The following is a 55698-nucleotide window of genomic DNA, read 5'->3' on the forward strand; positions in this document are numbered from 1 at the left end:
CCGTCGGCCATCGCCCGCGTCAGCGCCTGCAACAGGTCGGAACGCAACGCCGCCGCCAATGCGTTCACCGGCGGATGGTCGAGGCTCGCGACGGCGACTCTGCCGCACCGTTCAAGTCGCACCGTCGTCATGGAGCTTCGGCCCTCATTATAATTCTGCAATGCAGAATTAGTTTTGATATGCAGTTCTTAGATTTGCTTCTGCCATAAGATATACCCGCATAAAAGCAAAATATCGGGAGAACGAGCAATCGTGATAATTCTGCAATGCAGAAATAATTCTGCATGTTGACGTGCGGTTCTGGCTCATGCGAAGGCTTGCGAGCGTCGGCGTGACATTCTCATTCCGGCGACACACAAACGGAGGCTCGGCGCCATGCTTCGAAGTGGGCTTCTGGCAATAGCTGGTGCGCGCGGCCAAACCCGCAGCAGGCCGGCTACCGTCAAGCCGCGCGGCACCTGCCGCTGCTCCTGTTGTTCGGCTTGTCGCAAGAAGCTCGTGGCTGCGGCCGATCCCGCCCATCACTTCGAAGGCAAGACTTAGCCAGAGCGCGATTGCAGCAATTTCATTGCGGCTCTCTCGTTAACGACGGCGCCGAATTGTCCGCGCGCAATCTGCGAGCCTCCCCGCGACCTCGGTCGAGACCACTCCGCGATCGCATCCGCATCCGCCCCCCGTAAACTTCAGACGAGACCTCTCATGGCCCTGCCCGCCCTGCTTTCCGACGCTCTCGCCTTGCCAGTCATCGCCTCGCCGATGTTCATTGTCTCGGGGCCGGAGCTCGTCATCCAGCAATGCCTCAACGGTGTCGTCGGCTCCTTTCCGGCGCTGAACGCCCGCCCCGCGGAGCAGCTCGACCTGTGGCTGACGCGGATCAAGGCGGAGCTCGCCCAGGCGAAGGCGGCCGATCCCACGCGAAAAATCGCGCCCTTCGCGGTCAACCAGATCGTCCATACCTCCAACGACCGCCTGCAGCAGGACATGGAAACCTGCGTCAAGCATGAGGTGCCGATCATCATCACCTCGCTGCGCGCGCCGAACGAGGTGGTCAAGGCTGCCCATTCCTATGGTGGCCTCGTCTTCCACGACGTCACCACCATCCGCCATGCACAGAAGGCGCTGGAAGCCGGCGTCGACGGGCTGATCCTAGTCTGTGCCGGCGCCGGCGGCCATGCCGGCACCTTGAGCCCCTTCGCGCTCGTCGGCGAGGTGCGCCGCTTCCATGATGGGCCGATCATCCTCTCCGGCGCGATCGCAACCGGCTCGGCGATCCTGTCCGCGCAGGCGATGGGCGCCGATCTCGCCTATATCGGCACGCGCTTCATCGCGACGAAGGAGGCCAACGCCGCGGACGCCTACAAGGACATGATCGTAGGCACGAGCGCCTCCGACATCGTCTACACGCCCTATTTCACCGGCGTGCCCGGCAACTACCTTAAGCCGTCGATCGTCGCGCAGGGCCTGAACCCCGACGATCTGCCCCATGCCGACAAGACCAAGATGAGCTTCGGCTCGGGCACGGCCAAGGCCTGGCGCGACATCTGGGGTTCGGGCCAGGCCGTCGGGCTGATCGACGATTGCCCGCCAGTCGCCGAGGTGATCGCCCGCCTGACATCCGAATATGCGCAGGCCAAGGCCGCGCTCTGCGCGCGCTGAGGAGGACGGGCCATGACCGATACGATCCTGACCACGACCCCGGCCGCCGGCGTCCGTCAGATCACGATGAACCGGCCCGAGCGCAAGAACGCGCTCGACCGGGCGAGCTATCGCGGGCTGATCGACGCGATCGCCATGGCCGAAGCGGACAACGCGATCCGCGCGATGGTGCTGACCGGCGCCGACCAATGCTTCACCTCCGGCAACGACATCGAGGACTTCGTCGCGGTGACCGATTCTGGCCCGCGTGTCGCCATGGAGTTCCTGACCGCGATCTCGACGGCGAAGAAGCCGATCGTCGCGGCGGTCGAGGGCTTCGCCGTCGGCATAGGTACGACCATGCTTCTGCATTGCGACCTCGCTTTCGCCGGCACCGGCGCGCGCTTCCGCCTGCCCTTCGTGACAATGGGCCTTTGTCCGGAAGGCGCCTCGTCCTACCTCCTGCCGCTGCTCGCCGGTTCGAAGCGTGCGTCCGAATTGCTGATGCTGGGCGAGGCCTTCGGCCCCGACATCGCGGTCGATGCCGGCCTGATCAATGCCGTGACGCCGCAAGGCGAGGCGCTGGCAAGGGCGCTGGACAAGGCGAGCGCGCTCGCCGCCCTGCCGCCGCAATCCGTGACGCTGACGAAATCGCTCCTGAAGCGGGGCGCGACCGAGGCGATCGCCGAGACGATCGCGACCGAAAGCCGTCACTTCGGCGAGCGTCTGCTGTCGGCCGAGGCCAAGGCCGCCTTCGCCGCCTTCCTGAAGCGCTAACGGTTCGTGATCTTGGGGCAACCCAGAGCCGTCGATGTTAAGAGGCGAACAGCCGATAGCCAGGAGGGTATCATGCGTTTGCGCAAAGCGCCGGGGCCGGCCCCAACCGGCCATGCGAATGGGCCGGACGACGATCGTCATTTCGTGACCGCGCTGGCGCGAGGACTCGACGTCCTGGCCTGTTTCGGCCGAGGCGAGGGCGCGCTTGGAAACTCGGAAATCGCCGCCCGCTGCAAGCTGCCGCCATCGACCGTTTCACGCATCACCCATACGCTGACGGTTCTTGGCTATCTCCATCAGGTGCCGGGCAGAATCAGTTATCGGCGCGGCACGGCTCTGCTCGCGCTGAGTGCCAAGGCGCTCGCCGGCCTGGACATTCGCCAGCTCGCCCAGCCGGGAATGCAGGATCTGGCGACCTTCTCGCAGGCGTCGGTCGCCCTTGGCGTCCGGGATCGGCTCAGCATGCGCTACATCGGGTGCTGCCGTGCCGATGTCGCGATCGCTCTCAACATGGATACCGGGTCACGCGTACCGATCTCGCGCAGCGCCATGGGAAGGGCCTACATCGCGCTGTGCAGCAGGGACGAGCGCGAGGCGCTGATGGAGGACATTCATTCCATCGACGAAGCTGCCTGGCCGAAACTCAAGGCCGGCATCGAGCAAGCGCTGCTCGATTACGATCAGTATGGCTGCGCGCTCTCGTTCGGCGACTGGCAGCCCACGGTCAACGCGATCGCGGTCGCGTTCGATCCCGGCGGCGGGTTGCCGATCATGTCGATCAACTGCGGTGCACCGACCGTGATCCTCGAGCGAGATTTCCTATTGCAGGAGGTCAGACCGAAGCTGAGGGCCCTGGCCTCCAGCTTGACGGGCATCCTGGGATCGTAAAGCGCTTCATCCCTCCGGCGTCGCGTCCGGCGCTTCGACGTAGCGTCGACTGTTTCGGCTGTTCCGAGGCCTCGCCGATCGAGCGCCTGCCGCGACCGCCCGAACCCCCGGCACGGGGCCTGCCAGGATCTCGCCTCGTTCACCCGCATCAGTGAGGCCAGGACGCGGCGAACTTACGAAGATGGGCCACCAGGGCATGCACGGCGGGCGCCGGATGCGGCGTCGGCGTCGTCAGCAAGAAAAGGCGATCTCCGGGGCCGAGCACCTCATAGTCGGGCAACAAGGTGACGAGCCGGCCCGCCGCTATCAGTTCGTCCGCCATGTAATCCGGCAGCAATCCTGCGCCCATGCCGGCGAGCAACGCCTCGCGCATGAACAGAAAGTCCTCAGCCTGCAACCGTGGCGATGTCGCCAGCACCTTCACCGCGCCACGCCGCGACAGGCGGACGGGATAGTCGCGTCCCGATGGCGGGGGAGCGACAAAGGGAAAGCGCCGCAGCCCCTCGGGGCTGGTATCGTCGAATCGTGCCGCGATCTCGGGCGTCGCGCAAAGCCGCCAGGCGATACGGCGCAATTCGCGGGCGACGACCGTATCGGGCGGTGTCGATAGGACCCTGACTGCAACATCGATGTTGTCGGCGACGAGATCGTCGATGCGGTTGCCGAAGGTCACCCGGAGCGTGATCTCCTCGTGCTCGCGCAGGAAATCGAGCAGGACGGGCGCCAGCACCAGCCGCCCGAGCCCCGTCGGCACACTGACCCGAACATGGCCTCGCGGATGCTGCCGATGCCCGGCGATCGCCGCCATTGCCGCCCCCGCATCCTCCCGCAGGCGGATCGCATGTTCGTAGGCTGTATGCCCGGCATCGGTCAGGTCGACCCGCCGGGTCGTCCGCCGCATCAGCTGCGCGCCGATCTGCCTTTCGAGGGTCTTGAGCTGCTGGCTGACCCTGGACCGCGACAGCCCGAGTCTTCGTGCCGCCTCGCTGAGATTGGGCGTCTCAACGATCTCGGCGAAGAGCAGAAGCAGATTCAGATCCATGCAATTGTCCTGTTTTCCTAAACAATGATGTCTGGAAATCTGGAATTGTAGACAAGTTATCACTGGCTACAATCGTTTCTGGAAGCACGTTTGAGCGTCGCCTGAGGAGCCCCCCGTGCCGGCAGACCTGATCTTCAATACCCGCATCGTCAGAGGGCCCGAGTTGGCAGCGCGAGGAAGCCGCCTTGCCGGCGGCCTCTTCGCGCTCGGCTTGCGCGAGGGCGACGTCGTTGCTGTGCTGCTCCGCAACGATCCCGTCTACGCCGACATCATTCAGGCCTGCAGGATCGGCGGCTTCGTCTATTGTCCGATCAACTGGCACTTCGCGCCGGTCGAGATCGGCTTCCTGCTGGCCGACAGCGGCGCGAGGGCGCTGGTCGGCCATGCCGACCTGCTTGCGGCCGCCGGGGACGCCGTTCCGCCTGGCCTGAACTGCCTGTCTGTCGGCACCGGTCCTTCGGAGGCACCAGATTACGAGGCATGGCTAAGCCGGCAAAGCGCCTATGACGGCCCGGCCGTTTCGCCGCGGGGCCACATGGCCTACACCTCAGGCACGACCGGGCGGCCGAAAGGGGTGGTGCGCGCGGCCCCGCCACTCGCCGACATCGCCGACCATCAGCGCAACACCATGGCTGTGGTCGAGGCCGCCTTCGGCATCAGGCCGGGCGGGCGCGCTCTGATGCCCGCACCGCTCTATCACAGCGCGCCTAGCCTGTTCGCGCAGATGTCCCTGCTGGTCGGCTCGCTCCTGGTGGTGATGCCGCGCTTTCGGGAAGAGGAATTGCTCGGGCTGATCCAGGAACACAGAATCGAGACCGTCTACCTCGTACCGACGATGTATGTGCGTCTGTTGAAGCTGCCCGTGGAGATCCGGACGCGGTACGATCTGTCGAGTCTTCGCTTCGTGGCCTCGACGGGCGCCCCCTGCGCACCCACGCTCAAGCGCGCCATGATCGATTGGCTCGGGCCCATCGTGCACGAAACCTACGCCTCCAGCGAGGCCGGCATGGTCACCGCCATCGGAGCTGAGGAGGCCCTTCGCCGGCCTGGCAGCAGCGGGAGGCCCATCGGCGACGCCAGCATTGCGATCCTCGACTCGGACGGAAGGCCATTGCCGGCGGGTGAGATCGGTCTGATCTATGTTCGTCAGCCCGCCTATCCGGATTTCACCTATCGTAACCAGCCCGAGGCGCGTGCCGCAATCGAGCGCGACGGCCGCATCACGCTCGGCGACATGGGTTATCTCGACCCCGACGGTCATCTTTATGTCTGCGATCGGGCATCCGACATGGTGATCTCCGGCGGCGTCAACATCTATCCGGCTGAGATCGAGCATGCGCTGGTGCGCTGTCCCGGCGTTCTCGACTGCGCCGTCTTCGGCATTCCCGATCCGGAATTCGGCGAGCAACTGCACGCGCTGGTTCAGCTGCAGCCCGGTCAGGCGCCCCAGCCCGAGACACTGACCGAAGCGCTGCGGCGCGAGATCGCCGGCTACAAGGTGCCGCGGCGCATCGAGTTCGTGACTCAGCTGCCTCGCGACGACAACGGCAAGATCGCCAAGAAGGCGTTGCGCGCCCCGTATTGGGACAGAAGCGGACGGCAGATCTGACAAGCCAAAGCAGGCCACAACCAGAAAGAAAAGAGGGGAAACACCATGAGTTTTCGGTTTGCCGTCAAAGGCGCCATCTGCGCGTCTCTGCTCGCGCTCGGCACGATCCAGGGCGTTGCGGCCGACTATCCGACGCGCCCTATCAAACTCGTCGTGCCCTATCCGGCAGGCGGCGCGACCGATCAGCTGGCGCGCAGCCTCGGCGAGACCATGAGCCGCGATCTCGGGCAGCCGATCGTCGTCGAGAACAAGCCTGGCGCCAACACCAATCTTGGCGCCGAAACGGTCGCGCGCGCCGAGCCCGATGGCTACTCCCTGCTCATGGCGAGTGGCGCAAACCTCGTGCTCAACCCGCTCCTCTACAAAAAGCTGGGCTACGATCCGAGGCGCGATCTACGCCCACTCGGTCTGCTGGCCGAAGTCCCGCTCGTCGTCGCCACGCATAAATCGGTACCTGTGAAATCGGTCGCCGAGCTGGTTGCCTACCTCAAGGCCAACCCCAACAAGCTGAACTTCGCATCCGTGGGCATCGGCAATCCCCTGCATCTAGCGGTCGAGCGCTTCACGGCAGCGACCGGTACGCGGATGACGCATGTGCCCTATCGTGGCAGCGCGCCAGCGCTCCAAGATCTGGTTGGCGGTCAGGTCCAGCTGATGTTTGATACGGTCAGCACGTCCCTGCCGCATGTCCAGGCCGGCGCGTTGAACGGGTTGGCTGTGACGTCGACGTCGCGGCTTGCGGCGTTGCCCGATGTGCCCACGATCGCGGAAGCAGGCTATCCCGGGCAGGAGTCGGCGGTCTGGTTCGCACTTGCGCTGCCCAAGGCGACACCTGAAGCGATCGTAGAGCGGCTTCAGCGCAGCCTTGCCGGTTTCTATACCGACACCAACCTGCGAGCGACACTCGAAAAGCAGGGTTGGACAATGCAGCGCGCGATGAGCGAGGCCGACATCGCAGCTTTTCTCGAAGCGGACCGCAAGCGCTGGGGCGACATCATCGCGAGCAGCAACATAGCTCTAGACTGATGACCATCGCCAGCCGCTCGTCGGAAGCATTCCTGCGCCTCGACGCTTCTCAAGGGCTTCGGCGTTCTGCATCGCTGCGATATCCGCCGTAACGCAACAAGCGCCATCTGGCAGGAACCCACTGTCAGATGAGCTCGCTCCGGTCGCCCCCGAACCTGTCGCGGGCATCGGACCGCTAGAGTATTTCCGCGTTTCTCCGAATCGCGAAAATACTCTAGCTTCTTGTTTTATCACATTTTCTTGACGCGAACCGGTGCCCACTTCGCTCGAAAATGCTCTAGAGACTGACCCAGGCGGCGCCGGCGGTGACATGCCGGATCGCCGCCTGCATGGTCACGCGATCGCCGATCTCGCCGCGCGGGTTGAGCAGCGTGCCCCCGGCGCAACCGGCCCCCATTCTGAGACGACAGCTCGCATCCACGCCGGTTGGTAAATCAAGGTTTAGACCACCCAATCCTATCTGTCGCCGGGCGCTACTCGCATTCGGCAGCCCGCGTGCATGGCTTGACAAAGCGCGAAGGACACGGAGCAATCCCGCCCTATGACGGTCTGCCAGGTGACGAGCAGCACGAATCCAGACATTTCCGGCCTCCAAAGAATGCTGCGGACCGTATGAATTCGTCGTAAGGCGTCTGGCACCGGCGTCGGTGCCAGACATCAGAACGTCCCCCTTCTCCGGTGCAAGCGGGTTGATGGAAGCAGAATGATCCGATAGATCTATCGGACCAATCGAAACATTGCTCTCGGTGCAATGATGTCGAAGTCCGACTATCTGAGACTGGCTGACGCGATCGCAGCGGATATTGCTGGCGGAGCGCTCAAGCCGGGAGACCGCCTGCCACCGCAGCGCAATTTCGCCTATGAACGGGGAATCGCCGTTTCGACGGCGAGCCGGGTTTATGCAGAGCTGCTGCGCCGGGGCCTTGTCGTCGGCGAAGTCGGCCGGGGCACCTTCGTCTCCGGCGAGGCCAAGCAGGGTGGAGTGTCTGTTGGTGAGCCGGGCGGCATCCGGATCGATTTCGAGTTCAACTATCCGATCCTTCCGACGCAGACGGCACTCATCGCGCGGAGTCTGAAAGGTCTGGAGGAGATCACGGCCCTGGATGCCGCGCTGAGACAGGCGACCAGCATCGGAACGCCTGCCGTTCGCAGCATCGGAGCCGCGTTCCTGTCACAGGGCGGATGGACGCCGGCTCCTGAACAGCTCGTCTTCACCAGTTGCGGACGACAATCCATTGCCGCGGCGCTCGCAGCCGTGGTTCCGACCGGCGGCCGCTGCGGCGTCGAGGCGCTGACCTATCCCTTCATCAAGGGCATCGCCGCAAGGCTCGGGATCACGCTGGTGCCACTCGCTATGGACGAGAACGGCATGCGACCCGACGCGATCCAGAAGGCCCACCGCGAAGCCCATCTCTCGGGGCTCTACATCCAGCCGGCGGTCCAGAACCCGCTGGGCACGACGATGCCTGCGGCGCGGCGCACCGATCTGCTGCGGGTCGCCAGCGAGCTCGGCCTGCCGATCATCGAGGACAATGTCTATGGCTTCCTCGACGATCAGCCGCCGCTGGCCGCACTCGCGCCGGACACCTGCCTCGTCATCGACAGCCTGTCCAAGAAGGTGGCGCCGGGACTGACGCTGGGCTTCATCACGGTGCCGCTGCGCCTGCACGAGAGCGTCAAGGCCGCCGTGCGGTCGGGCGGCTGGACAGCATCGGGATTTGCCTTCGCGGCCACACAGCGGATGATGGAGGACGGCACCGTCGCCGAGCTCGTCGGGCTGAAGCGCCTCGATGCCCGCGCGCGTCAGAACCTCGCGGCTGACCGGCTCGCCGGTTTCCAGATACAGGCCAACAAGAACAGTTATCATCTCTGGCTGACCCTGCCGGCGCAGTGGCGGTCGCAGAGTTTCGTCGCGGCCGCGGCCCGGCGCGATATCGCCTTGACCCCGTCGAGCACCTTCGCCGTCACGCCCGGACATGCGCCGAACGCCGTCAGGCTGGCCCTGGCGACGCCGTCGATGGACCAACTCGATAGCGGGCTGCACACGCTGGCGGCGATGCTGCACGCAGGAGAAGACGACTTCGACTCGACCGAATGAGCTTGATGTGAGCCCTTGAAGCTGGACCGCTTTGAGGTGGAGTTGTCCGCGTCGTTTCCTATGACCTGTTCGATCGTTCCGTCCTTGCCGGCGGCCGGGAGAACTCGGCTCCGGAGGTGGTGGGCATCGCCACTTCATGGCATCCGTCCGGCCAAAGCCAGCGGAGGCCGGGGTCACGACGCCAGCCAGGACGGTGGCCGTGACGAACAGGGCCGGAACCAAACAGTGTGCGAAGAGCCGAAGCTTCACGAGGCTGAAAATGCCGCGGGAATGCTCTAGGAAGGCCGGCGGTTTCAAGACATCGTCACCGCGGGACCAGGTGGATGCGGTTGGAGCCAGTGCTCGCTACTGCAACGTCCGGTTTCGGGCGGATGCCAAACGTGCGCGCCTATGACCACGCCCGTGATCTCTACACCTGCTGTGCTTTCCACGCCAAATACTCAGCCTCGGCATCCTGGGCGAGCGGATAGTAGCGCCTAAGATCGCCGCCCTTCGACAGCATGATGCGCGAGAAATCCTCCCATTCGGCATGATGGCTGCCGGCTTCGAGTAGCCTCTCGGCATAGGCTATGGGGACGCAGATCGCCCCGTCATCGTCGGCGATGATGATGTCGCCCGGCCTGACATAAGTCCCGCCGCAGGCGATCGGCACGTTGACCGCATGCGGCATCAGCGTCGTCTGCGTGTGAAAATTCGGCGTCGTGCCACGCATCCAGTAGCCGATGTCGAGCGCGAACGCCTTGGCGGCATCGCGGATCACCCCGTCGATGACCATGCCTGCACCGCCCTTGCCGGCGAAATAGGTCAGCATCATCTCGCCGAAGATCCCGCTCTGGATGTCGCCACGGGCGTCGACAACGACGACGTCGCCGGCCTCGACGTGATAGAGCGCATGCCGGTGAAGCTGCTTCTCGCGATCGGCATATTCGTCGTCGCCATAGAGGTCCTCACGCTTCGGCATAAACTGCAGCGTCAGCGCCGGGCCGGCGATGACCTTGCCACGCGAGTGCGGCACGGCTCCGACGATGAACGGGTTTCGGATGCCCATCTTGTAGAGTTCGCTCGACGCGGTGGCCGTGCCGATGCTGGCGAGCCCGTCGAGAAGCGCCTTGGCGGGACGGTTGATCGTTGGGATGTCGAACATGGGTCGTTCCTGATGGTTGCCGGCGTGACCGGGGCGTTGCGCTTCTTCAAGTTAGTAAGCCGGCTACTCAAAGGCCGCCGACGACCGGATGCCAGTCCGGGCGGTAGGGGTCCTGGTGGAAGCGGGCGTAGTAGTCGCCCTTCTCCTCGTAGAGTGCGCCGTAATGGCGCATCTTGTCCTCGTCGAGCGCGACGCCGAGGCCTGGGCCGGTCGGCACGCGGATGGCGCCGTCCTCATAGGGCATCAGCCCGCCCTCGATGATGTCGTCGGTCAGGTAGTGGTAGTGGGCGTCGCCGGAAAAGCTCATCTCGGGGATGGTCGCGGCGGTGTGCAGCATGGCGGCGAGCTCGATGCCGAACTCGGCGCCCGAATGCATGGCGACGCCGAGCGCGAATGTGCGGCAGACCGCGGCGAGGTCCTTCACGCCGCGCGGGCCTTCCCAGTAGTGGATGTCGGTCAGGACGATATCGACCGCTCCGAGGCGGATCGCCGGGCCGAGATCGTCGAACTTGGCGGGATACATGTTGGTGGCGATCGGGATGCGCACCGCCTTGCGCACGGCGGCATTCCCTTCGAGCCCCCAGGCGGGGTCCTCGAAATATTCCATGCCGACGGCCTCGAGCCGCTGGCCGATGCGGATCGCGGTGGGTACCGACCAGACGCCGTTGGGATCGATGCGCAGGCCGAAATCCGGTCCCATGCGCTCACGGCAGGCTTCGACCGCCGCCGCCTCGATCTCGGGCGAGAGCACGCCGGCTTTCAGCTTCATCGCCCTGACGCCGAGCGTCTCGTGCAATTCCTGGCAGAGATCGGCCATGTCCTGCGGATGCTCGTCATGGCCGCCGCCCGGCCGGTCGTAGCGCCAGAACAGATAGGCGATCATCGGGATGCGGTCGCGCACCGGCCCGCCGAGGAGGTCGCAGAGCGGGCGGCCGAGCGCCTTGCCCTGGATATCCAGGCAGGCCATCTCGATCGCGGCATAGAGGCGGGCGTTGGAGAGATAATAGATCGCCCTGAGCGTCTTGAGCTTGATCAGCTCGAGATGGAACGGGTCCATGCCGATGATGCGAGGCTTCAGCTTCATCAGGGCGCCGCGCTGGTCGCCGCCGCCGACCTCGCCGAGACCGATGAGGCCTTCGTCGGTGACCAGTTCGAGGATGGTGCGCAGGAAATAGCCGGGATGGACCCCGGTATTGTGGCGAAGCTGCGCATTGAGCGGGATCGCCACGCAGCGCACCCTCATGTCGACGATCTTCATCGGCCTGTTCACTCCCTCAAAGGTGCATGCCGCCATCGACGAAAAGCGTCGTGCCGGTGATGTAGCGGGCAGCGTCGGAGGCCAGGAACAGCGCGACCGCGGCACATTCTTCCGGTGTGCCCAAGCGGTTCGCCGGGATGCGGGCGAGCACGGCGTCGCGATAGGCGGGGTCGGCCAGGGCCTCGCGATTGCGCGCGGTCGCGATGGCACCCGGCGCCAGCACATTGCAGGTGACGCCATTGGCCGCGACCTGGCGGGCGATGTTGCGGACCATGCTCTCCAGCGCCGCCTTGCTCGCGGCATAGGCGAGCATTTCGGGATGCTCCCTGACCTGCTGGATCGAGCCGATCGCGATCAGCCGGCCGAAGCCACGTTCCGCCATGGCCGGAACGAAGGCCTGCATCAGCCGGTAATTGGCGGCGAGGTTGAGCTTCCATTGCCGGTCGAGCGCGGCACGCTCGAAGCCGTGCCAGGGCGCTCGTTCCTGCAAGGCGGCGTTGAGCACGAGCATGTCGATCCCGCCGAGCCGGTCCGTCGCCTCGGTGATCAGGCGCTCGACGTCGGCGGCCTGCGTCAGGTCGGCAGCGACGCCGAGCGCCGCTGCTGCTGCGAGGCAGGCTGCATCGAGTTCCTCACCGGCCGCCGGGCCGTTGAGGCAGATGGTGGCGCCGGAGCGCGCCAGCGCGGTCGCGATGGCGAGGCCGATGCCCTGCGTCGCCCCGGTGACGAGCGCCCGGCGCCCCGTGAGATCGACCTGGAGGCGTGCCGGCTCAGCCATGGCTGTCGCCGAGCCTCGCGTCGAAGGCGTCGCGCACGGCATCGCCGAGGAAGTTGAGCGCCAGCACGGTCAGGAAGATGGCGAGCCCGGGAAAGAAGCTCATCCACCAGGACTGGTAGAACTGGATGCCGGTCGCGACCATGTAGCCCCAGCTCGGCGTCGGCGGCTGGACGCCGAGGCCGAGGAAGGAGAGGGCGCTTTCGGTGATCAGCGCCTGCGAGGCCGAGAGCGAGCCGTAGACGATGACGTTGCCGGAGACGTTCGGCCAGATGTGCTTGAACATGATGCGCAGCGGGCGCGCCCCGGAAGCCTGCGCCGCCACGACATAGTCGGCCTCGCGCAGCGTCAGCACCTCCGCGCGCACCAGCCGGGCGAAGCCGGGCAGCTTGGTGATCGCGATGGCGAGCATGACGTTGACGAGGTCGGGGCCGAGCACCGCGACGATCGAGAGCGCCAGCACCAGCAGCGGGAAGGCGAGAAAGGCGTCCATGACGCGCATGATCAGCGCGTCCCAGCGCCCGCCGAGCCAGCCGGAAACCAGCCCGAGCAGCGAGCCGGCGATCAGCGCGAGCCCGATCGCGAAGATCACGACCTGCAGCGAGACCGTGGCGCCGTGCAGTACGCGCGAGAGCACGTCGCGGCCGATCTCGTCGGTGCCGAACCAGTGCGCCGCGCTCGGTGGCATCGAGAAGGCGTCCGGGTCGATGTCGACGGGCGAATAGGGCGAGAGCCAGGGCGCCAGCAGGCCGAGCGCGACGATGACGGCGAGCACGATCGTGCCGAACCGGCCCTGCCAGGAGGCGAGGATCCGGCGCAGAATGATCGCGCCGGGCGAGAGCGGGGCTCGCCGCGTCGATGCGGCGGCGGAGGGCATAGGTCCGGTCACCGCTGCCATCGCCTCACGCCTTCACGCGCGGGTCGAAGGCCCGGTAGAGCAGGTCGGTCAGGAGGTTCACAGCGAAGACGGCGATGACGATGAACAGGATCGCGCCCTGGATGACCGGGAAGTCGCGCTGGAAGATGCCGTCGACCAGCATGCGGCCGAGGCCAGGCAGGGCGAAGACCGTCTCGGTCACGACCGCGCCGCCGAGCAGCGCGCCGATCTGCAGGCCGATGACGGTGACGATCGGGATCAGCGCATTGCGCAGCGCATGCCGGATGAGGACGAGGCGCTCGCTCAGGCCCTTGGCCCTGGCGGTGCGGATATAGTCCATCGACAGCACCTGCAGCATCGAGGCGCGGGTCTGGCGCATGACGAGCGCGGCGAAGGCCGTGCCGATCGTCAGCGCCGGCATCACCATCAGCCTGAGGTTGCCGCCGGGATCGTCGAGGAAGCGGACATGGCCGGAGGGCGGCAGCCAGCCGAGCTTGAGCGAGAACAGCATGATCAGCAGCACGCCCATCCAGAAATAGGGCACTGCGACCGAGGACATGGCGATGAGGCTCGCGGCCACGTCGATCAGGCTGCCGCGGAAGCGCGCGGCCAGGATGCCGGCGGACATGCCGATCGCGACGGCGATGAGGATCGAGAGGAAGCCGAGCTCGAGCGTCACCGGGATCCGCGCCGCCAGCATCTCGCCGACATCCTCCCGCGTGCGCAAGGAGCGGCCGAAATCGCCCTGGGCGACGCGCGCGAGCCAGGTGACGTACCGGACAGGGGCCGGCTGATCGAGACCGTATTCGACGCGCACCGCGGCGCGCTGCTCGGGGCTCGCCTGCTCGCCGAGGATGGTGACGGTCGGGTCGCCCGGCAGCAGGTTGGTGAGCGCGAAGACGATGATCGTGACGAAGAAGGCCACCGGCAGCATCTGCGCAAGCTTCTTGGCCAGATAGGGCAGCACGGTCGCGATCCCTCAGTAGCGATCGAGCCGGCGGTGGTCGCGGGCGATCTCGGCGATGACGGCGTCGGACACCGCGAAATGGGTGGTCATGGCGAGGCGCGCCGCCGCGGGATCGCGGGCCTTGATCGCATCGACGATGGCCTGGTGCCGGGCGACCGTCGCGGTGGGATCGCGCAGATCGCGCTGCAGGCCGAGCGCGCGCTGGGTGAACTTGATGGTGTCGACGAGCGCGCTGACCAGATGCTCCAGCAGCGCATTGCCCGAGCAGCGCGCCAGCGCGACATGGAAGGCGAGGTCGCCCTGCAGCCAGCGCTCGAAATCGCCGTCGATGTTGGCGCGCATCTTCTCCAGCGCAACCTCGACCGGTTCGAGCTGGAGCGGCGTGGCGCGCTCGGCGGCCAGCGCCGCGACCTCGACCTCGATGGCGCGTCTGAGCTCGACGGCCTCGCGCAGGCCATTATCGGTGACGCGGACGGCGAGGCGCAGGAACTGGTCGAGCGGAGCAACCGAGAGCCCTTTCACCGTGGTCGGCTTGCCCTGCTGGATCTGGACGATGCCGAGCGCCGAGAGGCGCCCGAGCGCCTCGCGTACCACCGGCTTCGAGACGTTGAGCCGCTTGGCGAGGTCGGATTCCGACGGCAGCTGGTCTCCCGGACGATAGACGCGCTCGGCGACACGGTCGATCACGAACTGCGTCACCGCCTCGGTCAGGCGCTGCTTGTCGGGTTGGATGGCGGCGATTTCACTCATAACATATCAGATAGCTTTGACCGCCGGCGCCGTCAACAGAGCTTTCCAAGCGTTCGGGCGGTGTTTGCAGCTTGGCCAGCATCGTGGCTGCGCGTCGCAGGCCGGCTTGTGCTGCTCATGCCAAGGTAGCTCGGCGGGTCATGCAAAACCGGGTTGCGTATCTTATAACATATCTGATAGGTGAATGCTCCGCCGGCGCCGGACCAAGAGCGCCCTGGGAGGAGATCACGCCAATGACCCTGATTTCACGTCGCGGTCTCTTGCTCGGCGCCTCGGGCGCGGGCCTCATCGCTGGATTGCCCGGCCTGGCCTTCGCGCAGGGGGCTCCGCTTCGCGGCGGCACCATCGTCGCCTCGATGGATCTGCAGCCGAAGAGCCTCGATCCGATCATGGGCGATGCGCCGACCTCGGATCGCTACGCCCTGATCCAGATGTTCGAGGGGCTGCTGAAGTTCGACGTACAGGGCAATCTCAAACCCTCGCTGGCGACGAGCTGGCAATGGTCGGAAGACAAGAAATCCATCGTCTTCAAGCTGCGCGAGGGCGTCGTCTTCCATGACGGCGAGCCCTTCGACGCCGAGGCGGCGGTGTTCAACATCGCGCGCGTCGTGGCGCCGAACTCGACCGCGCCGCGCAGTCCCGATCTCGCCGATATCGCCGGTGCCGAGGTGGCCGGGCCGATGGCCGTCAAGATCAGCCTGAAACAGCCCTCCGGCGCGGCGCTGGCCTCGCTCGCGGTGGAGGCCGGCATGATGTGCTCGCCGGCAGCGTTGAAGAAACTCGGCCAGGATTTCGGGCGCCAGCCTGTGGGGACCGGGCCCTACAAGTTCGCGGAATGGGTCGGCGGCAGCCAGATCCGCTTCACCCGCAACGAGCGCTATTGGCGCGACGGCGCCGACGGCAAGAGGCTGCCCTATGCCGATGCCGTGACGCTGCGGATCATCCCGACCACGGCAGTCAAGATGGTCGAGGTCAAGTCGGGCGGGGTGCATCTCGTCGACGGCGTCACGCCGCGCGACTTCGAGGAGGTCGAGAAGAACCCGGCGCTGAGGCTGGTCGCGGTGCCGCCCGGCATCGCGCAATGGCTGACCTTCAACGTCTCCAAGGGGATCTTCGCCAATCCCCACCTGCGCGCCGCCGTCAATCACGGCATCGACCGCAACGTCCTGATGAAGGGCATCACCCGCGGCTTCGGCGCAGTGACGCCGACCTGGGTGCCGCCGAGCGACTGGTCCTATGACGCCGGCGTGCCGCAGCCGAAGCTCGACCCCGCCAAGGTCCAGGCCTTGCTCAAGCAGGGCGGCCAGCCCAACGGCTTCACCTGCAAGCTCTCGATCATCCAGCGCGATCCCGATACGCAGGTCGCTCAGATCGTCCAGGCCCAGCTCAAGCCGTTCAAGATCAACATGGAGATCGAGATCCTGGAGCGGCAGGCCTGGGTGCCCAAGGTGCTCGGCCTGCAGCACGAGCTGGCGATGGGCCGCGTCAATGTTCCGCGCGCCGACCCGGACCATGTCTTCGGCCCGTTCTTCGGGCGTGCGGCGGCGCAGAACTGGTCCGGGATCAAGGACGAGGAGGTCTTCCGCCTGGTCGACCAGGGCCGCGAGGAGACCGAGCAGGCCAAGCGCAAGGCGATCTACAAGGAGCTCCAGACCGCGCTCAACAGGAACGACTACTATTCCTGGCTGTTCTTCCGCGAGGCGCGCCATGTCGCGCGCAAGGAGCTGCAGAACATCGTGCTCGATTCCGGCGGCGCCTGGCAGCTCGCCGAAGCCTGGCTCGCCAAGGCCTGATGCAGCCCGGACATCCTCGCCCTCTCGGCGTGGCACCCTCGGCGGTGATCGCGGCACTGGTGGTCGTCTAGGATCGATCATGACCGGTGTCGGCGGTCGAGTTCCTCTTACCCGACAGGCGAATGCATGCATTCGCCGAAAGGGCCCGGACAAGATGCGCCGCTGCCTTGCGCAGGATCTCGTTCGCCTGCCGTAGCTCTCGCGTTCGAGAGCCTTGAGCTTGGCCGCCCTATTTGTCGTCAGGCCGGGCTTGCGGCCGCTGCCGACCTTAAGCCGTCTTCAGCCACTCGCTCGGTGTCTGCGCCGTGCAGCCGATCTTGCCCGACATCGGAGTTGGCGCCGTCCGACAAATGCGGGGCGTTTCTGTCGCAGTGGATATCTGTTCCAGAGCCGACAGTCCGTATGTCGCATCGGACCGAATAGACCCTTCGATCCAGATCAATGGGCAGACCTTGCACGATCCCTATGACGATCTGGGGATCGTCTTCCAGAAGGATCTGCTGCTGCCCTGGCGCACGGCACTGAACAACGTCCTCCTGCAAGCGGAAGTGCGCGGGCTGCCGCGAAAAGCCTATACCGACCGGGCCCGCGACCTGCTGGCGCTTGTCGGCCTCAAAGGCTTCGAGAACCACTATCCGCACGAGCTCTCCGGCGGCATGCGCCGGCGCGTTGCGATATGCCGGCCCCTGCTCCGTGAGCCGAAACTGCTGCTGATGGACGAGCCCTTCGCGGCGCTGGACGCGATCACGCGTGATCAGCTGGCGCTGGACTTCCAGCATATCGTGAAAGCTGACGCCAGAACGGTCGTTTTCATCACGCACAGCATGGATGAAGCAGTCTTCATCGGCGACCGCGTCATGGTTATGACGGCTCGCCCGGGCCATATCGCCGAAATCATCGACATCGATATCCCTCGGCCGCGGACCCTGCAGTCACGAACATCGTCAGAGTATTCGAGTTATACAGGCCGGATCCGCGACCTGCTCATGAAACACGGCACTTAACCACTCATGACAGCCACGACACAGACCTCACCCGAAGGCCCGACGATGACACGTCTCGCGAGGCACTTCGCCGGTCGGCTGCGCGGAATCCTGCTGCCGCTGACGTCGACCGTGCTGTGCTTGGTGATCTGGCAGGTTTCGGTCGATCTGTTCAGCGTTCCAAATCTGATCCTCCCGTCGCCGAGCGACATCTTCTCCACATCGTCGTAAAGCGGGCGATGTACCTCACTTCACGATTCCGGTTCTCGTCGAAATCCTGCTGGGTTTCGGTTGCGCGGGCCTGATCGGTGTCCTGCTCGGCGTCCTGGTTTCGTTCAGCACGATCGCCCGGCAGACGGTTTATCCGCTCCTGGTGTCGTCCCAGATGATTCCGAAAGTTGCGATCGCCCCGGTGCTGATCATCTGGTTCGGGACGGGCCTCGAAGCCAAGGTCCTGATCGCGTTCCAGATCGCGCTTTTTTCGATCACCTTGTCGACGATGGTGGGCTTGGACGCCGCCGGGCGCGACAGCATGAAGCTGTTCCACTCGATGGGCGCCGGTCCTCTGGACACCTGCTTCAAGCTAAGGCTCCCGACGGCCCTGCCCAATATTTCGCGGGCCTGAAGATCGGCATGAGTCTGGCTGTCGTCGTGGCGGTGGTTGCCGAATTCGTCGCCGCGGAGCGGGGCCTGGGCTATTACCTTCTCTGCGCAAGCGGCCAACTGGTGCTCATCCACGCCGCCGCAGGGGGAGTAGGGTCCGTCGCCTGCCAGTGGGCGAAGTCGATCGGAGGACCAGTTCAAACGCCCCCCAAGATGATCGACTGGCGCTCAGCGCGGCGCGCAGTTCGCAGACGCCGATCTCACGGCCTGATCGCGCCTAGACTCCCTTTCCTGCGTGATTTGACGAGGACGCCGTCCATCAATGGCGTGCGTCGCGTCGCGCGCAGTTTTGTATCTCACCGGTTAGATACTTAATTGACGCGATTGGGAGCGCGCGCTAGCCTTCCGGAAAAGAACACACCAACCGGAGGAGGAAGCCATGTCCCCATGGAAGGCAGCGCTCTTAGCCGCTGCATTGCTTGCGCTCGCCAGCCACCAGGCACATGCGCAGCAGACTTATCCAAACCGCTACATCACCATGGTCGTGCCCTTCGCCGCAGGCGGACCGACCGACATCGTCGGCCGCATCGTGGCGGACCACATGTCGCGCACGCTGGGCCAGCAGATCGTGATCGAGAACACCGCGGGCGCCGCCGGAACGACCGGAGCGGCCCGCGTCGCCAAGGCGGCCCCGGACGGTCACACCATTCTGGTCGGGCCGATGAGCACGATGAGCTTTTCGCCGGCGCTCTATCCGAAGCTGACCTTCAATCCGCTGACGGATTTCGAGCCGATCGGCATCGCGGCCTCCGCGCCGATCATGCTCGTGTCCAACACGGCGGTGCCGGCGACCAGGCTCGCAGAGTTCGCGGCCTATTTGAAGGCGAACCCGGCCAAATTGACCAATGGCAATGCCGGCGTCGGCTCGACGTCGCACCTCGCCTGCCTGCTGCTCAACAACCGCGCCGGCGCGTCGGTCACCCTCGTGCCCTATCGCGGCACCGGGCCTGCCTTGCAGGATGTCGTCTCGGGCCAGGTCGGCTATCTCTGCGACCAGGTGACGAGCCTGATGTCGCAGGTCAAGGCCAACGCCGTCAGGCCACTCGCCGTGCTGGCTCCGACCCGCTCCCCGGTGCTGCCCGACGTACCCACGGCCACCGAGGCGGGTATGAGCGGGATCGACATGGTCGTGTGGAACGCGCTGTTCGCTCCGAAAGGGACGCCGCCCGAGATCATCGAGAAGCTCAACGCCGCCCTGGTCAAGGCCATCACCGATCCCGCCTCGCGCGAGAAATTCCTGCAGCTGGGCGCCGAGCCGCCGCCGGAGAACCAGCGCTCGCCGCAGGCGCTGCACCAGGTCCATGCCGCCGATGTCACGAAATGGGGCGAGGTCATCCGCTCGGCCAATGTCACGATCGAATGACGCGTTCCGGCTTGTCCGGGCCCCGCTTTCTTGTCACATGGCCTAGGAGAGGAAATCCAACCCAGGCGATTGTGACGACGTGCAAAAGAAGGATGCAGATGGCGTGACGGCGGCCGGAGAGGTTTCGGAGAAGCCTGTCCGTCGCCGCGACAGCGCAGCGACACGCGCCCGCATCATGCGCGTCGCCGCTCGCGAATTCGCCAGCAAGGGTTACGAGGGAGCCGGCACCGACGAGATCGCGGCGAAAGCGGCGATCAACAAGCGGATGATCTACCACTATTTCTCGTCGAAGGAGCTGCTTTACCTGGCTGTGCTCGAAGAGGCCTATCGCAGGGCTCGTGTCGCCGAGCAAAAGCTCGAGCTCGACAGCCTGGAGCCGCTGGAGGCACTGCAGCGCTTCGTCGAGTTCAACTTCGATTCCTTCGTGCGGGACCGGACCTTCATCAACCTGCTGGCGACGGAGAACCTGCAGAAGGCCAAGGTCCTGAAGAAGTCGGCGCAGGTCAGCAGCTTCAATTCGCCGATCATCCAGGCGGTCGGCCGGATCATCGCGCGCGGCGAAGCCGCGGGCTCCATTCGCCCGGGGCTGGATCCGCTGCAGCTCTGGATCACGATGATCGGGACCTGCTATTTCTTCTTCTCCAACATCTACACGCTGTCCGTCATCCTCGAGACCAAATTCGACGAGCCGGAGGTTCTGGCGGCCAGGCGCGCGCATGTCGTCGATTTCGTGCTGAACGCGGTGCGGCCGCACGCGGGCTGAATGCCGCTGCAGTATCGACTCAGACGACCGAGCTGTGCCGCGCGATGCAGGTCGTCAGCACCTCGTCCATCGGCCGCGTCCACCAATCCGTCTCGGAGAAGATTTCGACCTCCGAGAAGCCGGCGAAGCCTTCGGCCTCGACGGCCTGGCGGATCCTGCTGATCTCGATGACGCCGTCGCCCATCATGCCGCGATCGAGCAGGAGATCGCGCGTCGGCACCAGCCAGTCGCAGATATGGAAGGCGAGCAGACGGGCAAGGCCGGCGCGCCTGATGCCGGCATAGAGCTCCGGGTCCCACCAGACATGGTAGACGTCGAGGGCGACGCCGAGCGCCCCTGTTCTGGCCGGGTCGAGCCGATCGCAGATGTCGAGCGCCTGGCCGAGCGTGTTCACGCAAGCGCGGTCGGCCGCATACATCGGATGCAACGGCTCGATGGCGAGCGGCATCCCGACCGATTTGGCATAGTCCAGCAGCTCGCCGATACCGTCCTCGACCTGGCTGCGGGCAAGCGCAATGTCCAGCGAAACCGCCGAGCCCGGCCGCGAATACTGCGGCAGCCCGCCGACGACGAGGACGAGGCAGGCCGCCTCGAGCGCAGCCGCCTCGTCGACGGCACGGCGGTTGTCGTCACGCGCCTCCTGCCGCCTCGACGCGTCGGCCGGGAACATGCCGCCGCGGCAATAGCCTGAGAGCTTGAAGCCATGCCGCCGGACCGCGGCCTTGGTCGCTTCCAGCCCGACGGCAGCGACCTGGTCGCGCCAGGGCGAAATCGCGCGGATCCCGTGCCTGGCGCAGGCCTCGGAGATCTGCAGCAGATCGCCCTGCTTGCGGATCGTCGCCGTGTTGATCGACAGCCAGGCGTGGTCACGCGAGAAGTCGCGCATGGCTCAGGCTCCGATGCCGTAGATCGCCATGACGCGCGCCATGCGGGCTGCCGCCTGGTGCGGATCGTGGAACAGCCCGGCCTTGTCGGCGAGGCGGAACAGCTCGGCCAGATGCAACATCGAGCGGGTGCTCTCCTGGCCGCCGAGCATGGTGAAATGATCCTGATGACCGTTCAGATAGGCGACGAAAACGATGCCGGTCTTGTAGAACCGCGTCGGCGCCTGGAAGATATGGCGCGAGAGCGGCACCGTCGGCCCGAAGGCTGCATGGAATCCCGGCAGGTCGTCGTCGGCCAACGCCGCCAGGGCCGCGGCGGCGGCGGGAGCAATCGCATCGAAGATGCCGAGCAGCGCATGCGAATGGCCTTGCTCGTCCCCGGCGATCAGCTCGGCATAGTTGAAATCGTCGCCGGTATACATCAGCACCGACTCGTCGAGCCGGCGTCGCATGGCGATCTCCTTCTCCTTGTCGAGCAGGGAGATCTTGACGCCGTCGACCTTGGCCGCATTGGCATTGATGACGCCGACGGCGACATCCATCGCGGCATCGAGATCACGCGTGCCCCAGTAGCCAACCAGCGCCGGGTCGAACATGTCGCCGAGCCAGTGGATGATCACCGGCTCCTTCGCCTGCGACAGGATGCGATCATAGACCCTGACATAGTCGTCGGGGCTCCTGGCGACGCGGGCGAGCGCGCGCGATGCCATGAAGATGATCCGGCCGCCGGCGCCTTCGATCGCCTCGAATTGCGTCTCGTAAGCCCTGACCACGTCGTCGATCGAGCGTGCCTCGGCCGGGTCGAGATGATCGGTGCCGGCCCCCGAGAAGATGACGGCTCCAGGCTTGGTCCGAGCAAGAGCCGTCGAGCGCTTGATCAGCTCCAAGGCCAGCGGCCAGTCGAGCCCCATGCCGCGCTGGGCGGTGTCCATCGCCTCGGCCAGGCCGAGGCCGAGATCCCAGAGATGCTCGCGATAGGCCAGTGTCCGCTCCCAATCCGGCGCGGCCTTGAGCCAGGGGTCGCTCGCGGCCCAGGGATCGGCGACGACATGGGCGGCGGCGAGCGCCAGCCGGTTGAATGGCTTGCCCGAACGGGGCGCCTGCCGCATCGGCTCGCCGAGCCGATAGAGTTCGGTGGAGCGATCAGGCTTCGGGAGCGTGACCGCAGCGGCGAGGCGGCGCGTGTCCTGCATGGCGTGTTCCGATCCCGTCCTCTCAGAGCGTGAGCTTCGGCACGTCGACCCAGCGACGTTCCTTCCAGCTCTGCAACGCGCATTCGACGAGCTGCACGCCTTTCGCGCCCTCGATCAGCGTATGCGAATAGGGCAGGCCCTCGACCACATGGCGGATGAACATCTCCCATTGCGTCTTGAAGCCGTTGTCGTAGGTCGCGTTGTCCGGCATCGTCATCCAGGTGTCGCGGAAGTCGATGCTCTGCCGCTGGTCGGGGTTCCAGACCGGGCGCGGGGTGGCGTTGCGCGGCTGGATAACGCAATCGTGCAGGCCAGCCACGGCCGAGCCGAGGGTGCCATCGACCTGGAAGGTGACGAGGTCGTCGCGATAGACGCGCGTCACCCAGCTCATATTGATCTGCGCGATCACGCCACCAGCCAGCTGGAACGTGGCATAGGCGGTGTCGTCGGTGGTGGCCTTGTAGCGCTTGCCGCTCTCGTCGACGCGCTCCGGAATGCCTGTGCTGCCCAGGCAGCTCACGGCCTCGACCTCGCCGAACAGATTGTCCAGTACGTAGCGCCAGTGGCAGACCATATCGAGGATCATGCCGCCGCCATCCTCGGCGCGGTAGTTCCAGGACGGCCGCTGCGCCGCCTGCCAGTCACCTTCGAACACCCAATAGCCGAACTCCCCGCGCACCGAGAGCATCCGGCCGAAGAAGCCGGAATCGCGCAGTGAGCGCAGCTTCATCAGACCGGGCAAGAAAAGCTTGTCCTGCACGGTGCCGGTCTTGACGCCCTTCTCCTTGGCGAAGCGGCAGATGCTCAGCGCCTCCTCGAGATTGGTCGCGATCGGCTTTTCGCAATAGATGTGCTTGCCGGCCGCGACCGCCTTCTGCAGCAGGGTCGGCCGCATCTGGGTGGTTGCCGCGTCGAAGAAGATCTGGTTGCGCGGATCGGCGATCGCCGCGTCGAGATCGGTGCTCCAGCGCTCGATGCCATACGCCTTGGCGAGCCCCTCGACCTTCTCGGCGTTGCGCCCGATCAGGATCGGGTCGAGCTGGACGCGCGAGCCGTCCGAGAGCGGAACGCCGCCCTGAGCACGGATCGCGACCACCGAGCGGATCAGGTGCTGGTTCATCCCCATGCGGCCGGTCACGCCATTCATGACGACGCCGAGTGTCTGGACTGGCACGAGTTATCCTCCCTGGCTTTGCGCGATGCCGATCGCTGCCGGCACGCCATTTTATAACTCAGTGGTTAGTTACTTATAAGAGCGGGAAAGAGCTGTCAAACCCGCGTACTCAGCCCGCTGCCCGGCAGCCGAGACCGTAGATCATCGTGTTGCCGAGATGCTGGTGCGCGCGACCAGAGCCGCTGGCCATCCGGCGACGCTGCCGCACATGGCTGCCGGGAAGGCTCTACCCTTGCCGGTCGGCGTTCTCCTTGGTCAGCCTCTCCAGCAGATCGAGGCCGGGCACCGCCGGCCCGCCCTGACAGCGGGTGAGGCCGACCGCGCCCGACAGGAAACGGGCGCCGGTTGAGATCTCGCAGAGATCATTGCGATCCAGGTCGTCCGCCACGACACCGCGCGAAATGAACCAGACGGCATCCGAGCCGAGCAGTATCGCGCGCCCGACGGGCAGGGCCACCGTCTCGAAGGCGGGCTGTAGGCCGGCGAGATTGAACGTCAGCAGATAGTCGTCGACCGCCCGGCGGATGATCGCCGTGGCCGGCGGCAGCAGCACCGGCACGCGCGCCAGCAATTGCGCCACCGGCTCGCCGCGCAGCGGATGATCATGGCGGGCGACCAGCGCGATCTCTTCCTCATAGAGATGCGTGAAGACCAGGCCGGCCATCTCGCTGGCCACCGGCATGCGGCCGAGCATCAGGTCGATCGCTCCCTCGCGCAGCAGCCCGACGAGATAGGAATGCGGCCCGGTCTCGATCGCCAGCACGGTTTCGGGCGCAATCTCGCGGAAGCGCAGCGCCACCCGTGGAAACAGGCGCGTCGCCGCCGTGGGCAGGACCCCGACGCGGATCGTGCTGCCCGGCGCGCCCGGATGCATTGCCGCAGCGCCGGCTTCGAAGGCCTGCAATCCCACACTGGCATGGCGGCGGAACAGGGCGCCCTGCTCGGTCAGCACCAGACGCCGCTTCTCGCGTCGGAACAATGGCGTCGCCAGCAAGGTCTCCAGCTCCGCAAGGGTACGGCTCAGGGCCGGCTGGGTGATGCCCTGGCGACGCGCGACCGATGACAGGCTGCCCTCGACTGCGATGTCCAGGAAGGCCCGGATATGTCGCAGCTTGATGGCAGGATGCATAATCACTTGATTATGACTCCAAGCAGTCTTTGCATTGTTCGCCGCGAATTCGTGCTGATAGGTTATGAGCAGGAGGAAAGATCGTGCAAGCCCTGACCCGTCCCTATGGAGCCCTCCATTGTCGCGTCGATGGTCGCTCCGATGCGCCGACGGTGATCTTCGCCAACTCGCTCGGCACCGATCTGCGGCTCTGGGACCCGGTCCTGCCGCTCCTTCCCGACACTCTGCGCTACATCCGCTACGACAAGCAGGGCCACGGCCTCTCGACGCTGGGGGGCGGCACCGACATCTCCGATCACGCCGACGACGCCATCGCATTGATCGAGGCGCTCGCCGACAGGCCGGTCGTCTTCGTCGGCCTCTCGATCGGCGGCCTGATCGCCCAGACCGTGGCGAGCCGGCGTCCCGACCTCGTGCGCGCGGTCGTGCTCTCGAACACCGCTGCCCGCCTCGGCACGGTCGAAAGCTGGCAGGCCCGCATCGACGCGATCGCCGGCCATGGACTGGACCATATCGCCGACGCCGTCATGGAGCGCTGGTTCGCCCCGGCCTTCCGCGCGAAACCCGAGCTGGCGCTCTGGCGCAACATGCTGACCAGGACCCCGGCGGCCGGCTACATCGCCGCCTGCAGGGCGCTGTCGAAGGCCGACCAGACCGCCGCCACCGCAGCGCTGCGCCTGCCGGCCCTGGCGATCGCCGGCGATACCGACGGCGCCTCCCCGGCCGAGCTGGTCGAGGCGACGGCCGCGCTGATCCCCGGCGCCGCCTTCCACATCATTCCCGGCACGGGGCACCTGCCCTGCGTCGAGAATCCCGCGGCCTATGCCGCCATCCTCTCCCCGTTCCTGAGGGCCCATGCGCATGACTGAGCTCGCCGAAAAGGGCATGTCGATCCGCCGCCGCGTCCTCGGCGAGGCCCATGTGAACCGCGCCGAAGCCAACAAGTCCGCTTTCGACGCCCCGTTCCAGGCGCTGATCACCGACGCCGCCTGGGGCCATGTCTGGGCCAGGAACACGCTGCCGACCCGCGAGCGCTCGATGATGACGATCGCGCTGCTGGCCGGGCTCGGCAATTACGAGGAGCTCGCTCTGCACCTGCGCGCCACGCGCAACACCGGGGCCAGCCAGGACGACGTGATGGAGGCCCTCCTCCACGTCGCGATCTACGCTGGTGTCCCGCGCGCCAATCACGCCATCAAGATCGCGAAGGACATCTTCGCCGCCATGGCCCAGGAAGAACAGGCCTGAAGGAGGAAGCCATGAAACCCGCCGAGTTCTACCAGCGCGACCGTCTCTGGCAGCCGCCGGCGCTGACGCCGAACTACAAGACCTCGGTCGGGCGCAGCCCGCGCCTGGCGATGCTCTCCCTCCAGAGCTCGATGTCGGAGATCACCGGCCCGACCTTCGGCCACAGCGACATCGACCCGATCGACAACGACCTGATCAAGAACTACGCCCAATCTGGCGACCCGATCGGCGAGCGCATCATCGTGCATGGCCGCGTCCTCGACGAGAACGGCCGCCCGGTGCCGAACACGCTGGTCGAGATCTGGCAGGCCAATGCCGGCGGACGCTACCGCCACCGGAAAGACAGCTATCTCGCGCCGATCGATCCGAATTTCGGCGGCTGCGGGCGGACCCTGACGGACGAGAACGGCTATTATTTCTTCCGCACGATCAAGCCCGGCGCCTATCCCTGGCGCAACTGGGTCAACAGCTGGCGCCCGGCCCATATCCATGTCTCGGTCTTCGGCACCGCCTTCGTCCAGCGCCTGATCACCCAGATGTATTTCGAGGGCGACCCACTGATCGCAAAATGCCCGATCATCGCAACGATCCCGGATCCGCACGCGATCGAACAGCTGATCGCGCCGCTCGACACCAACGCGGCCATCCCCCTGGATTGCCTGGCCTATAAATTCGACATCGTGCTGCGCGGCCGCCGCTCGACCCTGTTCGAGAACCGCCTGGAGGGCAACTGATCATGGTCCAGCCTCTGCCCTATCTGAAGGAAACCGCCTCCCAGACCGCCGGCCCCTATGTCCATATCGGCCTGGCGCCGGGCGCGGCCGGCTTCGACATCTATCGCCGCGAGCTCGGCTGGGAGATCGCCGGCCCGGACGTGCCCGGCGAGCGCATCCGCATCGAGGGCCTCGTCTATGACGGCACCGGCGCGCCGGTGAAGGACATCCTGCTGGAAGCCTGGCAGGCCGACGCCAACGGCATCTACCCCCACCCCGAGGATCCGCGCCATGGCGAGGTCGCGCCGGGTTTTCGCGGCTGGGGCCGCATCATCACTGATTTCGACAGCGGCCTCTGGAGCTTCGAGACGATCAAGCCGGGGCCCGTGCCCGGGCGCAACAAGCGCATCATGGCGCCGCACATCAACCTCTGGCTGGTCTCGCGCGGCATCAATATCGGCCTCAACACGCGGATGTATTTCGAGGACGAGGACAACGCTGCCGACCCTGTGCTGAACTTGGTCGAGCAGGAGAGCCGCCGCCAGACCCTGATCGCCCGCCGCACCGCCCCTGGAACCTATCGTTTCGACATTCGCCTCCAGGGCGAAGGCGAGACCGTCTTCATGGATGTCTGAGCGATGTCGCAACCCTGCATCATCTGTGTCGCCATCACCGGCTCGCTCCCGACGAAGGCGAACAACCCGGCGGTTCCGATCACCATCGCCGAACAGATCGAGAGCACGCATGAGGCCTTCGAGGCCGGCGCCAGCATCGCGCACTGCCATGTCCGCGACGACGAGGGCAAGCCGAGCTCGGACCCCGAGCGCTATGGCCGCCTCAAGGAAGGCCTGGAAAAGCACTGCCGCGGCATGATCGTCCAGCTCTCGACCGGCGGCCGCTCGGGCGCGGGGCAGGCGCGCGGCGCGATGCTCTCGCTAAGGCCGGACATGGCGTCGCTGGCGGTCGGCTCGAACAACTTCCCGACCCGGGTCTACGAGAACGCGCCGGATCTGGTCGACTGGCTCGCCGCCGAAATGGCGGCCCACGGCGTCAAGCCGGAGATCGAGGCCTTCGACCTCTCGCACATCCTCAAGGCGCACGAGATGTGGAAGCGCGGCCAGATCGTCGAGCGCCCTTACGTCCAGTTCGTCATGGGCGTGAAGAACGCGATGCCGGTCGATCGCGACGTGTTCGACTATTACATCCACACCGTGAAGCGGCTGTTCGGCGAGAATGTGCCCTGGTGCGCCGCCGGCATCGGCTCGAACCAGATCGTGCTGAACGAATGGGCGATCGCCGCGGGCGGCCATGCCCGCACCGGCCTGGAGGACAATGTGAGGCTGGACCGTGAACGGCTCGCGCCCTCGAACGCCGCGCTGGTCGAGCGAGCCGCTGATCTCTGCCGGACCTATGGCCGCCCGGTCGCGACCTGGCAGCAAGCCCGGGAAATCCTCGGCATCCCGCTGAAGGCCTGAGACTCCGCCGTGCCCGGGGCCTAATGCCCTGCAGCGTCTGTGGCGGCGATCACCGCCGCCACATCCGTGACGACGCAGACATTCTGCAGCGCGTAGTTGACCGAGGCCGTGTGCCATTCGGCGTTCATCGTCGAGCAGGCATCCTCCGGCACCACCATGAAATAGCCCTTGTCGGCGCCGGTGCGGGCGGTGTGCTCGATCGACATGTTGGTCCAGGCGCCGGTGACGATGACGATGTCGCGGCCAAGCGCCTTCAGCACCGTCTCCAGCCGGGTGCCCTCCCAGGCGCTCATGCGCTGCTTCTCGACGATATGGTCGCCGTGCTGCGCCTCCAGGCCGGGGACAGGCGCCGCGCCCCAGGTGCCGCGCACCAGCGCCTTGGCGTCGGCAAGACCCTCGAACAGTGGTGCGTTCATGGTCACGCCGGGCGCGCCGGCCTCGACGATGAACCAGACATGGATCACCGGGATGCCGCGCGCCCGCGCCGCCAGCGCCAGTCGCGCGCCGTTGGCGATCGCGTTCTGCTGGCGGCAATGCTCCGGCGAGCCCGAGCTGGCGAAGGCGCCGCCCTCCATCACCACGTCGTTCTGCATGTCCTGGATGATCAGGGCGCAGCGCGACGGATCGAGCCGGTAGCCGCCGGCGGCCTTCTTCGTGCCGTTTGCCGAGATGGAGGCGGCGGAATCGACGTCTGACCGCGCTGCGGCTGCGCGGTCACGGCTCGACGTCCCGGCGCCGGCATTGCTCGCTTTCATATAGGGCTCGATGCGCGGCCCGATTTTGGTCTCGACCGCGTAGAGCGAATGGCTCGCGGTGAGGAAGAGCGTGCGCCAGTCCAGTCCGCCCCAGGTCAGGTTGCCGACGAGCTCGGGCACGCGCAGCTTGCCGATCAGCTCGCCCCTGATCGAGTAGACCCAGACGCCGCCGGGGCCGGTGACCCAGACATTGCCCTGCGCATCGCATTTCATCCCGTCGGGGACGCCGGGCTCGGTCCCGACGATGCCGGTGGCGAAGATGCGGCCGGGACCGAGCCGGCCATCCGGCAGGGTATCGAAGACGCGGATATTGTGCTGGACGGTGTCGTTGACGAAGAGCCGGTCTTCCGTGGGGCAGAAGCAGAGCCCGTTCGGCTGGTCGAAGAGATAGCGATCGACCAGGAGCTGCGGCGCTCCGCCTTCCGGCGGAATGCGGTAGACGCCCTGGAAGCCGAGCTGGCGCGGCCGCTCGACGCCGAAGACCGGCATGCGGCCATACCAGGGGTCAGAGAAGTAGATCGACCCGTCCGACTTCACGACGACGTCGTTCGGGCTGTTGAGCTCCATGCCCTCGAAATGCGAGGCGATGACCTCGCGCCGGCCGTCCGGCCGCTCGCGCACCAGCGAAGAGGTCGCGTGCTCGCAGACGATCAGGTCGAGCGCGGCATCATAGGTCATGCCGTTGCATTTGTTCGCCGGCCGCCTGACCTCGCGCACGCCGTTCTTGTCCCAGCGGCGGCGCACATCGCCCGGCATATCCGAGAACAGGAGATGCTGCTCCTGCGGATGCCAGATCGGACCCTCGCAGAACTCGAAGCCGGTGCCGAGCTGGCGCACCGGCGCCCAGAGGTCGATCAGGTCGGCGAAGCCGGGCTGGACAGCGACATGCGTGGTCATGGTGCCGGCCCCCGTCAGGCCGCGAACCAGTTGCGCGCCGGCGGCGACTGCGCGACTGGGCCAGGCACCGCCATGTCCATACGGCCGACGACCTGGCCATGGGCGATCTTGGCCGGCTTGTCGTGCACCGGCAGCAGGAAGGCGCCGTTGGCGAGCAGCTTCTTGATCGCCGACTTCTCCTCGCGCTTGGAGACGCCGTGGTTGCCGGTGGTGCGCGGCTCGTTGGCGTGCAGCTCGTGGAAGGGCGACACGATCTGGTCGTTGAAATCGTAGATCACGTCGCCGCAGATGATGGCGCGCCCTTCATTGGTGTCGACATGGACGTTCATCGAACCCTCGGTATGGGCGCCGGCGGCTTCCAGGTAGCAGCCGGGGAAGAGCTCGATCATTCCCGAGAGTTCGAGGTCCTCGAAGCGCAGCGCATCGCGCGTGTGCAAACGGTCGATCAGGTGCTTGATGTCGGGCGCCGGATATTGCGGGTGCATCAGCCCGGACACCGAGTATTCGAGCTCGCGCCGGTTGACGAGCACCGTCGTGTTCATCGGGAAGAGCTCGTCCTTGCCGGCATGGTCGATATGGAGATGGGTGTGCATGACATAGCGCACATCGCCCAGCCGCACGCCGTGCTTGGCGAGCTGGTTCTCGATCATGTTCTCGTGGAACTGGAGGCCGCGCATGCCGAGGCTCTCCATGATCTGGTTGTGGCGGTAGCCGGTGTCGACCACCACCGGCCAGGGCCCACCAAGGATCAGGAAGCCATAGGTCGGCACGCGGCGGGTGCGCCCGCAATCGCGGCCGAGCACGAGGAAGCTCGATTCCAGCTCGATGTCGCCGTAGTCGAGAATCTTGATTTCGAGGGCCATGAACGTCCTCCCCTTTTGATTATTGGCCGAGGCGGTAGACCCGCCTCGCGGTGTCGTTGAACACGGCTTCCTGCGCCGCTTCCGGCACCGCGGCGCGATGCGCGGCGATCAGCTCGGCGTAGCTCGTCCAGAGCTTCTCGATCGGGAAATTGGAGCCGAACAGGCAGCGCTCGGGGCCGAACAGGGCAAGCGTCTCGCCGATGATGAAGGCGATTTGCTCGGGATCGTTGCGGCGCAGGAAGGTGCCGAGGCCGGAAAGCTTGCTGGTGATGTTGGGCTGCGCCGCGAGTAGCGTCATGCCCTCACGCCAAGCGGCGATGCCCTCCGGCGACAGGTCCTCCAGCATGCCGGCGTGCTGCAGCACGAACGTCACGCTCGGGCAGGCGGCGGCGAGCTCTGCCGCGCCCGCCATCTGGCCGGCGAAGACCTGGAGGTCGAAGCTGAAGCCGTAGTCGGCGAGCCGCACGACATTGGCGATCAGTCTGGGATCGCGGGCGAGATCGGGCCCGCTGGCGAAGCGGTAGAGCGTGTTCTCGTGCCAGTGCAGTTGCATGCGCACGCCGCGCACGCGGGCATTGCGGGCGAGCTGGTCGAGCTGCGGGCGGACATCGTTTGCGAGCATGTCGGCATAGGCGACGATGGCGATCGGGAAGCCCGATTCCTCCGAGGCCTGCGAGACGTAAGCCACCTCGTCGAGATAGCGATCAGTCGCCCAATTGGCCTGGACATAGACGGCCTCGGTCACGCCCGCGGGCCGGCAGTCGCCGAGATATTCGGCGATCGGATAGTCGCGCCGGATCGGCTCGTAGGGGCCGAAGATGCGCGGCTGCATCGGGCCGAGCAGCCAGGGCAGATCGGCCTGCCGCCAGATGTGGAAATGGGAATCGACGAGACCGGTCATGCCGCCAGCGAGCCTCCGAGTGACAGGATGTGCCGGCAGATCCGCGCCGTGCTGCCGCCGTTCGACAGGCTGGCAAGGCGCGGCGCGATCAGCCGGAGCGCTTCGGTCTCCGGCCGGTAGCCGGGATCGGCCGCCAAGGGCGTCAGCCAGTCGATGCGGTGGGCGCGCTGCGCCAGCCTCGCGATCGCCGTGACCAGCGCGGAGGGATCGCCGCGTTCGAGGCCATCCGAGAGCACGACGACGACCGCGCCGCGCGCGTAAGCAGCGAAGCGCGGCACGGCGAGGAAGGCTTGCAGCGCGTCGCCGATACGGGTGCCGCCATCCCAGTCGGCGACGAGTCCGGAGGCTTCCGCAAGCGCCTGCTCGCGGCGCTTGCGCCGGAGCGCCCGCGTTACGCGGGTGAGGCGGGTGCCGAAGGTGAAGACCTCGACCTGGCGGGTCGCATGGACGATGGTGTGCGCCAAAGCGAGATTGGCGTCGCTGCGCTGCTTCATCGAGCCGGAGACGTCGATCAGCAGCAGGATCGGCCGTGGCCGCGTCTCGCGCTTGAGCCGCTTCAGGCTCATCACCTCGCCGTCATGGCGGATCGCATCCTTGAGGCTGCGGGCGAGGTCGACCATCGGCCCGCGTCGCGCAGCCCGGTGGCGATAGCCGCGCCGGCGGGGCAGGGCGGCCGGCAGCGCCCGGCCGAAGCGGCGCAAGGTCTCGCTGTCGTCAAGCGGCTTAAGCTGGCGGATCGACAGGGCTTCCGCGCCGGTCGCGGCCTGGCCGGTCTCGTTGGCCTCCTCGCCGATCAGCACCTCGCGCGAACCGGCATCCTCCTGGATGGACATGTCCTCGTCCGGCGCGAAATCATCGTCGCCGGGCTCGGCCAGGGCGCCGCCGAGGAAGTGCAAGTCGAATAGGGCATCGAAGAGCGCGCGCTGCTCGGGATGGGGCGCAAGCGTCGCAAGCGCGGCCTTGCGGATGTGCTCGACACTGCGCGGGCCGAGCAGTTCGATCGCCATCAGGAAGCTGGTCGTCTGCTCGGGCGCGGCCGCGATGCCGTGCTCACGCAGCAGCGCCGGGAAAGCGACGAAAAGCCGGGCTGCGGCAGGAAGTGGCGCGATCATGCCGCCAGCCCCGGGATGAAGAGCGGCAGGCGAGGGCGCAAATGGGCGAGGTCCTCCTCGTCCTTGATCGCCGCGCCGAGCGAGCGGCGGAAGGCTTCCGGCCAGGGTGCCCCGCTCTGGGCCAGCGCCGTCGCGGCCTCGGCCCAGTCTACCGCCTCGGCGACACCCGGCGGCTTGGCCAGCGGTTCCTGCCGCAGCAGGCCGACCGCATGGACGACTGCGCGAGCCGTGCTCTCGGCAACGGCCGAGGAACGCAGCATGATGATCTGCGCTTCGCGCTCGGGCTCGGGATAGGCGATGTAGTGGTAGACGCAGCGGCGGCGCAGCGCCTCGTGCAATTCGCGGGTGCGGTTCGAGGTCAGGATCACCACCGGCCGCTCGGGCGCGCGCAAAGTGCCGCGCTCGGGGATCGAGATCGAGAAATCCGAGAGGAATTCGAGCAGGAAGGCCTCGAATTCATGGTCGGAGCGGTCGATCTCGTCGATCAGCAGCACGACCTGGTCCGGCCGCCGCAGCGCCGTCAGCATCGGCCGCTCGATCAGGAAATCGTCGCGGTAGATGTCGAGCTGCTCGCCGTCCTTCGCCTGCCGGATGGCGAGCATCTGGCGTGGATAGTTCCATTCGTAGAGCGCGGCGGCCGCATCGATGCCCTCGAAGCATTGCAGGCGGATGAGCTGGCGCCCGAGGATGCCGGCGAGCGCCTTGGCGGCCTCGGTCTTGCCGACGCCGGGCGCGCCCTCCAGCAGCAACGGCTTGCCAAGCGCGAGCGAGAGGTAGCCGGCCGTCGCGATGCCGTCATCGGCGAGATACATCGCCGCCTGGAGGGCCTCGGCGAGGTCCTCGGGGCTGGAGATGCCGGCGACGGTCGTCCTCAGCGCCATCGCGTCACCGCCAGTTGACCGGGCCGCCGCGGCGCGGACCGGGCTTGGCGCCACCATTGGCCTTGATCCCACGCAGGATCTTCTCGGGCGTGATCGGCAACTCGTCGACCCGGACGCCGACAGCGTTGTAGACGGCGTTGGCGATCGCCGGCAGCACCGGGTTGGCGCACATCTCGCCCGGACCCTTGCCGCCGAACGGCCCGTCCGGCGCCGGCCGCTCCAGCACGGTGACGTGATAGGGCGCGATGTCGCCCGGCCCCGGCATCAGGTACTCGTTGAAGTCGCGCGGGCCGTGGTCGGGGCTGGGATAGTACGGCTCCGGCGTCTCATAGAGGGCGTGGCTGATGCCCATCCAGGCTCCGCCGACCAGCTGCTGCTCGACCATGCGCGGGTTGATGACGCGGCCGAGCTCGTAGGCGCTGGTCATCCTGAGCACCTCGACCTCGCCGGTCTCGTCGTCGACGCTGACATCCGCGACGAGGCAGGCATGGGCGAAGGCGGTGTTCGGGTTCATCTCGCCGGTCTCTGCATCGACGGCCGAAAGCGGGATCAGGAAGATGCCGCGCCCGGCGATGGTCTTGCCTTGCTTGAACTGCGCCGCCTGCGCCGTCGCCTTGACCGTGATGCTGCGCGAGGGCGCGCCGCGGACATGGATGTTGCCGCGCCCGTCGGTGACGAGGTCGGCGGCATTGACCTCCAACTCCTCGGCCGCGGCTTCGAGCAGCACGCCGCGGGCCTCGCGGGCGGCGACGATGATGGCGTTGCCCATGCGGTGGGTGCCGCGCGAGGCGAAGGAGCCCATGTCGTGCGGGCCGGTGTCGCTGTCGGCGGTGTCGACATACACATCCTCGATGGGCACGCCGAGCGTCTCTGCCGCGATCTGGCGCGAGACCTGCTTCATGCCCTGGCCGAGATCTATCGCCGAGAGCGCGACGGTGAACTTGCCGTCCGGGTTGGAATGGATCAGCGCCTGGCTCGGATCGCCGCCCAGGTTCATGCCGATCGGGTAGTTGACCGAGGCCATGCCGCGGCCTTCGTGACGGGCCATCTCAGCGCCTCCTCGTGCCGAAGACCGACGAGAACCGCACCGCGCCATGCTGGGTCTGCGCGGGTGCGGCCGGCGGTGGCGAGGCAGGCAGCGGGCTCGCCGGTTGATGGACGGGCGCTGGCGAATACGAACCGGGCGGCTGATAGGGCGGCGGCGCAGGCTGATAAGCCGGAGGTGGCGGCGCTGCCGGCCGCTGCGGTTCGTAGCGCGGCACCTGCGTCGGCGCGGCGCGGCCGTCGCGGGCGCCTTCCATCACCGGCTGCTTGCTCGGCGCAATCCTTGTCGTGCCGGCCGGCAGCACCTGCGTCACCGGCCCATTGCGCGAGTCGGGCCGGCCGATCTGGCCGCGGGCGTCGAGCTGGGTCGCCGGGATCTGCGAGCGCTCGCCGGCGCCGCCGCCGAGCAGCGAGGAGGCCCGCTTGGCCTGCTCGGAGAGCGGCCAGTTCGCCTTCTCGGCCGCGACCTGCACGCATTCGACCAGCGCCGTGTTCTTGGCGGCGCGCCGATGCGGTTTCATGTCCCCGTCGCGATAAGCGTTGAGGATCCGGAACTCCATCGGGTCCATGTTCGCGGCCTCGGCGAGGCGGTCCATCTGGACCTCGAGCGCGAAGTCGACCGCGGTGACGCCGAAGCCGCGCATCGCGGTCGAGGGGCAGCGATTGGTGTAGGAGACGTAGATGTCGGAGGCGACGTTGGGGATCCAGTACGGCCCCGGCACATGCGCCGTGCACTTGATCGCGGCGTAGCTGGACAGGCGCGTATAGGCGCCGGCGTCGAAATAGCTGCGGATATGGCGGGCAACAATCCGCCCGTCGCGCATCAATCCGTCCTTGATGTAGATGCGCTCTGCCCCGCGCGGCGAGCCGTAGAGCATCTCCTCCTCGCGATCGAGCACGAAGCGCACCGGGCGGCCGGTCAGCATGGCGCCGAGCACGGCGAGCGGCTCGGTCAGCGAGTCGACCTTGCCGCCGAAGCCGCCGCCGACCGTGCCGCCGATGAAATGCAGCTGGTTCGACTCGACGTCGACGATCTTGGCGGTCGTGCCCAGCGCGAAGAACAGGCCCTGGGCGCAGGAGTGCACGACATACCGGCCGTTCTGTTCGGGCGCCGCGATCGAGCCGTTGGTCTCGGTCGGCGCATGCTCGATCGGCGACATCTGGTAACGATGTTCCATCACGATGTCGGCGCCGGCGAAGCCGCGCTCGACATCGCCGAAGCGCAGCTTCTGATGGTCGAAGCGCTCGTGATATTCGAAGTAGTTGCCGGGATAGGTCTCGTTGACCACCGGCGCGCCGGCTTTCAGCGTCTCCTCGACATCGAACACCGCCGGCAGCGGGTCATAGTCGATACGCACCAGCTTGCGGGCCGCCTGCGCCTGCGCCTCGCTGTCGGCGAGGATCGCGACGACCGGCTCGCCCTTGTAAGCGACCTTGTTCACCGCCAGCGACGGCTCGTCGTCCTTGCCGAAATTGATCAGGCTGAGCAGCGTGTTCTTGTTCACGGGCACATCGGCGCCGCGCAGCACGCGCTTGACGCCCGGCGCGCGCTCGGCCGCCGAGGTATCGATCGCGCGGATACGGGCATGGTGATGCGGGCTGCGCACCACCTTGAGATGCAGCATGCCGTCGAAGGCGTGATCGTCGAAGAAGCGGGTCCGCGCCGTGACATGGCCCGGCATGTCCTGGCGCTGCACGCCCTTGCCGACGACGTTGAGATTGTCGTCGCGCTCGTCGGCGAAGAGGTCCTTGCGCATCTCCATCGTTGTCATGGCGACCTCCCTCAGGCTCGGCGCGCGCCGGGCGCGTTCGCCGCGGCGAGGATGGCGGCGATGATCGGCTCGTAGCCGGTGCAGCGGCAGATATTGCCGCTGATCGCCTCGACGACCTCCTCGCGGCTTGGCTGCGGGTTCTTCGCCAGCAGCGCCCGCGCCGCGGTCAGCATGCCCGGCGTGCAGAAGCCGCATTGGGCGGCGAAATGTTCCATGAAGGCGTCCTGCAGCGGGTGCAGGTTCGGCCCATCGGCCATGCCGGATGCGGTCTCGATCTGGCGCCCCTCACAGGACACTGCGAGCGTCAGGCAGGCGAGCTGCGGCTCGCCGTCGACGAGCACGGTGCAGACGCCGCAGGTGCCCTGGCCGCAGCCATATTTCGGGCCGAAATCGCCGAGCCCGCGCCGGAGCGTGTCGAGCAGGTTGCTCGCCGGGTCGACGAAGGTGGCACGGTCGCTGCCGTTGAGGCGGAACTGGAGCGGGAGCTTGGCCATCGGCGCCTCCTCAGCGCGGCTCGCCGGCGAGCAGCCGGCCGAGATGGACGGGGAGGATCTCGCGCCGGTACCACTCGCTGGCGATCGCGTCGGTGGCCGGGCGGCAGCCTTCGAGCGCCGCCTGCTTCGCCAGCTGGATCGCGGTGTGGTCGAGCGGCTTGCCGTCGAGCGCCCGCTCGACGCCGCGGGCGCGGATCGGTGTGGGGGCCATCGCGCCATAGGCGACGCGCGGCTGCGCGACGCGGCCGCCCGACAGCGGCAGATGCGCCGCGATCGAGAGCAGCGAGATGCCCTTCGGCTTGACCCTGCTGATCTTGCGGAACTGGAACTCGGCCGGGTTCTGCGGCCGAGCGAACTGCACCGCCGTCACCAGCCCCTGGCCGCCGCGCTCGCGGGCGCTGAGGAACTCCTCCAGCGCCACCGCCCGGCCCGAGCCATAGCCGGACTGCAGCACGACCTGCGCATCGAGCGCCAGCAGCGCCACGGTGAAGTCGCCATAGGGCGCTGCCGCGAAGAGATTGCCGCCGATCGTCGCCATCGTCCGGACCGCCGGCCCGCCGATGGCGCGCGCCGCGGCATGCAGGCAAGCGAGATCGCGATTGGCCAGCACCATCGCCATGGTCACGCCGGCGCCGAGCTCGACGCGGGCGCCGCCAGCGCTCATCTGGCGGAAGGCCGGGTCGGTGACACGCACCAGCGTGCCCTCGGTCAAACGGCCCTCGTTGACGTCGCGCATCACGAGGGTCCCACCGCCGATCAGCAGCGCCTGGCGGTCGCCGGAGAGGATGCCGGCGGCTTCCGAGAGGCTGGCGCAGGTTCTGAGATCGAGCATGTCAGGCCTCCTCGCCGACGATCGCCGGCAGGCGGCGCACCGCCTCGATGCCGTTGGTGTAGACCTCGTCACCGACGAGCCGGGCGAGCTCGGCCTCGCGTCCGGGCGGCGTGGTGAAGCGGCTTTCCCAGTGCCAGAAGCTGCGATTGCCGTCGGTCACCGGCAGCAAACGGACATGGGCGACATAGTTGAACAGCGGGATCGGCGTATCGAGCAGGCAGTAGCTGAAGGTCATCTCGAGGTCGGAGAGGGTCAGCAACTGCTCGCGCAGCTCGCTGCCGTCGCGCAGCACGAAGCGCCTGATGCAGCCTACTCGGTCGGACGGGTAGGCGCGCTCGATCTCGCTCCTCGCCACGATCGGGTGCCAGCGGTCATGCCCGTTGAAGTCGCGCAGGACCGACCAGAGCCGGTCCACCGGCGCATCGATGATCGTGCTGCGGACCACATGGGGCATGGCTATCCCCCAAAGGCGCGCTTGAGGGCGTCGAAGCCGCCCTGGAAGACATTGGTGCCGATACCGGCGACGAGCTCGGCTTCCTTGTCGGGCGCGCAATCGAAATCGGCCGACCATTCGATGAAGGTGCGCTCCTGGTCGGTGATCGGCGTCAGCCTGAGCGTCGCGACATAGTTGGTCAGCGGCATCGGCGAATCCAGGATCGAATAGGTGCAGAACATGTCGTAGTCGGAGAGGCCGAGCAGCTGCTCGCGCAAGCGATCGCCGCTGCGCAGCGAGAAGGCGCGGATGCAGCCGACCTTGTCGGCCGGCTCGCCATTCTCGATCCGGCTCTCGGCGATGCGGGGATGCCAGTTCGGCAGGCCGTTGAAGTCGCGCACCCGGGCCCAGACCTTGGCGGCCGGGGCGGCGATGACGCTGGAAACGTAGACGCGGGCCATCTGTCAGCGCCTCACGACTTCTTGCCGGAGCCGGAGCGGTTGCCGCCGCCACCGTCGGGAGCGGGATCGCCGCCATCCTTGGGCTTGGCCGGCTGCGCTTCCTTGGCGACGCGCTGCATGTCGGAGGCCTCGCGCATCAGCCCGCCCATCTTGGCGAGATTGCCGCCCTCGATGCCGATTTCCTTCAGCACCTGGTCGATCATCGGCGCCTGCACGCGGTAGCGCAGCGCCGACTCGATGACCTCGTCGGTGGGCGAGCGTGCCGCCCCGCCTGTGCCGCTCGCTCCCGCCCCGCCGGCGAGCCCGTCGACATGGAGGATGCGGATGCCCTCGATCTTCTCCATCGGCTTGACGCTCTCGCGCACGATACCCTCGATCTTGTCGAGCAGGCGGCGACGGAACAGCCCGTAGCGGGCGCCGTCGCTGAGCACGTTCTCGGCCTCGTAGAGCAGCTTCTGCGCCTCGGCCTCGACGGCGCGGCGCACCTTCTCGGCTTCGGCCGCGATGCGCGCCTCCTCAGCAGCCTTCTCGGCAAGCAGTATCTCGACAGTCTTGCGCCGCTGGGCGCTCTCACTCTCGCGGACGGTCTTGACCTTCTCCTCGGCCTCGACCGCCTTGGCGCGGGCGATCTCGGCATTGGCCTGCGCCGCCGATTCCTCCAGCGACTTGGCATAGAGCGCGATCGCCTTGTCCATGGCAGCGGACTCGACCTCGCGCTCGCGCTCGATCTCGAGCTTGCGCAATTCGCGCTGGCGGCCGATGCGGGCCTCGTCGAGGCCGCGATCAGAGGAGATGCGGGCCCGCTCGACCTCCTCGTTCGAGGCGATCTGCGCTTCCTGCAGCGCCTGATTGCGGGCGATCTCCAATTGCTCAAGCGCGCGGCGGCGCTCGATCCGGACCGCTTCCAGCGCCTGCTCGCGGGCGATGTCGACGGTCTCGACCTGCTGGCGCGCCGTGATCTCGGCCTGGCGCAGCGCCTTGTCGGCGTCGGTACGCTCGACCTTCTTGGCGGCGAGCACGATGGCGCGCTCTTCCTCGGCGACCTCGACCGCCTTCTTCTGGGCGATCTGCAGCATCTCGCGCGTCTTGCTGGAGTCGATCCGCTCCTTCTCCAGCCCGAGCTCGGTGGCGATGCGCTGGCGCTCGACCGCGTCGCGGCGCTTCAGCTCGGCGGCGTCGAGATCGGCATTGCGCCGGATCTCGAGCTCCTTCGTCGCGAGCTCGGCGGCGATGCGCTCGGCCGCAACGACCTTCTCCTGCGCGATGCGGGCGGCTTCCGTCGCCTCGCGCGCCGAGATCTCGGCCGTGTCGATCGCCTGGTTGCGGGCGATCTCGAGATTGCGGACCTCCTCGTCGCGGCGGATGCGCTCGGCCGAGACGACCCGTTCCTGGCTGATCCGCGCCTTCTCGACCGTCTCGCGGGCGGCGATCTCGGCGGCGTCGACCGTCTCGGTGCGCCCGATCTCCAGAAGGCGCTTGCGCTGCTCCAGCGCGATCCGGTCGGCCGTGATCACGTCTTCCTGGGCGATGCGGGCCTTCTCGACTGCCTCGCGTGCCGCGATCTCGGCCTCGTCCAGGGCTCTGTTGCGGGCGATCTGGAGCGCACGGACGCGCTCCTCCTGCACGATGCGCGCCGACTCCACCGCCTCGCGCGCCGCGATGTCCTCCTGGTCGAGCGTGCGGGTACGCTCGATCTCACGGTTGCGGACCTCCTGCTCGCGGGCGATGCGCTCGGCATTCACCGCGGTTTCCTGCAGGATGCGGGCCTTCTCGGTCGCCTCGCGCGCCTCGATCTCGGCGGCCTCCAGCACCCTGGTGCGCTCGATCTCCTTCTGCCGGATCTCGCGCTCGGAGGCGATGCGGGCGGCGTTGATCGCCTGCTCGTTGGCGATGCGCGCCTTCTCGACCTGCTCGCGGGCCGCGATCTCGGCTTCCTCGACGGCTTGTGTCCGTGCGATCTCCTGCTGGCGGATCTCCCGTTCCGAGGCGATGCGCGCCTCGCTGATCGCGCGCTCATTGGCGATGCGCGACTTCTCGATCTCCTCGCGCGAGGTGATCTGCGCCTGCTCGGCCTCGGTGTCGCGGACGGCGCGCTCGCGGGCGACCTCGGCGCGCTGCATGGCGCGCTTGATCTCGATCTCGCGCTGTTGCTCCAGCCGGGCCGCCTCGCTCTCGCGCTCGATGTCGAGCGCCTGGCGCTCGGCTTCGAGATTGCGGGTGCGGATGCGGATCATCGAGTCCTGCTCGATGTCGTTGCGCAGCTTCCGCTTGTCCTCGATCTCCTCGATGATCCGGGTCAGGCCGGCGGCGTCGAAGCGGTTGGACGGGTTGAAATATTGCAGGTCGGTCTGGTCGAGGTCGGTGAGCGCGACCGATTCCAGCACGAGGCCGTTCTGGTCGAGCGCCTCGGCGGCGGCGTCCTTGACGCGCTGGACGTAGGTTCCGCGCTTCTCATGCATCTCCTCCATCGTCATCTCGGAGGCGACGGTGCGCAGCGCCGAGATGAACTTGCCGGAGAGCAGCGCATTGAGCTGGTCCGGCTGCAGGGTGCGCCGGCCGAGCGTCGCGGCGGCGACCGAGACCGACTGCCGCTCCGGCTTCACCCGGACATAGAACTCGGCGTCGATGTCGACGCGCATGCGGTCGCGGGTGATCAGCGCATCGTTGTTCGCCCGCGTCACCGCGAGCTGCAGCACGTTCATGTTGACCGGCGTGACGTCGTGGATGATCGGCAGCACGAAGGCGCCGCCATTGATCACGACCTTTTCGCCGAACAGGCCGGTGCGGACGAAGGAGACCTCCTTCGAGGAGCGGCGATAGAGCCAGTTCACCAGATAGACAACGATGGCGATGACGATCACCGCCACGATCAGCCAGAGGATCAGCGATCCGATCAGTTGCCCGGTCATGTCAGCATCCTCCCGCCCGTGCCCGGGTCATTTCGTCTTGCCGGCCTTGCGTGCCGGCTTCTCGGTCTTCGGTTCGCGGCCGATCTGCTTGAAGGCGCGGGTCTGGTCGCGGATCGCGACCTCGACCGGCAGGCGCTCCATCGAGGACGCACCGTAGAATCCGTGGCAGTGCGTCGTGTTCTTCATGATGAAGTCGGCGTCGGCGGGCTCGGCGACCGGCCCGCCATGGACGAGGATGATCGCGTCCTTCTTCACGGCGAGCGCGGCCTTGGCCCAGCTCTCGACCAGCGCCGGACAGTCCTTCAGCTTGAGCGCCGTCTCGGCGCCGATCGAGCCGCCGGTGGTTAGCCCGAGATGGCAGACGATGATGTCGGCGCCGGCCTTGGCCATCGCCCGTGCATCGTCCTCGCAGAAGACGTAAGGCGTGGTCAGCAGGCCCTTGGCGTTGGCCAGCGCGATCATCTCGACCTCGAGCCCATAGCCCATGCCGGTCTCTTCGAGATTGGCGCGGAAGGTGCCGTCGATCAGACCGACGGTCGGGAAGTTCTGCACGCCGGAGAAGCCGAGGCGCCTGACATCGTCGAGGAAGACATCCATGCGCCGGAACGGGTCGGTGCCACAGATGCCGGCGATCACCGGCGTGTTCCGGACCACCGGCAGCACCTCGGCCGCCATCTCCATGACGATCGCATTGGCGTCGCCATAGGGCATCAGCCCGGAGAGCGAGCCGCGGCCGGCCATGCGGTAGCGGCCGGAATTGTAGATGACGATCAGGTCGATGCCGCCGGCCTCTTCGCATTTGGCCGAGAGGCCGGTGCCGGCGCCGCCGCCGATAATCGGCTCACCCTTGGCGATCATCGCCCGGAAGCGCTTCAGCAGGGTCTTCTTGTCGAAAGCCGTCATGGCCTGCCTCCGCCCACGCGTTCGCGACGCCGGCCGGCATGCAGCGTGCGGAACTGCTGCACCAGGGCGGACGCGAAGGCGGGATCGTTGATGTGGTGCGGCAGGCGGATCAGCTGCCGGTTCGGCCCGGTGCGCACCGTCTGTTCCAGCGCCTGGAACAGGGCGGCGTCGGCGGCGGGATCGTGGAAGGCCTGGCCTGGCGCATCCAGCGCGGAGACGCCGAGCTCGGGGATCAGGAAGCGGACCGGCCCTTCCATCTGGTTCAGCCGCTCGCCGATCCAGCGGCCCATCCGGGCATTCTCCTCCGCCGTGGTCCGCATCAGCGTGATCTGCGGGTTGTGTGGATAGAGCAGCCGGCCGCGATAGCGCTCCGGCACCGTCTCGGGCGCCAAGAAATTGACCATGTCGAGCGCACCGACCGAGCCGACATAGGGGACGCGCGTGCGGATGATCGCCCCGAAGCGATCCTCGGTCGCCGGCAGGAAGCCACCCATCAGCAGGTCGCAGATCTCGGTGGTCGATACGTCGATCACCGCGCCGACGAGGCCGGACTCGACCAGCTTCTCCATCGAGCGCCCGCCGGTGCCGGTGGCGTGGAAGACGAGCGGCTCCCAGTCCTCGGCGAGGAGCCTGGAGACCTGCTGCACGCAAGGCGTGGTCACGCCGAACATGGTGAGCCCGACCAACGGCTTCTCCGGCGCGCGGCGGCGCGAGGGCTCGGGTTTGAGCTCAACGAGACGAGCCTTGGCCATGGCGGCGATGGCGTGTGCGCCATTGCCGAGCACGAGGCGCGAGACGCGGTTGACGCCCTGCACATCGGTGACGGCATGCAGCATGGCGATGTCGGTGGCGCCGACATAGGCGCTGACATCGCCGGAGGCCATGGTCGAGATCATCAGCTTGGGCAGGCCGACCGGCAGCGCCTGCATCGCCGGCGTCACCATCGCGGTCGCGCCCGAGCCGCCGGCCGAGATGATGCCGAGCAGGCCCTGCTGGCGCGGCAGCCAGGCCTTGAAGGCCTCGGTCATCGCCGCCACTGCCGTGCCGCGATCGCCCGAGGAGATGCCGGCCGAACCTTTCGGCGAGGCGAGCGCGATCTCCTGCGGAGTGACGTCGCCGCCGGCGCTGCGGCCCGAGGTCGAGAGATCGACGAGGCGGGTGCGCAGGCCCTCGGCCCGGATCAGGTCGCGGATGAAGCGCAGCTCCTCGCCCTTGGTGTCGAGCGTGCCGGCGATGACGACATAAGGCTCGCTCCTCGCCGCGGCCGCGAGCGGCCGGATCGCGCCGACCGGCTGGCCATCGCGCGTCGCCAATGTTGGGCGCGAGATGGTGCGGGCTTGCGCCTCGATCCGCGCCGCGGGCACCGCTTGCGACCAGCGGTTCGGGATGACCGGGTTCGAGACATAGACGCGAATCGGCCCGGTTGGGGCCGGAGCGGCAGGCCCGGAGTTTCCGGCGGCCGGGGTCATGTCCGACGCCGCATCGGTCTCGTCATGGCCGTGGCGGCCGACGCCGAGCAGGCGCTGCTGCAGGTCGCGGTCGCCGGCGAGCGCCGCCGAGGCGATGATGCGGTTGATCCGGCCGTTGACCATGATCGCGACGGGATCGGACATCTGCGTGGCGACGCCGATGTTCTGCTCGATCACCAGGATCGCGACGTCGCCCTGCTCGGCGAGGCGGACCAGCATCTCCTCGACATGGGCGACGATGACCGGCGCCAGCCCCTCGGTCGGCTCGTCCATGATCAGCAGGCGCGGGTTGAGCAGCAGCGCCCGGCTGATCGCCAGCATCTGCTGCTCGCCGCCGGAGAGCTGGGCGCCGCCATTGTTGCGGCGCTCGGCCAGGCGCGGGAAGACCTCGTAGATGCGCTCGGGCGTCCAGGGCCCGCGCTTGCCGCGCTGCATCAGCCGCAGATGCTCGTCGACGGTCAGCGAGCGCCAGAGCCGGCGACCCTGCGGGACATAGCCGATGCCGAGCCGCGCCACCTCGGCCGGCGAGTGGCCGGCGATCTCCTCGCCGAAGAAGCGGATCGAGCCGGACGCGATCGGCACCAGCCCCATGATCGCCTTGCACATGGTCGTCTTGCCCATGCCGTTGCGACCGACGACGGAGAGGACGCCGTGCTGCAGCGTGAGATCGACGCCCTGCACGGCGTGCGAGCGACCATAGAAGACGTTGAGGCCGGCGATCTGCAGGATCGGAACGCCGGCGGGGGGCGGAGCTTTCAGGCGCTCAGCCATGGCCGCCCCCGAGATAGAGCTCCTGCACCTCCGGATCGGATTCGATCTCGTCCGGCCGCCCCTCTTTGAAGATGCGGCCATTGTGCATCATCGTCACGCTCTCGACGACGCGCAGCGCCACGTCCATGTCGTGCTCGATGATGATGTAGCCGATATGGCCCGGCAGCGAGGTCAGGATCTGGACCAGGTCGGCCCGCTCGGTCGGCGACAGGCCCGCCGCCGGCTCGTCGAACAGGATGAAGCGCGGCGCGCCCGACAGAGCGAGCGCGATCTCGAGTTGGCGCTGCTGGCCATAGGCCAGCTCGCCGACCAGCCGATCCTTGACGGCGGTGAGGTGGACGGCGTCGACTAGGCTCTCGGCGGCATGCTGGAGCGTGTCGTCGCGGCGCGGCCGCCGCAGCGAGAAGCGGTTCCGCGAGACCCCGCGGCAGGCGAGGTAGACGTTGTCGATCACCGTCAGCCCGGTGAAGAGCGAGGAGATCTGATAGGTGCGCCTGAGGCCGCGCCGGATGCGCTCATGCGGCGGAAAGGCCGTCACATCCTCGCCGAAGAAGCGGATGACGCCGGAGCTCGGCGAAAAATCGCCGGTGACGCAGTTGAACAGCGTGGTCTTGCCGGCACCGTTCGAGCCGAGCACGGCACGCCGCTCGCCGGGGCGGACCGAGAGCGTGACGTCGGACAGGGCCGCGAGCGCCCCGAACAGGCGCGAGACGCCGCGCAGTTCGAGCGCATTGCCCGAGCTGCCCGTATTCAGCCGCTCCAGGCTCGGCACGGCGCTCATGGCGCGCCTCCGCCGGTCCGCATTTGTGCATCCTGCGCCTCGCGGCTCTTGCGATAGCGCTCGCGCAGGCGCTGCCAGATGCCGATCAGCCCATCCGGCGAGAACAGCACGATGATGAGGAAGCCGAAGCCGATCAGCAATTGATAGCGCTTGCCTTCGAGCCCGACCCAGTCGAGCAGATCGAGGGCGAATGTGCGCAGCAGGACATAGACCAGCGCGCCGATGAAGGGGCCGATCGGGCGGCTGAGGCCGCCGACGACAGCGATGATCAGCATGTCGACGACAGGGCCGACGCCGCCCGTCCCCGGCGAGACCTGGCGCTGGTACCAGACCAGAAGCACGCCGGCGAAGGCGGCGATCACCGCAGCGAAGGCATAGGCGGCGATGCGATGGGCGACGACATCGAAGCCGAGCGCCGCCATGCGCCGCGGATTATCGCGCGTGCCCTGCAGGGCAAGGCCGAAAGGCGCCCGCGAGACATAGACGACCACGCCATACGCCAGCGCAGCGCAGCCCAGCGTCAGGTAATAGAACGGCACGGTGCTGCCCCAGTCGATGCCGAGGAAGACCGGCGGCATCACGCCGTTGAAGCCGCTGAAGCCGTTGAAGATCGTGTAGTTCTGCAGCGTCAGGTAATAGAAGGCCGAGCCGATCGCGAGGGTGATCATGATCGTGTAGATGCCCTCGGTCCGGACCGAAAGCGCGCCGCCCAGCGTGCCGAACAAGGTGGCGAGCAGGATCGCGACCGGCACCGCCGTCCACCACGGCCATTTCAGGCTGATCTGGGTAATCGCGCTCTCGCCGAAAATGGCGACGAGATAGGCGGCGAAGGCGGCGACGGTCATCTGGATCAGGCTGACGATGCCGCCATAGCCGGCGAGGAACATCAGGCTGAGCGCGATCATGCCGAGGATCATCGCATAGGCGAGGATCTGGACGAGCCAGAACGGGCTCGCGATCAGCGGCATCACCAGGAGCAGCGCCGCGACGATCCAGAAGCCCGTGCCCTGCCGGGCGATCACCTCGGCGAGCCCTTCGCGGGGGCGCGGCGTCGCGATCGCGAGGCGTGGTTCGGCCAGCGCCATCTCAGCGCCTCACCGCGGCCAAGCCTTGCGGCCGGATCGCCAGCACCACGACCATGATGACGAAGGTCAGCATCACCGCATAGGTCGGCATGTAGACCGAGCCGAACTGCTCGGCGAGGCCGACGATGAGCGCCCCCATCGCCGCGCCCGGGATCGAGCCCATGCCGCCGACGATGACGACGACCAGCGACGACAGCAGGATCTTGGTGTCCTCGCCTGGCTGAAGCGACTGGAAGGTGCCGCCGACGACGCCGGCGAGCCCCGCGAGCCCGGCGCCGAAGGCGAAGACCATGATGAAGACGAGCTGCACGCGCACGCCGGTGGCGGAGAGCATGTCGCGATCGTCGACGCCGGCGCGCACCAGCATGCCGATGCGGGTGCGGTTGAGCGCCAGCCACATCGCGACACCCAGGATGATCGCGCCGATCAGGATGGCGATGCGGACCAGCGGGTACATCATCATCACCGCCTCGCCATTGCTGCGCAGTGCGACGATGAAGGGCAGCTGCACTGGCCCGGAGAGCCAGTCCGGCGTCGTCACCTGGAAGGTATCGCCGCCATAGCCCCAGAGCAGCAGGTCGGCGACGATGATCGAGAGCCCGATTGTAACCAGCGTCTGCCGCAGGTCCTGGCCCTCCATCCAGCGGAAGAGCAGCACCTGCATCAGGATACCGGCCAGGGCGACGACCACGAAGGCGCCGATCAGCGCGGCGAACCAGGAGCCCGTCAGGTTGCCGATGCTGTAGCCGACATAGCCGCCAAACAGATAGAGCGAACCGTGCGCCAGGTTGACGTTGCGCATCAGGCCGAAGATCAGCGTGAAGCCGCTGGCGACCAGGAAATAGAGCCCGCCGAGCGTGATGCCATTGAACAGCGCGCTCAGGAAGACGCGCTTGCGGCCGAAGGTCAGCTCCATCCACGGCGTCCAGACCGCAAAGATCAGGAAGAGGAGCAGGGCGACCGCGATCAGGATCACCAGCGACCAGATCGGGCGGCGGCCGATGAAATCAGACATGGCTCGCCTGCGATGGCGGGAGGCCGACGGTGCGGAGCACCCGCCGATAGTCGCGCGGCGCCATGCCGACATGGGCGCTGAAAAAGCGGGTGAACACGCTCTGGCCGGAGAAGCCGAGGCGGTGGCTGATGCTGGTCACCGGATCGCTCGACAACACGATCCGCTCAAGCGCCGCGTCGATCCGGGCGGTATTGGCGAAGATGTTTGGCGTGACGCCGACCTGTTGCCGGAAGAGCTTGAAGAAATGGGCGCGCGACAGGCCTGCCTCGCGCGCGATCCGGGCGAGCGCGCCTTCGGACGAGGTATGCTGTTCCAGCAATCGGCAGGCCCGCAGCACCCGCCGATCGAGGGCGCCTGCCGAGGTGTCGTGTAGCAGCGAAGAGACGAGCTCGGGTCCGATCGGCTCGCTGGAAGCCTGCGCCAGCGCCATCAGCACCGGGGCGAGATTGAGCTCGCGGTGCTGCGACAGCAGCATCTCGACCGCCTGGTCGCGCCAGGCGGCGAGCTCGCGGGTTATGACCAGTTCGGATGACGGGAAGACCAGCGAACCGGCCGACGGCATGGCCTGCGCCGCCAGCCATTCCGGCTTGAGATAGATGACGAGGAAGAGCCCGAAGGCGCCCGGCTGCTCCGGCTGGAAATTATGCGGTTCCCAGGGGTTGATCGCCACACCCATGAACGGATCGACCCGGACCATGTGGTCATTGACGGTCACGAGGCCCCGCGAGCCCTCGAGAAAGAAGATCAGATGCGCTTCGCGATGCGCATGCACCACCATCGGGCGATCGAGATTGTAGATCGACACCCGTCCGAAGGGACCGTGGCAGACCGCGACTGCGCGACTCATGGCTCCTCGCGTAGCAATGCCCGGTGGACCTAAGGCTGCCTCATCAGGTGAGCCTTGCCCGACAGCGCAGGCTGATCGCGCGCGACGTCGTTGACCGGAGCGGGACGGCTGACCGGACAGGACACGATCCTTGTCGCGTCCCGTCCGGGGAGTCAGTCAGTGGAAGTCAGGGCTTGCATTCCGGATTGGTCCGGGAGGGCAGCCCCACCGCCTTGAAGGCTTCGGCAGACAGGCCCATCGTCTTCGAGACATTCGGGACGGTCCGGACGAACTTGTTGGTGAGCTCGCCGTTCGGCGTCTCGACGACCTCGGTGATGAAGGTCGTCGCGATCGCCTGCCGGTCGTCGTCGAGCTTGATCGGCCCGTTCGGGGCATCGAGCTCGACCTTGGCGAGTTCCGCCCGGAACTTGGCGCCGCCGTCGGAGAGGTCGGCATTGACCTTCTCCAGACCCGTCGCCATGCCGTTGAAGGCGTTGTAGTAATTGGTCGCGAACAGCGAGGGGCTGGCGAAGCGCTTGTCCGCCGGGAAGGCGTCCTGATAGGCCTTCACCCAGGCCTTCCATTTCGGATCGTCCCAGGCATCGGCGACGCCGCCCGAGGAGGGCGTGCCGACCAGCAGGCGCTTGGCGGCGCCGCGCGAGGACAGCACCGTCTGGTCGACCATGATCGAGCCGCCGACGAACTTCGCCTTGCCGCCGGTCTGGCCGTACTGGTTGAGGAAGTTGACGGAGTCGCCGCCGCCGAGGCCGAGGAAGACGGCGTCGACGTCATCAGGGATGTTGGCGATGACCGAACCGAAATCCTTGGTTCCGAGCGGCACCCATTGACGCTGCACGATCTGGCCGCCGGCCTTGCAGTAGCCGAGGGCGAAGCCGAAGACCTGGGTATAGGGGAAGGAGTAGTCCTCGCCGATCACGGCGAGCTTCTTGTAGCCCTTGTCCTTGAAGACGTACTCGCCGAGCCCGGCCATCCACATCGCGCCGTTGCTGTTGAAGCGGAAATAGTTCGGCGACGGGTTGACATAGGTGGTCTCGAGCGCGCCCGACGACGCATCGACCACCGTGACGTTCGGCACCGTCTTCGAGTAGTCGCGCATCGCGATGCCCTCGGAGCCCGAGAGCGGGCCTAGGATGAGCTGGACCTTGTCCTGCTCGACCAACTTGCGCGCCGCCCGCAGCGCCGAGTCCGGACTGGCGTCGGTCGCCGCGATGATGAACTCGACCTCGCGCCCGGCGATCTTGCCGCCGCGCTGCTTCAGAGCGATCTGCGCGCCGCGGACACCGTCCTCGCCGCCCGAGGTCAGCGCGCCCGAGAGCGTCGCCAGCACGCCGATCTTGAGTTTTTCCTGAGCCTGGCCGGTGCCTCCGGCCGCAATCAAAGCGCACGCCGCGACGGCGGCCATCAGTGCCTTCCGCATTGCATTCACCTCCCTGCGTGAACGGCCGCGCCGAAGGTGTCCAACGGCGGAGCCGATGGCGGATTTTTATCCCGCTCTAAATCTAGGCTAGCACAGGCCGATCTACTGCCAAGGTCGTAGATATTGCCGAGGGTCTGCTTTTCAGCGCCAGCCGCGGCGCCACAATGTGAAGACGCCACATGCGGCCAACTGACCGGCGACCAGCAGATAGGGCCAGTCGAAGCTCCCCGTCCGGCCGGCGATGAGCGCGAAGACGAGCGGGCCACAGAACGAGCCGGCGAAGCCGAAGAGGTTCGCGGCCGAGGTGACGTCGCCGATCCGCGCGGGAGGCGCGAGCCGCGCCAGCTCCGCCATATAGACCCCGTTCCAGCCCAGGGACGTCGCTCCGATCAAGGCGACGCAGCCATACAGGGCCCAGGGCGGCCCCGCCGCTGACCAGACGAACAGGATCAGCGCTCCGCTCGTGGCCAGCAGGAGCAGGCACAGCAGCAGCAGGCCCCGGCGCCAGCGGTCCGCCAGCCAGCCCAGGACGATCCGCGAGAACGTGCTGGCGACGAGCAGGACGGCCACGAAATACCCCGCTTCGGCGAGCCCTTTGCCATGCTGCGTTACCAGATAGGTGGCGGTGAAGGCCTGGACGCTCGCTTGCGCGATCGAGAACGAGATGCCCATGCCGGTCACCAGCGGCAGCAAAGGGTGGGACCGGATGACTTCGGCCGACCGGCGCAGCGCCGAGGGCGACAGGAACATCCGGGGCCAGCGCCGGTTCGCAGGCCCTCTCTCCAGGTCGAGACGCCTCCGAAACGGCTGGACGGCGAGCAGGCTGAGCCCGACGATGGCTGCGATCAGCCAGATCGTCTGGGCAAACCCCAGCGCGACAACGACCGGAGCCACCGAGACGCCGGCGATCGCGCCGCCGAGCGGGACGCCGGCTTGCCGGATCGAGAAGATCAGGTTGCGATGCCGGGGCGGCGCCGTGCGCATCAGCATCGTGCTGCCCGCCGGATTGTTCGGCGCGGTGCCGAGGCCGAGCACCAGGGCGCCGACGAAGCCGAGCGTGGCGGCAGGCTGCGAGAGGAGGACCAGGCCCAGGCAGATCGCCGCGAGGCCGAGCTGCAAGGTGCGGATCGGGCCGTGATGGTCGAGCATCGGGCCGCCACAAGCCAGGCACCAGCAGATGCCCAGCGAAACGGCCGCGGAGACATAGCCGATGCTTTCCGGCGGCAGGTTCCAGCGCTGCATCAGGATCGGGCCGAGCAGCGGAACGGCTGCGGCGGCGAAGGAACTCACGACCTGCACGAGGAGCGTCGCGCTCAGGGCGCTCCCCCACAAAGGCAGCTTCAAAACACATCCTCCCAGCGCCTTCGCCGCATGGTCACGTCGGTGCAGCAGTCTTCGGCTGCGCCATCGGCTTGCGCTGGTCTTCGGAGAATATGCCGGCTTGGTCGAGGTCAGGTCCGAGCTGCCCGACCTGCAGGATTTGCATATGGCCGAGGAAGCGAACCCGGTCTTTCATCCGCCGATTGCAGATCGCTGCTCCGGCTCGCTCGAAGGTGATGCCGGAGGCACGGCCATGTCGGCACGATTTGATCCAGATCAAATCGGCATCGATGCAGCTGCCACACGGTCCGGCTGCCCCTGTGACAGATGTGAAATCTTAATCCTGGGTCCTCCAGAGCTCCTCACATCGACCGCGCGAGAGCGGCGATACGTTGAGGAAAGAACCGATGTCTGCATCCGACGATCTCGCCCGACGGCTTGAATTCCTGCAACTCGATGGAACCGCACGGCAACGGATCCGCAATGTCGAGTCGACGATCACCGCGGCGCTTCCAGGCGCGCTCGACGCCTTTTATGCGCAGATCAAGGCCTTTCCGGAGACCATGGCCCTGTTCCGCAGCGAGGAGCAGCTCGGCGGCGCCAAGACGAGGCAGCTCTCGCATTGGGCTGGGATCGCCAAGGGCCAGTTCGACGAGACCTATGTCGCGGCCGTCACCCGTGTCGGCCAGGTCCATGCCCGGATCGGGCTCGAGCCGCGCTGGTATATCGGCGGCTACGGGCTGCTGCTCTCGCAGCTGATTGGCAAGGTGCTGGAAGCCCGCTGGCCGAAGAGCCGTTTCGGCGCCAAATTGCCGGGGGCAGATGAGCGGACGGCCGAGATCGGCGCCATCGTCAAGGCCTGCCTGCTCGACATGGATTATGCCATCTCGGTCTATCTGGAAGCTTCGGAGGCGGCGCGTCTTAAAGCGGAGGCCGGCGCGCGCGCCAGCGAGCAGGCCAAGGCGGCCGAGCGCGACAAGGCGATCGCCCTGATGAGCGAAGGCATGGCGGCGCTGGCGAAGGGCGATCTCACCGTCCGCATCGCCAAGGACATGCCGGCCGAGTACGCCGAGATCGGCACGCATTTCAACGACGCCATGGCCCGCCTCGGCGAAATGATCGCGACGATCAAGACGAGCTCGACCGCCATCGCCGCCTCCTCGCAGGAGATCAGCGACGGCGCGGCCGATCTCTCCGAGCGCACCGAGGAGCAGGCTTCCGCCTTGGAGCAGACGGCGGCGACGACGGAGGAACTCGCGGCGTCCGTGAAGAGCTCGGCCCAGGCCTCGCGCGCCTCGACGGCCCTCGCCGACGAGGCGACGGCGGTGGCGCGCACCGGCGGCGGCATCATCCGCGAGGCGATCGCGGCGATGGCGCGGATCGAGGATGCCTCGAAGAAAATCTCGGAGATCACCGGCGTGATCGACGGCATCGCCTTCCAGACAAACCTGCTCGCGCTCAACGCCGCGGTCGAGGCGGCGCGGGCCGGCGATGCCGGGCGCGGCTTTGCCGTCGTCGCCGCCGAGGTCCGCGCCCTCGCCCAGCGCTCGGCCGAGGCCGCCAAGGACATCACCGGCCTGATCGGCACCTCCGGCGCCGAGGTGACCGAGGGCGTCCGGCTGGTCAGGCTCGCCGGCGACACGCTTGAGCAGATCGTCGGCGCGTCCGGCCGGGTTTCGGCGACGGTCGGCGAGATCGCGACTGCGGCGGGCGAGCAGGCCAGCGGCATCGAGGAGATGAGCCAGGCCGTCAGCCATATGGACGAGATCACGCAGCGGAATTCCGTGCTCGCCGAGCAGAGCGCGACCTCGGCACGCATGCTGCTGACGCAGATCGAGCGTCTCAGCCAGCTCGTTGCTACCTTCCGCACGCAAGGCGATCCCAGGCCGTCCGCCATGGCCCCCGCGCAGCGCAGCCGGGCGGCATGAGCCCCATTCCGGCCGGATCACATCCGGCCGGCGTCGACCTTGATGCGCTCCGAGGTGATCGAGGACGACTGATCGCTCGCCAGGAACAGGGCGGCGCGCGCCACCTCCTCCGGCTCGACCCAGCGCTTCAGCGCCGCCTTGTCGGTGTAGTTGACCCGAATGATCTCCTCGGCGGGCCGGTTCTCCTTGGCGGCACGGGCGGCGATGACGCGCTGCATCAGCTCGCCATTGACCGCGCCCGGGCAGAGCGCATTGACCCGGATGCCGTCGATACCGACTTCCTGCGCCACCGCCTGGGTGATGCCGATCACCGCGAACTTCGTCGCGGTATAGGCGCTGCGCATCGGATAGCCGCGCAGGCCCATCAGCGACGACATGTTGATGATCGAGCCGCCGCCGCGCGCCCGCATCAACGGCACGCAATGCTTGATGCAAAGGATCGTGCCGCGGATGTTGATCGCCATGGTCTCGTCCCATTGGGCGATGTCGAGATCCTCGGCATTGGCGACCTGCCCGGTCACGCCGGCATTGTTGACGAGGATATCGACGCCGCCAAAACGCGCGGCCGTTTCCCGGGCGAGCCTTGCGGCATCGGTTTCCTGCGAGACATCGGCGGCGATGGCCTGCGCGCCGATCCCGGCGGCCGCCTTGTCGAGCGAAGCCTGGGAGCGGCCGGCGATCACCACCTGCGCACCTTCGTCCACGAACATCCCGGCGATCGCCAGGCCGATGCCGGTGCCGCCGCCGGTGACGATCGCGACCTTGCCGGAGAGGGCTGGAGCACGGGACGATAGCGATGTCATGATGCAGCCTTCTCCTCACGGCAATCGACCTTTGGTCGACTCTTTCGTTTGATATACAAGAACTAGTTTTGCATATCAACAAACCCTCTTTGACCTTGCCCTGTCGACCACAGGCCGGTTTCAGCCGCCGAGAGCCTCCGGAATCGCGACTCCAAGGCGGCCGGCATGCGTATGCAGCAGGCGGAGCGTCTCCGCCGCCAATGCGCAGTTCCCGCCGAAACGCTTTCGCGCTTCGGCGGCGCGGTCGCCGGGGAGGCGGATCGGAGTAGTGCCCGGAGCCGTCTTCGACTGCCGGATGCGCTCGGCGAAGCCGGCAGCGGCGGCCTCATACTCGGCGAGCGGCCGCATTCCCTCGATCTCAATCGCCATGACCAAGTTGGCGCTGCCATAGGGCCGCGAGAGATCGCCATAGAGCGGCTGCACCTTGGCGCCGATCCCGCCGCCCGACAGGCCGCCGGCAAGCAGATCGACCATCACGGCGAGGCCAAAACCCTTCGCCCCCGCCGCCGGCAGGAGCACGCCCTTGATCGCCTCGGCCGCGTCGCGGGTCGGCAGTCCCTCGGCGGTCTGGGCCCAGCCCTCGGGAATGGGCTCGCCCTTGCTCGCCGCGAGCCGGACCTTGCCCATCGCACCAGCGCTCATGGCGAGGTCGAGCACGATCGGCTCGCCGCCGGTCGGGACGGCGATCGCGAGCGGATTGTTGCCGACGACCGCCTCGGCGCCGCCCGGAGCCGGCAGCATCGGGCGGGTATTGGCCATGACGATGCCGATCTTGCCGGCGAGCGCGATCCTGCGGGCGAAGCGCCCGGCCGCGCCGACATGGAAGGCGTTGCGGACGGCGACGATGGCCACCCCGTACTCAGCCGCGCGGGTGATCGCGATCTCGCAGGCACGCTCGGCCGTGACATGGCCGAGCCCGTTTTGAGCGTCGAGCGTCAAGCGCGCGCCGACATCGACGACGATCTCGCCTTTGGCTGTGGGATCGACCGAGCCTCGCTCGATCCGCTCAAGATACATCGGCAGCTGGAGCAGGCCGTGCGAGGCAAGGCCCTCGATATCGGCATCGACGAGGGCCTCAGCCACCAAATTGGCATTGTCGGGCGGCGTCCCGGCCGCCTCAAGCAGGGCGGCGGCGAAGCGGCTCAGCACCTCCGCGGGATAGCCGCCCGACGCCGGCATCAGCGCACCGGCGGCGCGTATTGCAGGCCGCCTTTCGTCCAGAGCTTGTTCAGGCCGCGCTCGATGCCGAGCTTCGAGCCCGAGCCGACATTGCGCTCATAGACCTCGCCGTAATTGCCGACCTGCTTGATGATCTGCAGTGCCCAATCCGGCTTCAGCCCCATCGACTTGCCGAGATTGCCGGTGGCGCCGAGCAGGCGCTGGACCTCGGGCGAACCGCTGCGCTTCTGCTCCTCGGCATTGGCCGAGATGACGCCGAGCTCCTCGGCGACGAGCATGGCATAGAGCGACCAGCGCACGATGCTGGTCCAGGTCTCGTCGCCCTGGCGCACCACCGGGCCGAGCGGCTCCTTCGAGATCAGCTCCGGCAGGATCACATATTCCGTCGGGTTGACCAGCTTCAGCCGATAGGCCGAGAGCGCCGAGACGTCGTTGCTGAAGACGTCGCAGCGGCCGGACTCGAAAGCCTTGGCGACCTGATCGCCGGCCTCGAAGGCGACGCCCTCGTATTTCATGCCGCTGGCGCGGAAATAGTCGGCGATGTTGAGCTCGGTGGTCGTGCCGGTCGGCACGCAGACCGAGGCGCCGTTCAGCTCCTT

The 55698-nt window shown here is 67.1% G+C and carries 52 protein-coding genes (1 of these 52 only partly in view); 18 read left to right on the forward strand and 34 right to left on the reverse strand.

Going from position 1 to position 55698, the window contains the following annotated elements:
- The first annotated feature begins 699 nt into the window (after positions 1-699).
- The 3 genes from BMZ69_RS25445 (at position 700) to BMZ69_RS25455 (ending at position 3300) form a co-directional block, all read left to right on the forward strand.
- On the forward strand, positions 700-1656 hold the full coding sequence (locus BMZ69_RS25445) for an NAD(P)H-dependent flavin oxidoreductase (RefSeq protein ID WP_092162138.1): 957 nt from the start codon (positions 700-702) through the stop codon (positions 1654-1656).
- A gap of 12 nt (positions 1657-1668) precedes the next feature.
- The gene (locus BMZ69_RS25450) at positions 1669-2412 is read left to right on the forward strand and encodes an enoyl-CoA hydratase-related protein (RefSeq protein WP_092162139.1); all 744 of its coding nucleotides are present in this window, start codon (positions 1669-1671) and stop codon (positions 2410-2412) included.
- 72 nt (positions 2413-2484) lie between these two features.
- A complete protein-coding gene (locus BMZ69_RS25455) occupies positions 2485-3300 on the forward strand; it encodes an IclR family transcriptional regulator (protein ID WP_092162140.1) in 816 nt (271 codons plus the stop codon).
- Between the two features lie 148 nt (positions 3301-3448).
- Here the strand turns inward: BMZ69_RS25455 and BMZ69_RS25460 are convergent, their stop codons facing one another.
- Positions 3449-4342 carry a LysR family transcriptional regulator gene (locus BMZ69_RS25460; RefSeq protein ID WP_092162141.1) on the reverse strand — a complete coding sequence of 298 codons (894 nt, stop codon included), beginning with the start codon at positions 4340-4342 and terminating at the stop codon, positions 3449-3451.
- Between the two features lie 115 nt (positions 4343-4457).
- Between BMZ69_RS25460 and BMZ69_RS25465 the strand changes: the two genes are divergently transcribed.
- From BMZ69_RS25465 to BMZ69_RS25475, 3 genes are all read left to right on the forward strand, one after another.
- Entirely contained in the window at positions 4458-5951 is a 1494-nt protein-coding gene (locus tag BMZ69_RS25465) for an AMP-binding protein (RefSeq protein WP_092162142.1), read from the forward strand.
- A gap of 45 nt (positions 5952-5996) precedes the next feature.
- Complete coding sequence (locus BMZ69_RS25470; RefSeq protein WP_092162143.1) at positions 5997-6977, forward strand: Bug family tripartite tricarboxylate transporter substrate binding protein; 981 nt, start codon at positions 5997-5999, stop codon at positions 6975-6977.
- 754 nt (positions 6978-7731) lie between these two features.
- Positions 7732-9075 carry an aminotransferase-like domain-containing protein gene (locus BMZ69_RS25475; RefSeq protein ID WP_092162291.1) on the forward strand — a complete coding sequence of 448 codons (1344 nt, stop codon included), beginning with the start codon at positions 7732-7734 and terminating at the stop codon, positions 9073-9075.
- Between the two features lie 409 nt (positions 9076-9484).
- On the opposite strand, the gene BMZ69_RS25480 is transcribed toward BMZ69_RS25475, so the two are convergent.
- From BMZ69_RS25480 to BMZ69_RS25505, 6 genes are all read right to left on the reverse strand, one after another.
- Entirely contained in the window at positions 9485-10219 is a 735-nt protein-coding gene (locus tag BMZ69_RS25480; protein WP_092162163.1) for a ribonuclease activity regulator RraA, read from the reverse strand.
- A gap of 67 nt (positions 10220-10286) precedes the next feature.
- A complete protein-coding gene (locus BMZ69_RS25485) occupies positions 10287-11477 on the reverse strand; it encodes an enolase C-terminal domain-like protein (protein ID WP_092162164.1) in 1191 nt (396 codons plus the stop codon).
- Between the two features lie 16 nt (positions 11478-11493).
- The gene (locus BMZ69_RS25490) at positions 11494-12255 is read right to left on the reverse strand and encodes an SDR family NAD(P)-dependent oxidoreductase (RefSeq protein WP_092162165.1); all 762 of its coding nucleotides are present in this window, start codon (positions 12253-12255) and stop codon (positions 11494-11496) included.
- The gene (locus BMZ69_RS25495) at positions 12248-13141 is read right to left on the reverse strand and encodes an ABC transporter permease (protein WP_210188087.1); all 894 of its coding nucleotides are present in this window, start codon (positions 13139-13141) and stop codon (positions 12248-12250) included. Before BMZ69_RS25495 ends, BMZ69_RS25490 begins: the two co-directional genes overlap by 8 nt.
- 13 nt (positions 13142-13154) lie before the next feature.
- Complete coding sequence (locus BMZ69_RS25500) at positions 13155-14096, reverse strand: ABC transporter permease (protein WP_244543539.1); 942 nt, start codon at positions 14094-14096, stop codon at positions 13155-13157.
- 12 nt (positions 14097-14108) lie between these two features.
- Positions 14109-14846, reverse strand: a complete 738-nt coding sequence (locus BMZ69_RS25505) for a FadR/GntR family transcriptional regulator (protein WP_092162167.1) — start codon at positions 14844-14846, stop codon at positions 14109-14111.
- A 233-nt stretch (positions 14847-15079) separates the two neighbouring features.
- Here BMZ69_RS25505 and BMZ69_RS25510 point away from each other — a divergent pair, with 233 nt between their 5' ends.
- From BMZ69_RS25510 to BMZ69_RS25530, 6 genes are all read left to right on the forward strand, one after another.
- A complete protein-coding gene (locus tag BMZ69_RS25510; RefSeq protein ID WP_175506968.1) occupies positions 15080-16639 on the forward strand; it encodes an ABC transporter substrate-binding protein in 1560 nt (519 codons plus the stop codon).
- Positions 16640-16944: 305 nt separating this feature from the next.
- Positions 16945-17643, forward strand: a complete 699-nt coding sequence (locus BMZ69_RS25515; protein WP_244543540.1) for an ABC transporter ATP-binding protein — start codon at positions 16945-16947, stop codon at positions 17641-17643.
- A gap of 45 nt (positions 17644-17688) precedes the next feature.
- Positions 17689-17853, forward strand: coding sequence for a hypothetical protein (locus tag BMZ69_RS31745; RefSeq protein WP_175506969.1), 165 nt, complete (start codon positions 17689-17691; stop codon positions 17851-17853).
- A gap of 82 nt (positions 17854-17935) precedes the next feature.
- The gene (locus BMZ69_RS25520; protein ID WP_280142132.1) at positions 17936-18247 is read left to right on the forward strand and encodes an ABC transporter permease; all 312 of its coding nucleotides are present in this window, start codon (positions 17936-17938) and stop codon (positions 18245-18247) included.
- A gap of 417 nt (positions 18248-18664) precedes the next feature.
- Positions 18665-19648, forward strand: coding sequence for a Bug family tripartite tricarboxylate transporter substrate binding protein (locus tag BMZ69_RS25525; RefSeq protein ID WP_092162172.1), 984 nt, complete (start codon positions 18665-18667; stop codon positions 19646-19648).
- A gap of 103 nt (positions 19649-19751) precedes the next feature.
- Positions 19752-20411 carry a TetR/AcrR family transcriptional regulator gene (locus BMZ69_RS25530; protein ID WP_139219197.1) on the forward strand — a complete coding sequence of 220 codons (660 nt, stop codon included), beginning with the start codon at positions 19752-19754 and terminating at the stop codon, positions 20409-20411.
- Positions 20412-20430: 19 nt separating this feature from the next.
- On the opposite strand, the gene BMZ69_RS25535 is transcribed toward BMZ69_RS25530, so the two are convergent.
- The 4 genes from BMZ69_RS25535 to BMZ69_RS25550 form a co-directional block, all read right to left on the reverse strand.
- Positions 20431-21297 carry a sugar phosphate isomerase/epimerase family protein gene (locus BMZ69_RS25535; protein WP_092162181.1) on the reverse strand — a complete coding sequence of 289 codons (867 nt, stop codon included), beginning with the start codon at positions 21295-21297 and terminating at the stop codon, positions 20431-20433.
- A 3-nt stretch (positions 21298-21300) separates the two neighbouring features.
- A complete protein-coding gene (locus BMZ69_RS25540; RefSeq protein WP_092162183.1) occupies positions 21301-22488 on the reverse strand; it encodes a dihydrodipicolinate synthase family protein in 1188 nt (395 codons plus the stop codon).
- A gap of 22 nt (positions 22489-22510) precedes the next feature.
- Positions 22511-23662: a Gfo/Idh/MocA family protein gene (locus tag BMZ69_RS25545; protein WP_092162186.1), complete on the reverse strand. Its 1152-nt coding sequence runs from the start codon at positions 23660-23662 to the stop codon at positions 22511-22513.
- A gap of 226 nt (positions 23663-23888) precedes the next feature.
- Positions 23889-24791 (reverse strand): LysR substrate-binding domain-containing protein, encoded by a 903-nt coding sequence (locus BMZ69_RS25550; RefSeq protein WP_092162200.1) that lies wholly within the window; start codon positions 24789-24791, stop codon positions 23889-23891.
- Positions 24792-24874: 83 nt separating this feature from the next.
- Here BMZ69_RS25550 and pcaD point away from each other — a divergent pair, with 83 nt between their 5' ends.
- Genes pcaD through BMZ69_RS25575 form a run of 5 tightly spaced genes read left to right on the forward strand, consistent with a single transcriptional unit; the run spans position 24875 to position 28227 of the window.
- Positions 24875-25660 carry a 3-oxoadipate enol-lactonase gene (gene pcaD / locus BMZ69_RS25555; protein WP_092162202.1) on the forward strand — a complete coding sequence of 262 codons (786 nt, stop codon included), beginning with the start codon at positions 24875-24877 and terminating at the stop codon, positions 25658-25660.
- The gene (pcaC, locus tag BMZ69_RS25560) at positions 25647-26039 is read left to right on the forward strand and encodes a 4-carboxymuconolactone decarboxylase (protein ID WP_210188088.1); all 393 of its coding nucleotides are present in this window, start codon (positions 25647-25649) and stop codon (positions 26037-26039) included. Before pcaD ends, pcaC begins: the two co-directional genes overlap by 14 nt.
- 11 nt (positions 26040-26050) lie before the next feature.
- Positions 26051-26773 carry a protocatechuate 3,4-dioxygenase subunit beta gene (gene pcaH, locus BMZ69_RS25565; RefSeq protein WP_092162206.1) on the forward strand — a complete coding sequence of 241 codons (723 nt, stop codon included), beginning with the start codon at positions 26051-26053 and terminating at the stop codon, positions 26771-26773.
- Positions 26774-26775: 2 nt separating this feature from the next.
- Positions 26776-27387 carry a protocatechuate 3,4-dioxygenase subunit alpha gene (gene pcaG / locus BMZ69_RS25570; protein WP_092162208.1) on the forward strand — a complete coding sequence of 204 codons (612 nt, stop codon included), beginning with the start codon at positions 26776-26778 and terminating at the stop codon, positions 27385-27387.
- Positions 27388-27390: 3 nt separating this feature from the next.
- Positions 27391-28227, forward strand: coding sequence for a 3-oxoadipate:acetyl-CoA acetyltransferase (locus BMZ69_RS25575; RefSeq protein WP_092162209.1), 837 nt, complete (start codon positions 27391-27393; stop codon positions 28225-28227).
- Positions 28228-28247: 20 nt separating this feature from the next.
- On the opposite strand, the gene BMZ69_RS25580 is transcribed toward BMZ69_RS25575, so the two are convergent.
- The 20 genes from BMZ69_RS25580 to BMZ69_RS25675 form a co-directional block, all read right to left on the reverse strand.
- Complete coding sequence (locus tag BMZ69_RS25580; RefSeq protein WP_092162210.1) at positions 28248-29879, reverse strand: isochorismatase family protein; 1632 nt, start codon at positions 29877-29879, stop codon at positions 28248-28250.
- A gap of 14 nt (positions 29880-29893) precedes the next feature.
- On the reverse strand, positions 29894-30742 hold the full coding sequence (locus tag BMZ69_RS25585; RefSeq protein ID WP_092162211.1) for an MBL fold metallo-hydrolase: 849 nt from the start codon (positions 30740-30742) through the stop codon (positions 29894-29896).
- Between the two features lie 19 nt (positions 30743-30761).
- Positions 30762-31643, reverse strand: a complete 882-nt coding sequence (locus BMZ69_RS25590; protein ID WP_092162212.1) for an amidohydrolase family protein — start codon at positions 31641-31643, stop codon at positions 30762-30764.
- Positions 31640-32755, reverse strand: coding sequence for a vWA domain-containing protein (locus BMZ69_RS25595; protein WP_092162213.1), 1116 nt, complete (start codon positions 32753-32755; stop codon positions 31640-31642). Before BMZ69_RS25595 ends, BMZ69_RS25590 begins: the two co-directional genes overlap by 4 nt.
- Positions 32752-33636, reverse strand: a complete 885-nt coding sequence (locus tag BMZ69_RS25600) for an AAA family ATPase (protein WP_091839380.1) — start codon at positions 33634-33636, stop codon at positions 32752-32754. Before BMZ69_RS25600 ends, BMZ69_RS25595 begins: the two co-directional genes overlap by 4 nt.
- A 4-nt stretch (positions 33637-33640) precedes the next feature.
- Positions 33641-34684 (reverse strand): xanthine dehydrogenase family protein molybdopterin-binding subunit, encoded by a 1044-nt coding sequence (locus BMZ69_RS25605; protein ID WP_092162214.1) that lies wholly within the window; start codon positions 34682-34684, stop codon positions 33641-33643.
- Between the two features lies 1 nt (position 34685).
- Positions 34686-36452 (reverse strand): xanthine dehydrogenase family protein molybdopterin-binding subunit, encoded by a 1767-nt coding sequence (locus BMZ69_RS25610; RefSeq protein ID WP_244543541.1) that lies wholly within the window; start codon positions 36450-36452, stop codon positions 34686-34688.
- A gap of 11 nt (positions 36453-36463) precedes the next feature.
- Positions 36464-36946: a (2Fe-2S)-binding protein gene (locus BMZ69_RS25615; protein WP_092162216.1), complete on the reverse strand. Its 483-nt coding sequence runs from the start codon at positions 36944-36946 to the stop codon at positions 36464-36466.
- A 10-nt stretch (positions 36947-36956) separates the two neighbouring features.
- Positions 36957-37778, reverse strand: coding sequence for an FAD binding domain-containing protein (locus BMZ69_RS25620; protein WP_092162217.1), 822 nt, complete (start codon positions 37776-37778; stop codon positions 36957-36959).
- Between the two features lies 1 nt (position 37779).
- Positions 37780-38232, reverse strand: a complete 453-nt coding sequence (locus BMZ69_RS25625) for an SRPBCC family protein (RefSeq protein ID WP_092162218.1) — start codon at positions 38230-38232, stop codon at positions 37780-37782.
- 2 nt (positions 38233-38234) lie between these two features.
- Positions 38235-38672, reverse strand: a complete 438-nt coding sequence (locus BMZ69_RS25630) for an SRPBCC family protein (protein ID WP_091838493.1) — start codon at positions 38670-38672, stop codon at positions 38235-38237.
- An 11-nt stretch (positions 38673-38683) separates the two neighbouring features.
- The gene (locus BMZ69_RS25635; RefSeq protein WP_092162219.1) at positions 38684-41581 is read right to left on the reverse strand and encodes a flotillin family protein; all 2898 of its coding nucleotides are present in this window, start codon (positions 41579-41581) and stop codon (positions 38684-38686) included.
- Between the two features lie 27 nt (positions 41582-41608).
- Entirely contained in the window at positions 41609-42484 is an 876-nt protein-coding gene (locus BMZ69_RS25640; protein WP_092162220.1) for a phosphoenolpyruvate hydrolase family protein, read from the reverse strand.
- Complete coding sequence (locus tag BMZ69_RS25645) at positions 42481-44724, reverse strand: ABC transporter permease (protein ID WP_092162221.1); 2244 nt, start codon at positions 44722-44724, stop codon at positions 42481-42483. Before BMZ69_RS25645 ends, BMZ69_RS25640 begins: the two co-directional genes overlap by 4 nt.
- Entirely contained in the window at positions 44717-45505 is a 789-nt protein-coding gene (locus BMZ69_RS25650; protein ID WP_092162222.1) for an ABC transporter ATP-binding protein, read from the reverse strand. The genes BMZ69_RS25645 and BMZ69_RS25650 overlap by 8 nt, the downstream gene beginning before the upstream one ends.
- Positions 45502-46590 (reverse strand): branched-chain amino acid ABC transporter permease, encoded by a 1089-nt coding sequence (locus BMZ69_RS25655; protein WP_092162223.1) that lies wholly within the window; start codon positions 46588-46590, stop codon positions 45502-45504. The genes BMZ69_RS25650 and BMZ69_RS25655 overlap by 4 nt, the downstream gene beginning before the upstream one ends.
- Before the next feature lies 1 nt (position 46591).
- Positions 46592-47605: a branched-chain amino acid ABC transporter permease gene (locus BMZ69_RS25660; protein ID WP_092162224.1), complete on the reverse strand. Its 1014-nt coding sequence runs from the start codon at positions 47603-47605 to the stop codon at positions 46592-46594.
- A complete protein-coding gene (locus BMZ69_RS25665; RefSeq protein ID WP_092162225.1) occupies positions 47598-48452 on the reverse strand; it encodes a helix-turn-helix transcriptional regulator in 855 nt (284 codons plus the stop codon). Before BMZ69_RS25665 ends, BMZ69_RS25660 begins: the two co-directional genes overlap by 8 nt.
- A gap of 166 nt (positions 48453-48618) precedes the next feature.
- Complete coding sequence (locus tag BMZ69_RS25670) at positions 48619-49854, reverse strand: ABC transporter substrate-binding protein (RefSeq protein ID WP_210188090.1); 1236 nt, start codon at positions 49852-49854, stop codon at positions 48619-48621.
- A 156-nt stretch (positions 49855-50010) separates the two neighbouring features.
- Positions 50011-51213, reverse strand: coding sequence for an MFS transporter (locus BMZ69_RS25675; protein ID WP_175506970.1), 1203 nt, complete (start codon positions 51211-51213; stop codon positions 50011-50013).
- Between the two features lie 383 nt (positions 51214-51596).
- On the opposite strand from BMZ69_RS25675, the gene BMZ69_RS25680 reads away from it, so the two are divergent.
- A complete protein-coding gene (locus BMZ69_RS25680; RefSeq protein WP_092162230.1) occupies positions 51597-53117 on the forward strand; it encodes a globin-coupled sensor protein in 1521 nt (506 codons plus the stop codon).
- Positions 53118-53134: 17 nt separating this feature from the next.
- Here the strand turns inward: BMZ69_RS25680 and BMZ69_RS25685 are convergent, their stop codons facing one another.
- The 3 genes from BMZ69_RS25685 to BMZ69_RS25695 form a co-directional block, all read right to left on the reverse strand.
- Positions 53135-53920, reverse strand: a complete 786-nt coding sequence (locus BMZ69_RS25685; RefSeq protein ID WP_092162232.1) for an SDR family NAD(P)-dependent oxidoreductase — start codon at positions 53918-53920, stop codon at positions 53135-53137.
- 120 nt (positions 53921-54040) lie between these two features.
- The gene (locus tag BMZ69_RS25690; protein ID WP_092162234.1) at positions 54041-55099 is read right to left on the reverse strand and encodes an Ldh family oxidoreductase; all 1059 of its coding nucleotides are present in this window, start codon (positions 55097-55099) and stop codon (positions 54041-54043) included.
- Positions 55099-55698, reverse strand: the 3' portion of a protein-coding gene (locus tag BMZ69_RS25695; protein WP_092162236.1) for an amino acid ABC transporter substrate-binding protein. 411 nt of this gene lie beyond the right edge of the window; only the last 600 of its 1011 coding nucleotides appear in the window; the start codon falls outside the window, past its right edge — the gene reads right to left on this strand; the stop codon is at positions 55099-55101. Before BMZ69_RS25695 ends, BMZ69_RS25690 begins: the two co-directional genes overlap by 1 nt.

This window comes from Allobosea sp. CRIB-10, assembly GCF_900112185.1.
In the GTDB taxonomy this organism is placed as follows: Bacteria; Pseudomonadota; Alphaproteobacteria; order Rhizobiales; family Beijerinckiaceae; genus Allobosea.

Excerpts from the sequence above, each read along its gene's own strand:
- BMZ69_RS25445 (WP_092162138.1), top strand. The coding sequence starts at position 700 with ATGGCCCTGCCCGCCCTGCTTTCCGACGCTCTCGCCTTGCCAGTCATC.
- BMZ69_RS25450 (WP_092162139.1), top strand. The coding sequence starts at position 1,669 with ATGACCGATACGATCCTGACCACGACCCCGGCCGCCGGCGTCCGTCAG.
- BMZ69_RS25455 (WP_092162140.1), top strand. The coding sequence starts at position 2,485 with ATGCGTTTGCGCAAAGCGCCGGGGCCGGCCCCAACCGGCCATGCGAAT.
- BMZ69_RS25460 (WP_092162141.1), bottom strand. The coding sequence starts at position 4,342 with ATGGATCTGAATCTGCTTCTGCTCTTCGCCGAGATCGTTGAGACGCCC.
- BMZ69_RS25470 (WP_092162143.1), top strand. The coding sequence starts at position 5,997 with ATGAGTTTTCGGTTTGCCGTCAAAGGCGCCATCTGCGCGTCTCTGCTC.
- BMZ69_RS25475 (WP_092162291.1), top strand. The coding sequence starts at position 7,732 with ATGTCGAAGTCCGACTATCTGAGACTGGCTGACGCGATCGCAGCGGAT.
- BMZ69_RS25480 (WP_092162163.1), bottom strand. The coding sequence starts at position 10,219 with ATGTTCGACATCCCAACGATCAACCGTCCCGCCAAGGCGCTTCTCGAC.
- BMZ69_RS25485 (WP_092162164.1), bottom strand. The coding sequence starts at position 11,477 with ATGAAGATCGTCGACATGAGGGTGCGCTGCGTGGCGATCCCGCTCAAT.
- BMZ69_RS25490 (WP_092162165.1), bottom strand. The coding sequence starts at position 12,255 with ATGGCTGAGCCGGCACGCCTCCAGGTCGATCTCACGGGGCGCCGGGCG.
- BMZ69_RS25505 (WP_092162167.1), bottom strand. The coding sequence starts at position 14,846 with ATGAGTGAAATCGCCGCCATCCAACCCGACAAGCAGCGCCTGACCGAG.
- BMZ69_RS25510 (WP_175506968.1), top strand. The coding sequence starts at position 15,080 with ATGACCCTGATTTCACGTCGCGGTCTCTTGCTCGGCGCCTCGGGCGCG.
- BMZ69_RS31745 (WP_175506969.1), top strand. The coding sequence starts at position 17,689 with ATGACACGTCTCGCGAGGCACTTCGCCGGTCGGCTGCGCGGAATCCTG.
- BMZ69_RS25525 (WP_092162172.1), top strand. The coding sequence starts at position 18,665 with ATGTCCCCATGGAAGGCAGCGCTCTTAGCCGCTGCATTGCTTGCGCTC.
- BMZ69_RS25535 (WP_092162181.1), bottom strand. The coding sequence starts at position 21,297 with ATGCGCGACTTCTCGCGTGACCACGCCTGGCTGTCGATCAACACGGCG.
- BMZ69_RS25540 (WP_092162183.1), bottom strand. The coding sequence starts at position 22,488 with ATGCAGGACACGCGCCGCCTCGCCGCTGCGGTCACGCTCCCGAAGCCT.
- BMZ69_RS25550 (WP_092162200.1), bottom strand. The coding sequence starts at position 24,791 with ATGCATCCTGCCATCAAGCTGCGACATATCCGGGCCTTCCTGGACATC.
- pcaC (WP_210188088.1), top strand. The coding sequence starts at position 25,647 with ATGCGCATGACTGAGCTCGCCGAAAAGGGCATGTCGATCCGCCGCCGC.
- pcaH (WP_092162206.1), top strand. The coding sequence starts at position 26,051 with ATGAAACCCGCCGAGTTCTACCAGCGCGACCGTCTCTGGCAGCCGCCG.
- pcaG (WP_092162208.1), top strand. The coding sequence starts at position 26,776 with ATGGTCCAGCCTCTGCCCTATCTGAAGGAAACCGCCTCCCAGACCGCC.
- BMZ69_RS25575 (WP_092162209.1), top strand. The coding sequence starts at position 27,391 with ATGTCGCAACCCTGCATCATCTGTGTCGCCATCACCGGCTCGCTCCCG.
- BMZ69_RS25580 (WP_092162210.1), bottom strand. The coding sequence starts at position 29,879 with ATGACCACGCATGTCGCTGTCCAGCCCGGCTTCGCCGACCTGATCGAC.
- BMZ69_RS25585 (WP_092162211.1), bottom strand. The coding sequence starts at position 30,742 with ATGGCCCTCGAAATCAAGATTCTCGACTACGGCGACATCGAGCTGGAA.
- BMZ69_RS25590 (WP_092162212.1), bottom strand. The coding sequence starts at position 31,643 with ATGACCGGTCTCGTCGATTCCCATTTCCACATCTGGCGGCAGGCCGAT.
- BMZ69_RS25595 (WP_092162213.1), bottom strand. The coding sequence starts at position 32,755 with ATGATCGCGCCACTTCCTGCCGCAGCCCGGCTTTTCGTCGCTTTCCCG.
- BMZ69_RS25600 (WP_091839380.1), bottom strand. The coding sequence starts at position 33,636 with ATGGCGCTGAGGACGACCGTCGCCGGCATCTCCAGCCCCGAGGACCTC.
- BMZ69_RS25605 (WP_092162214.1), bottom strand. The coding sequence starts at position 34,684 with ATGGCCCGTCACGAAGGCCGCGGCATGGCCTCGGTCAACTACCCGATC.
- BMZ69_RS25610 (WP_244543541.1), bottom strand. The coding sequence starts at position 36,452 with ATGACAACGATGGAGATGCGCAAGGACCTCTTCGCCGACGAGCGCGAC.
- BMZ69_RS25615 (WP_092162216.1), bottom strand. The coding sequence starts at position 36,946 with ATGGCCAAGCTCCCGCTCCAGTTCCGCCTCAACGGCAGCGACCGTGCC.
- BMZ69_RS25620 (WP_092162217.1), bottom strand. The coding sequence starts at position 37,778 with ATGCTCGATCTCAGAACCTGCGCCAGCCTCTCGGAAGCCGCCGGCATC.
- BMZ69_RS25625 (WP_092162218.1), bottom strand. The coding sequence starts at position 38,232 with ATGCCCCATGTGGTCCGCAGCACGATCATCGATGCGCCGGTGGACCGG.
- BMZ69_RS25630 (WP_091838493.1), bottom strand. The coding sequence starts at position 38,672 with ATGGCCCGCGTCTACGTTTCCAGCGTCATCGCCGCCCCGGCCGCCAAG.
- BMZ69_RS25635 (WP_092162219.1), bottom strand. The coding sequence starts at position 41,581 with ATGACCGGGCAACTGATCGGATCGCTGATCCTCTGGCTGATCGTGGCG.
- BMZ69_RS25640 (WP_092162220.1), bottom strand. The coding sequence starts at position 42,484 with ATGACGGCTTTCGACAAGAAGACCCTGCTGAAGCGCTTCCGGGCGATG.
- BMZ69_RS25645 (WP_092162221.1), bottom strand. The coding sequence starts at position 44,724 with ATGGCTGAGCGCCTGAAAGCTCCGCCCCCCGCCGGCGTTCCGATCCTG.
- BMZ69_RS25650 (WP_092162222.1), bottom strand. The coding sequence starts at position 45,505 with ATGAGCGCCGTGCCGAGCCTGGAGCGGCTGAATACGGGCAGCTCGGGC.
- BMZ69_RS25655 (WP_092162223.1), bottom strand. The coding sequence starts at position 46,590 with ATGGCGCTGGCCGAACCACGCCTCGCGATCGCGACGCCGCGCCCCCGC.
- BMZ69_RS25660 (WP_092162224.1), bottom strand. The coding sequence starts at position 47,605 with ATGTCTGATTTCATCGGCCGCCGCCCGATCTGGTCGCTGGTGATCCTG.
- BMZ69_RS25665 (WP_092162225.1), bottom strand. The coding sequence starts at position 48,452 with ATGAGTCGCGCAGTCGCGGTCTGCCACGGTCCCTTCGGACGGGTGTCG.
- BMZ69_RS25670 (WP_210188090.1), bottom strand. The coding sequence starts at position 49,854 with ATGGCCGCCGTCGCGGCGTGCGCTTTGATTGCGGCCGGAGGCACCGGC.
- BMZ69_RS25680 (WP_092162230.1), top strand. The coding sequence starts at position 51,597 with ATGTCTGCATCCGACGATCTCGCCCGACGGCTTGAATTCCTGCAACTC.
- BMZ69_RS25685 (WP_092162232.1), bottom strand. The coding sequence starts at position 53,920 with ATGACATCGCTATCGTCCCGTGCTCCAGCCCTCTCCGGCAAGGTCGCG.
- BMZ69_RS25690 (WP_092162234.1), bottom strand. The coding sequence starts at position 55,099 with ATGCCGGCGTCGGGCGGCTATCCCGCGGAGGTGCTGAGCCGCTTCGCC.